The following is a 54781-nucleotide window of genomic DNA, read 5'->3' as shown; positions in this document are numbered from 1 at the left end:
GATGACAAGCTCACCGGCCTTGGCTTTGGTGCCGATGATTACCTGACCAAGCCGTTTGCGATCCAGGAACTGGAAGCCCGCCTGCGAGCGCTGATCCGCCGTGAACGTCGCCAGGTCGGTTCGGAAGTGCTCAAGGTCGCCGACCTGGTGCTCGATCCGGTCAGCATGCGTGCCACGCGTGCCGGCACCGAGCTGCAGCTGTCGCCGATCGGCCTGCGCCTGCTGACCATCCTGATGCGCGAATCGCCGCGTGTGGTCACCCGCCAGGAAATCGAGCGCGAAATCTGGGGCAACGGCCTGCCTGATTCGGACACGTTGCGCAGCCATCTGTACAACCTGCGCAAGATCATCGACAAGCCGTTCGACCGGCCGCTGCTGCACACCGTGCAGAGCGCGGGCTATCGCATCGCCGATATCGCCCAGCCGATGGCCTGATCGACGTCGTGCCGGTGTTGCAGCAGAACCGGCACGGCCGTGGTCGGCAGGGAAGGGGTGAACGTTCCGGATGCCCGGTCGTCATCGTCCATGCACGATCACGGCACAGCGCGCTGTCTATAATCGCAGCGCTCTGACCGGGACACCGCAATGCCGCACGGCCTGCCGCGCAAGATCCGTATCGCCTTCATCCTGCAAGCCGTGCTGGCCAGCCTGGGTATCCTGCTGGGTGCCTGGCTGGTTTCGCTGGTGATCAAGCACAGCCTGGTCGGCGCTGCCCTGCGCGAAGAAGCGGCGTACTACTGGACGCTGCACGAGGCCTCGCCCGTGCAGTCGCCGCCCAATACCCAGAACATCCGTGGCTACCTGCTGGAACGCGGGCAGTCCAGCCTGTCACTGCCCGCCAACCTGCGCACGTTGGAACCGGGTTTCCACGAACTGCCCGACGATGATCAGCTGGTGCTGGTCGACGCCCGCGAACAGGGGCGCCTGTACCTGGTGTTCCTGCGCTCGCGCGCGGAGATGCTGGCGTTCTGGTTCGGCATCGTGCCGGTGCTGCTGACCCTGCTGGCGGTGTATGGCGCCTCCTGGATCACCTACCGTGCCTCCAAGCGCCTGGTATCACCGGTGAACTGGCTGGCGCGCCGCGTCTCGCGCTGGGATCCGGGTCATCCGGAAGCGGCCGATCTGGAACCGAACAAGCTGCCCGCAGACATGCAGGGCGAGACCCGGCAACTGGCGGCGGCGCTGCATTCGCTGGCCAACCGTGTCACTGCGCACGTGGCACGCGAGCGCAACTTCACCCGTGATGCCAGCCATGAACTGCGCACGCCGCTGACCGTCATCCGGGTGGCCAGCGACATGGCGCTGGGCGATGAAAGCCTGGAGCCGCGCCTGCGCCGCAGCCTGCAGCGCATCCAGCGTGCCGGGCGGGACATGGAAGCGGTGATCGATGCGTTCCTGATCCTGGCCCGCGAGGCCGACGTCGAGCCGCAGGTGGAACTGTTCGACGTCAACGACATCGTCCGCTACGAAGTGGACAACGCCAACGAACTGCTGGTGGGCCGGCCGCTGGCGGTGCACCTGCACAGCGATGCGGCCGTGCAGCTGCACGCACCGCCGCGGGTGCTGCAGGTGGTGGTCAGCAACCTGGTGCGCAATGCCTGCAGTTATACCGACGAAGGTCGCATCGACGTGCACGTGCACAACGACCGGGTGGTGGTAAGCGATACCGGCATCGGCATGTCCGCCGACGCACTGTCGCGTGCGTTCGAGCCGTTCTATCGTGCCGATCCCAGCCGTCCGCAGGGTACGGGCCTGGGCCTGTCGATCGTGCGTCGCCTGTGTGATCGCTTCGGCTGGAAGGTCAGTTTGACCAGCGAGCTGGGCAAGGGCACCGAGGCGACGGTGGTTTTCCGCTGAGGGCCGGGCGGCGAAGCAACAGCAACAGCGGACATTCCGTGGGATGGCGGGGCGCTGTGGGTTTGCAGGACACGCCGTAAACCCATCCATGGGGGCTCGATGGCGCCATCCATGGCGCCAACGGTCCTGCAAACCCACAGCGCCCCGCCTTCGACAGGTTCCGCGATCTGCGGTAGATCCACGCCATGCGTGGATGAGCGTCCCCGGTAGTGCCGGCCGCTGGCCGGCAACCCAGCATCACTCAGTCGCAGTTGACCTTCGGCGCCAGCGCCTTGGTCCAGATCGCATAGCCGGCGGGGGTCATGTGCAGCATGTCCTCGCGGAACAACGCGGCATCGGGCTGGCCATCGGCCCCCAGCATCGGCGTGTAGATGTCGGTGTAGCCGGTGTTGGGCAGCTTCGCCAGCGCAGCCTTGATCTTCGCGTTGGCGTCGTTGATCGCCGGCAGCAGATGCGCCCGCGACGGGCTGGGCTTGATGGAGACGTACTCCACCTTCGTCTTCGGCAGGTCGCGATGCACGCGCTGCACGAAGGCCACCACGTCGTCGCGTACCTGGGTTGCGCTGCGGCCGCTGTTGAGGTCGTTGTCGCCGGCGTAGAAGAACACCTTGCACGGCGCGTACGGCACGATGGCCTGGCCGGCATACCAGGTGCTGTCGCGCACTTCCGAACCGCCGAAGCCGCGGTTGAACACCGGTTGCCCCGGGAAGTCCTGGGCCAGGCTGTCCCACATGCGGAAGGACGAGCTGCCGATGAATTCAATGCCACCGCGCGGCGGCGGATTGGTCCGGTCAGCACTGGCGAAGGACGCCATGTCGGCGGCCCAGGCCACGTTGGAGACCTGTGCGGGTACCTGCGGCGGCGCCGGCGGGCTCAAGGCCTGGGCCAGCGGCGCGGCCAGCAGGCCAAGCAGGATCAGGCAGGTGCGGGGACGGGTCATCAGGCACTCCGGCAGGGCAGGGGGCATCCATCATAGAAGCTGGCCTGGCCCCACGCTTGGCCGCGCCGGGCCGTTCGCGGGGCCTCGCGGCGCGGCGTCCGGGGGTGCCGTGGCCGCCCTTGTGGCAAAATGGGGGCTGTCTGCCTATCCCTGTGCACCCATGATTCCCTGCCGTGCGTCTGAGCGGTCGCTGCGCCGCGCCCCTGTTGCTGGATGCTTCACCCGTGGCTGATCAGTTCGGCCACATGCCCCGCGGCCCGCGCCGTATCTTCCAGGCCGCCCGCTGGTCCTGGCAGGGCCTGCGAGCTGCCTGGCTGCATGAGTCCTCGTTCCGGCTGGAGGTCTACCTGCTGGTGCTGCTGACGCCGCTGGCGATCTGGCTGGGCCAGACACCGGTGGAGCGCGCGCTGATGATCGGCTCGATGCTGCTGGTGCTGGCGATGGAGCTGGCCAACTCGGCCATCGAGGCGGTGATCGAGCGCTATGGCGCGGAAATCCACGAACTGGCCGGCCGCGCCAAGGACATGGGCTCGGCGGCAGTGTTCGTGCTGATGATGAACGTGCTGCTGTGCTGGGCCCTGGTGCTGGTGCCGCGATTGTTCCCGGCCAGCGTCGGCTGATCCTTCTTCCTCCCCCCTTGTTGAAGACTTCCCATGTCCCTTGAGCTTCTCGCCGATCCGAATGTCTGGTTGACCCTGTTCACCTTGAGCGCGCTGGAAATCGTGCTCGGCATCGACAATCTGGTGTTCATCTCCATCGCCGTCAGCAAGCTGCCCGAAGAGCGCCGCCCGTTCGCGCGCCGCCTCGGCATCGCCGTGGCCTGCATCACCCGTATCGGCCTGCTGGTGTCGCTGGCGTACCTGGCGCACATGCAGGCGAATCTGTTCACCGTGGCCGGCATGGGCATCTCCATCCGCGACCTGGTGCTGATCGTCGGTGGCCTGTTCCTGATCATCAAGGGCTGGATGGAGATCAAGGAAATGATCTCCGGTGGCGAGGACGAGGATCCGACCACCACCAAGACCTCGGCCGTGTTCGGCTACGTGATCGCGCAGATCGCGATCATCGACATCGTGTTCTCGCTGGACTCGGTGATCACCGCCGTCGGCATCGCCGACCACGTGCCGGTGATGGTCGCTGCGATCCTGCTGTCGGTGGCGGTGATGCTGCTGGCCGCCAACCCGCTGGGCCGTTTCATCGATGCCAACCCGACCGTGAAGATGCTGGCCCTGGCCTTCATCCTGCTGATCGGTGCGGTGCTGATCCTGGACGGCCTGGACGTGCACGTGCCCAAGCCCTACATCTACGCCGCGATGGGCTTCTCGGTGCTGGTGGAGTGGCTGAACCTGCTGATGCGCCGCCGCGCACGCGAACACCACGTGCCGGGTGCCGGCGACTGGTAAGCACTACCCCGAACCCCCGGCCAGCGCCGGGGGTTCTGCTTTCCGGGCGCCGCTGCGCTCGCCGAGCATGGCCCGGCGCTATCCGGATGGCCGACCTGCCCGCCACTTGTGAATCGGGATCAACACTGTTTTCCCGCGCCGAGGCTTACTCCTGGCCGGCAAAGCGCGCAGGCTACGCGCTCATTTTCCACAGGGCCTGCCCCACGCAGGCAACTCCCATGAATTCCAGAGCCGCTTTGCTGGCACTCGCCGTCGGTGCCTTCGCCATTGGCACCACCGAGTTCACCCCGATGGGCCTGTTGCCGGTCATCGCCAACGGAGTGGGGGTCAGCATTCCCACTGCCGGCATGCTGATCACCGCCTACGCGGTGGGCGTGATGCTGGGCGCGCCGGTGATGACCCTGCTGATGGGACGCTTCGGCAAGCGCACCGCGCTGATGCTGCTGATGTCGATCTTCATCGTCGGCAACGTGCTGTCGGCGCTGGCCCCGAACTACGGTCTGCTGCTGCTGTCGCGTCTGGTGACCAGCCTCAATCACGGCGCGTTCTTCGGCATCGGCGCGGTGGTCGCCGCCAGCCAGGTGCCCAAGGACAAGCAGGCGGCAGCAGTGGCAACGATGTTCATGGGCCTGACCATCGCCAACATCGGCGGCGTGCCGCTGGCGACCTGGGTCGGCCAGCAACTGGGTTGGCGTTTGGCTTTTGCCGGCACTGCCGTACTCGGCGTGGTGGCGATCACCGCCTTGGCCATGGCACTGCCGGCCTCCGCAGCGGGTGCACGCCCGGATGTCCGACGTGAACTGAAATCGATCATGCAACCGCAGGTGCTGCTGGCGATGGCGACCACGGTGCTGGGCGCAGGCGCGATGTTCACCCTCTACACCTATGTGGCGCCAGTGTTGACCGAGCTGACCGGTGCCTCGAACGCCTTCATCGCGTTGTCGCTGGCACTGATCGGTATTGGTTTCACCTTCGGTAACGGCATCGGTGGACGCATGGCCGACTGGTCGCTGGACGGCGCCACGCGCATTTTGCTGGCCATCCTGGCGGTGCTGATGTTCGTGCTGCCGCTGGCCTTCATGAGCCACGCGACCGCAGCGCTTGGCGTGTTGCTGTTCGGCGCGGCAACCTTCGCCATCGTGCCGCCGCTGCAGATCCGGGTGATGCAGGCCGCCAGCGAGGCGCCGGGACTGGCGTCGTCGATCAACGTCGGTGCGTTCAACCTCGGCAATGCACTGGGCGCGGCGCTGGGTGGTGCGGTGATCAGCCTTGGGCTGGGCTACGCGGCGATTCCGGTGGCCGGTGGCCTGCTGGCGGCGTCGGCGCTGCTGCTGGCGTGGCTGGGGCGCAGCCGCACTGCGGTGGCTGAAGCCTGCTGAGAGATGTGTTCCGGCAGGGCTGCGCCCTGCACCCGCCGAAGCGGTAGTGCCGGCCGCTGGCCGGCAACCTCAACAGCAACGGCAAAAACTGGCTATCCGTGGGATGGCGGGGTGGGTCCGGTGGCAGGGGACGGCGCAAGTACGTCCCTGTAGCCTCGGTCGCGCCATCCATGGCGCTCACGCCCCTGCCACCGGACCTACCCCGCCTTCGACAGTTTTCCGCGACCTGTCGGGACGGCGTTCTGTGCTGTTGGTAGGTGTCGACCTTGGTCGACACAAATGTCTGAAGAATCGGCTTTTGCTTTTGATTTTGATTTTTTTCTTTTGATCTCCCGCGGTGCGCAGGAAATTGTCCGTGGCCGGGAGGGTGGGTTGGCTGGGGGCGTAAGCGCCAAGGATGGCGCGCCCGAGCCTACAAGGACGTATTCACGGCGTCCCCCAGCCAACCCACCCTCCCGGCCTACCCCGATATCCAGCAAACACAACCACCGCGGAGGGGGCGGCGCTCGATGGCTGACGACGGCCGACACTCTCCACACGCCCGTTAACACCGACCATGGCATGCTCGGCGCTCAGTCCACCCGGAGCCTTGGCCATGCGCCTGTTGACCCGCCTCATTCCCCTGTTGCTGCTGGCCTCCCTGCTGTCCGGCTGCGGTTACAACGCCATCCAGCAGAAAGACGAAGCGGTCAAGGCCAGCTGGTCCGAAGTGCTCAACCAGTACAAGCGCCGTGCCGACCTGGTGCCGAACCTGGTGCAGACCGTGAAGGGTTTCGCCAGCCAGGAAGAGCGCGTGCTGACCGAGGTCACCAACGCCCGCTCGCGCGTTGGCCAGATCAACGTCAACGCCGACGATGAAGCCTCGCTCAAGCAATTCCAGCAGGCCCAGGGCGAACTCGGCAGCGCGCTGTCGCGCCTGCTGGTGGTCACCGAGAACTACCCGGTGCTCAAGTCCGACCAGAACTTCCGCGATCTGCAGGCGCAGCTGGAAGGGACCGAGAACCGCATCACCGTTGCCCGTGGCCGCTACATCCAGCAGGTGCAGGACTACAACACCTACATCCGCTCGTTCCCGCAGCTGATCACCGCCAAGATCTTCGGCTACCAGCCCAAGCCGAACTTCACCGTGGAAAACGAAGCGCAGATCTCCAACGCGCCGGCGGTTGATTTCGGCAACGCGCCGCAGCAGCAGCCAGCCCCGGCCCCGGGCCACTGACCGATGCGCCTGACCGCCACACTGCTGGCCCTGCTGTTGTGGCTGCCGTTGGGCGTGCAGGCGCAGACGCTGGCGCCGATCCCGGCGCTGGATTCGCCGGTGGTCGATACCACCGGCACTCTGGATGCCGCACAGAAGCAGGCGCTGGTGCAGCAGGCGTTGGACCTGCAGCAACGCAAGGGCAGCCAGATGCAGGTGCTGGTGGTGCCGACCACGCAGCCGGAAGACATCGCCCAGTACACCACCCGCGTGTTCGACCAGTGGCAGATCGGTCGCAAGGGCGTGGATGACGGCGTGCTGCTGGTGGTGGCCAAGGAGGATCGGCGGGTGCGCATCGAACCGGGCTATGGCCTGGAGGGCGCGATTCCCGATGCGATCGCCAACCGGGTGATCCAGGAGTACCTGGTGCCACGCTTCCGCGCCAATGACTATGCCGGTGGCATCACCGACGCCACGGCGATGCTGGTGAAGATCATCGACGGCGAACCGCTGCCGGCGCCGGTCAGCAGCCAGCAGGGACGTTCGCCCGAGGGCGGCGGCGATACCTGGTTCCTGGCGTTGTTCATCGGCGTGTTCGCCGGCAGCATCCTGCGCGGCGTCTTCTCGCGTGTACCGCGTCCGCTGCGCGGCCTGCTCGGTGGCGCCGGTGCGGCCGTTGCTGCCTTCCTGTTCACCTCCACGCTGCTGGCCAGTGGCCTGGCCGGCGTGGTTGGGCTGGTGGTGGCGATGCTGTCCGGCCATCCCGGGCGCTTCGCCGGCGGTGGTGGTTGGGGCGGAGGCAGTTGGGGTGGCGGCGGCTTCGGCGGTGGTGGTGGATTTGGTGGCGGCGGCGGTTGGGGCGGCGGTGGTGGCCGTTCCGGCGGCGGCGGCGCGTCGGGGGGCTGGTGATGATCCAGCGTCTTTGCCGGCATCTGTTTTCGCCGTCGGTACGCCGGGCGTTTCCGCCGGCCACGCTGCAGGCGATCACCGAGGCAATCGCCGCAGGCGAGCAGCGCCATGGCGGCCAGGTGATGTTCGCGGTCGAGGCCGACCTGCCGCTGCACGCGCTGTGGCACAAGGTCACCCCGCGTCAGGCCGCCGAGCATGCGTTCGCCCGCCTGCGCACCTGGGATACCGCGCACAACAACGGCGTGCTGATCTACCTGCTGCTGGCCGACCATGCCATCGAGATCGTGGCCGACCGCGGCCTGCAGGGGCGGGTCGCGCCCGAGCAATGGCAGCGGGTCTGCACCCACCTGCGTGAGGGCCTGCGCGGCTCTCAGCCGGTGGCGGCGCTGCGCGATGCCATCGACGAGGTTTCCACCCTGCTGGAAGGGCACTTTCCGGCCTCGGCGCGGTCCGATCAGGACGGCCTGCCGGACACGCCGCAGATCCTGGGCTGAAGCCCGGCAATCGCGTGACCGGGGCCGCCGCGAGGCCGCTCCCGGGCGGCGCTAGAATATCTGCATCCCTGCAAGGCGCCCTTCATGATCTATTTCCACGACATCGACCCCATCGCCCTCTCGTTGGGACCGATCAAGGTGCACTGGTACGGCATCATGTACCTGCTCGGCTTCACCGCCGCCTGGCTGCTGGGGCGCAAGCGGATCGCCGACGGGCGCCTGCCGGGCGTCGATGCCAACGGCTTCTCCGACCTGCTGTTCTACGCCATGCTCGGCGTGGTGCTGGGCGGCCGCATCGGCTACATGCTGTTCTATGCGCTGGGTGATTTCCTGCACAACCCGCTGCTGCTGTTCAAGGTGTGGGACGGCGGCATGAGCTTCCACGGTGGCCTGCTGGGCGTGATCGCCGCCTGCTGGTGGTGGTCGCGCAAGCACGCGCTGCACTTCTTCGACACCATGGATTTCATGGCGCCGCTGGTGCCGCTGGGCCTGGGTTTTGGCCGCATTGGCAACTTCATCGGTGCCGAACTGTGGGGCAAGTACACCGACGGCAGCTGGGGCGTGGTGTTCCCGTCCGGCCTGCCGGCGCCGCTGAACCAGCTTGACCACGCCACCCTGCAGTCGCAGTTCGCCAGCGGTGCGCTCAACCAGTTCGCCCGCCATCCGTCGCAGCTGTATGAAGCGCTGCTGGAAGGGCTGGTGATGTTCGTGGTGTTGTGGACAGTGTCGGCCAAGCCGCGCCATCGCTATCTCATCGGCGGCCTGTTCGCGCTGCTGTACGGCATCTTCCGCTTCGCCGTGGAGTTCGTGCGCATGCCCGACAACGGCGTCTATGTGGCGTTCGGCTGGCTGACCAAGGGCCAGATCCTGTGCGTGCCGCTGATCGCCTTCGGCCTGGTGCTGCTGGTGCTGTCGCGCCGCGCGCCGGTGCTGCAGCCGCAGCCGCTGGTGGTGGCGGAGGGCAAGGCATGAAGGCCTACCTGGACCTGCTCTCGCACGTGCTCGAACACGGCGCGGAGAAGAGCGACCGCACCGGCACCGGCACCCGCAGCGTGTTCGGCTGGCAGATGCGCTTCAACCTCAACGACGGCTTCCCGCTGGTCACCACCAAGAAGCTGCACCTGCGCTCGATCATCCACGAGCTGCTGTGGTTCCTGAAGGGCGATACCAACATCGGTTACCTCAAGGACAACCAGGTGCGCATCTGGGACGAGTGGGCCGACGACAACGGCGACCTCGGCCCGGTGTACGGCAAGCAGTGGCGCAGCTGGGCCACGGCCGACGGCGGCAGCATCGACCAGATGCAGTGGCTGGTGGACGAGATCAAGCGCAACCCGGATTCGCGGCGGCTGGTGGTCAGTGCCTGGAACGTCGGCGAGCTCTCGCAGATGGCGCTGATGCCGTGCCACAACCTGTTCCAGTTCTACGTGGTCGACGGCAAGCTCAGCTGCCAGCTGTACCAGCGCAGTGGCGACATCTTCCTCGGCGTGCCGTTCAACATCGCCAGCTACGCACTGCTGACCCATATGGTGGCGCAGGCCACTGGCCTGGGCGTGGGCGATTTCGTGCACACGCTGGGCGATGCGCACCTGTATTCGAACCACTTCGAGCAGGCCCGCGAGCAGCTGTCGCGTGAGCCGCGCGCGCTGCCGACGCTGTGGTTGAACCCGGAGGTGACCGATCTGTTCGGCTTCCAGTTCGACGACATCCGCATCGACGGCTACGATCCGCATCCGGCGATCAAGGCGCCGGTGGCGGTATGAGTACGATGAAGCTGTCGATGGTGGTAGCACTGGATCGCAATCGTGGCATCGGCCAGGGCAATGCCATGCCCTGGCACCTGCCGGACGACTTCAAGCACTTCAAGGCGCTGACCCTGGGCAAACCGATCCTGATGGGGCGCAAGACCGCCGAATCGATCGGACGGGTGCTGCCGGGGCGGACCAACCTGGTGCTGACCCGCAGCGGCCAGGTGCCGTTCAAGGGCATGCGTGCGGTGGCCTCGCTGGACGAGGCGCGGGCCATTGCCGAAGGCGAAGGTGCCAGCGAGCTGTGCATCATCGGCGGTGGTGAGATCTTCCATCAGCTGCTGGACCAGGCCAGCGACCTGTATCTGACCTGGGTGGATGCCGAAGTGCCGGCCGACACCCATTTCCCCGAGGTGGACGCGCAGGACTGGCAGGAAGCGAGCAGCGAGCCGCACCCGGCTGACGAACGCCACGCCTACGCCTTCCGCTTCGTGCATTACGTGCGCCGTTGATCGCGGAGTCCGGTAGAGCCGAGCCATGCTCGGCTGCTGTTGGCGGACACAAATCGCAGCCGAGCATGGCTCGGCTCTACAGCACCGCCTCACTCACGGCATGCGGTAGTGCCCGATGATCGCGTGCTGGAACAGCAGGTTCTCTTCCCGCGTACCACGCGCGATGTTGTGCAGCACCAGCGGCGTGCCGTCGGCCAGGCGCCGGTCGGAGACGATGCCCACGTGCAGCAGGCCGTTGCCGTTGAGCTTCCAGGCCACGATGTCGCCGGCAGCGAAGTCGCTGGCGCGCGCACTGATCGGTTGCTGCCAGCCCTGGCGATCAAACCAGCGCATCAGGTTGGGCACGCGCCGATGGTCGATGTTCCGATCCGGCCGCGACAGGCCCCACAGCGCTGGATAGGCGCTGAAATCAGCGCGCATGTCTTCGTTGACGCGGACCTGCAGGTCCAGCCCCTGCGTACGCAGGGCGCGTATCACCACGTCAGTGCATACGCCGCGATCAGCGGGCACGTCGCCAGCGGGGTAGGCCAGTACCTGATAGGCCGGGTCGTAGCGCGTGGTGACGCCGATCTGCGCGCGGGCGGCAGCGACCAGCGGTGGTGAAGGTGTCGGTGCAGGGGCGGCGGACTTGTCGGCGCCGGCGGTCGCTGGCGACGACGTGGGCTGGCAGCCGCTGGCCAGGGCCAGCGTCAGCAGCAGCACCGTCCATGGTGCGCGGTTGCCTGGCTTCATGCCGAAGGAGGCGTGCCGTTGTTGTTGCCGCCACCGCCGCCACCGCCACCGCCACCACGGCGGCGGCGCCGACGTGGACCACGGTTGCCGGGCGCACCAGCCGTTGCAGCGTTGCCGTTGCCCTGGCTGTTGTCCTTGCCTTGCCCTGCCGCGCGCTCATGTGCAGGCCGTGCAGGCGGCCGCGCGTTGGCGACCGGTGCCGGCACGTCACGTCCCGGTACCTGCACCACACGCAGTTCATCGGTGTCGAGCTGGATCGCGGTGAGCTTGCCGCCCCACACCGCGCCGGTGTCGATCGCGTGGATGCCCTGGGTGATGGTCAGGCCGAGCGCGGACCAATGGCCACAGACCACCTTCAGGTCGCGCTCGACCCGGCCCGGCACTTCGAACCAGGGATACAGCCCCTGTTCCTGGGTGCCCGGTGTGCCCTTGTCCTCGATGCCGATACGGCCGCGCGAGGTGCAGTAGCGCATGCGCGTCAGCACGTTGATGATCGCCCGCGAGCGCTCGTAGCCGGTCAGGTTCGGCGCCCAGCTGGGCTTGTCGCCGTACATGTTGCGGAACAGCTTGCGGTAGCCGGCGCCGTGCAGCTGCACTTCCACTTCGGCCGCATGCTTTTCGGCCATCTGCGTGGTCCACTTCGGCGCCAGGCCGGCATGCACCATCATCCAGCCAAGCTCACGGTCCACGTGCACCAGTTTCTGCAGGCGCAGCCAGTCCAGCAGCACGTCACGGTCTTCGGCCTGGACGATGCGCAGCAGGTCCGGGTTGACCTTGCGCTGTTCCTCTTCGGTGCGCGCACCGACGGCCAGCAGCGAAAGGTCGTGGTTGCCGAGCACCACCACGCTGTGTTCGCGCAGCGAATGCACCAGCCGCAGCGTTTCCAGCGACTGTCCGCCGCGGTTGACCAGGTCGCCGCAGAACCACAGGGTGTCCTGCGCCGGATCGAACCGGATCTTTTCCAGCAGGCGCTGGGTTACGTCATAGCAGCCTTGCAGGTCGCCGATCGCCCATACACTCATCGTTCGGCCTCCGTGTCAGTGCAGGGTGCGCGGGATGGCCAGCACGAAGGGTGCGACCGGCGCGGCGAATTCGGTGCCATCGTCGGCCACCATGTCGTAATGGCCCTGCATCGTGCCGTGCTCGGTGCCGAGCATGACACCTGAGGTGTAATGGAAGTCTTCACCCGGACGCAGGCGCGGCTGTTCGCCGATCACGCCATCGCCATCGACATGCTCGACGCGGCCGTTGGCATCGGTGATGCGCCAATGGCGTGCGACCAGGCGCGCAGCAACGCGGCCCTGGTTGTGGATGCGGATCGTATAGGCGAACGCATAGCGACCGTCTTCCGGTGCGGATTGGTCGTCGAGGAAGCGCGGTGCGACTTCGACGGAGATGGCGTAAACGTCAGCGTCTTCCATACCAGCAGTGTAATCAGGAGGCATTGGCCAAAGCGATGAATTCAGCCACGTCCAGCTGTTCGGCGCGGGCATCGGGACGCACGCCGGCGGCCACGAACTGCTCGGCGCTGACCACGTTGTTCAGGGCATTGCGCAGGGTCTTGCGGCGTTGGCCGAAGGCGGCCCTGACCACGTCGGCGAAGCGCTTGTGGTCCTTGATGTTGATGGTGGCCGGGTCACGCGGTATCAGACGCACCACGGCCGAATCGACCTTCGGTGGCGGCCTGAACGCACCCGGCGGCACCACGAACAGCGAGGTCACCTCGCAGTAGGCCTGCAGCATCACGCTGAGGCGGCCGAACACCTTGCTGCCGGGACCGGCGGCCATGCGATCGACCACTTCCTTCTGCAGCATGAAGTGCATGTCGGAAATCACCGCAGCGTGTTCCAGCGCATGGAACAGGATCGGCGAGGAAATGTTGTAGGGCAGGTTGCCGACCAGGCGGATCGGCTGGCCATCGGCAAGCTCGGTGAAGTCCACCCGCAGCACATCGCGGTTGACGATGGTCAACTCGCCCAGCGGTTCGGCGGCCGCGGTCAACGGCGCGATCAGGTCGCGGTCGAACTCGATCACCGTCATCTTCGGGTGCACGCGCAGCAGCGGCAGGGTGATCGCACCCTGGCCCGGGCCGATCTCGACCAGGCGGTCGCCGTCCCTGGGATTGACCGCCATCACGATCTTGTCGATGTAGTAGCGGTCGGCAAGGAAGTGCTGGCCGAGCTGCTTCTTGGCCGGGGCGGAAAACACCGGGCCGGAGGGGGAATGCGGGGAAGTCATGTGCTCAGTGTACGTTGCCGCGCCAGCCGCGCACACAGCGTCGTGGCGGCCTGCAGGCTGGAAGGATCGGCAACGCCGCGGCCGGCAAGATCCAGCGCGGTGCCGTGGTCCACCGCCACGCGCGGGTAGGGCAGGCCCAGGGTCAGGTTCACCGCCTGCTCGAAGCCGGAGTACTTCAGCACCGGCAGGCCCTGGTCGTGGTACATGGCCAGCACGGTGTCGAAGCCGGCCAGCTTGGCCGGCAGGAACGCGGTATCGGCCGGCAGCGGGCCGATCAGGTCCATGCCCTCGCTGCGCAGGCGCTGCAGCAGCGGGATGACCAGATCCAGTTCCTCGCGACCGAGGTGGCCGTCTTCGCCGGCATGCGGGTTCAGGCCAAGCACGGCGATGCGCGGTGCGGCCAGGCCGAACTCGCGGCGCAGCGCGGCATGCACGGTGCGCAGGGTGTGTTCCAGGCCGGGGGCGGTGATCGCATCGGCGACCTCACGCAGCGGCAGGTGGGTTGTGGCCAGGGCAACGCGGACGATGTCGTTGGCCAGCATCATCACCACCTTCACTCCGGCCTGGTCGGCCAGCAGTTCGGTGGTGCCGCTGTAGGCGATGCCGCCCTGGTTGATCACCGCCTTGTGCACCGGGCCGGTCACCACGCCGTGCAGCTCACCGGACAGGCAGGCCTGGCCAGCACCCAGCAGGGCAGCAATCACTGCGCCTGCGTTGGCAGGGTCGGTATGGCCAAAACGGCTGGGGGTGCGGTTGGCGACGGCGCGCAGGCGCAGGTCGCCGGGGACGCGGGCATGCGCGCCCTCGGGCAGCAGTTGCAGGGGCAGGTTCAGCGCGGCAGCGGCCGCGCGCAGGGTGTCCGGATCGGCGAATGCCAGCAGCCGGCAATCATCGCGCGGCTGCTGGACCAGTCGGACACACAGCTCCGGGCCGATCCCGGCGGGCTCGCCCGGTACCAGAGCGAGCTCGGGGAGCATGGCTCAGGACTGCGGAGGCGTGGCGGTATTTTCCGCCCGGTCACCGCTGCGGAAGCTGACGAAGGCTTCGCCACGCAGCTCCTGCAGGAAGCGGTTGTACTCGTCTTCCAGCTTGCGGCGACCGATGGTCTCGCGGACCTGGGCGCGCTGGTTGTCACTGCCGACATCGGTCTGGCGGGTGCCCACGCGCTGCACGATGTGCCAGCCCGCATCGGTGCGGAACGGCTGGCTGACGCCGCCGTCCTGGATGCCTGCCACCTGCTGGCCGAAGGCCGGGCCGAATGCGTCGGCCGGGAACCAGCCCAGATCGCCGCCCTGGCCCTTGCTGTTGGTGTCCTCGGACGATTCCTTGGCCACCTGCTGGAAGTCGGCACCGCCGGCAATGCGGGCGCGCAGGGTATCGATCTTGGCCTTGGCGGCCGCGTCGGACTGTGCATCGTCCACGCGCACCAGGATATGGCGGCCGTGGTACTCGGTGACGGTGTGGGTGCCTGCCGCCGCGCTGGCGTCACGCACTTCCACCAGCTTCAGCAGCTGGAAGCCGCTCGGGCCGCGGATCGGGCCAACCACTTCGCCAGCCTTCATCTGCTGCATCGTCTGTGCGAACGCCGCCGGGATTTCATCCAGGGTGCGCCAGCCAAGGTCGCCGCCTTCCAGTGCATTGGGGCTGTCGGAATAGCGCACGGCCGCCGCATTGAAGTCCAGTTCGCCCTTGTCCAGCAGCTCCTTCACGCCGTCGGCCTTCTTCTGGCCGGTGGCGATCTGCTCGGCAGTGGCGCCGTCGGGCAGGGCGACCAGGATGTGCGCCAAGTGGAATTGGTTGCCGGCATCGGCCTGCTGCTTCAGGGCCGCATCGACCTCGCCTTCGCTGACGCTGATGCGGCTCTGCGCAAAGCTCTGGCGCAGGCGCTGCACGGTGATCTCGTCACGCACCGAGGCGCGGAAATCGTTGAAATCGATGCCGTCATGGGCCAGACGCTGACGCAGGGCATCCAGGGTCGAACCGTTCTGCTGGGCGATGGCATTCATCGCCTGGGTCAGTTCCTGGTCGCCGACATGGATACCGCTGCCCTGCGCACGGGCCACCTGCAGCTTGACCAGCACCAGGCGCTCGAGCACCTGGCGGCTGAGCACGTCATCAGGGGGCAGCTGGGCCTCGCGGCCGGCGTACTGCGCCTTGATGTTGGCGATCGCACGCTGGAGCTCGCTCTGCAGGATCACGTCCTCATCGACGACAGCAGCGATGCGGTCCAACGGCTGGGCCTCCTGCGCAATGACCTGCAGGGGGGCGGACACGCTGGACACCGCCAGAAGCGATGCGAGGAGAACGGGGAAGCTCTTGGTCATGGGATCAGATTCGGATCGTAGTCATCGCGGGTCGCGCCGGTGTTGCTGGGCGGCACGAGATAGAGGTCGTCGCGGTTGTAGCCGAGGATAGCACGGCGCAAAGTGCGGTCCGTGTCCTGGCCGAGGGAGCTCAAGCCCTTGAGCACGAACTCGAGCTGGATGGAGTTGTTCATTTCGCCTTCGCGGTTGCGCACGTAGCGGCGGGCCACGGCGCGCACGGCCAGGCAGCAGCTGTCCCACTGTACGCCACCGATGATCTCCAGCGGTTCCTTGTCCTGGATCGAGTAGTAATAACGGCCCACCAGGCTCCAGCGCTCGTTCAGCGGGTACAGGAACGACAGGTCGGCCTGTTCCAGCAGGGTGCGGTCGTGCTTGTTGGCGGTGGCCGGGGCGCCGGAATTGATGCGGTAACGGTAGGTCAGGTTGACCACGCCGTCGTTGGACATCAGGTAGCGGGCACGGACGCTGGCCAGATCCTCGCGCTTGTACTTGGGATCCCACTGGTAGGTGGCGCCCAGCGTCCAGCGGTCGTTGATCATGTAGTTGCCGTCGGCGATCCAGGCCGACTTGCCCTTTTCCACCGGCGCGCCACCGGGGGTCACGGACACCCGCGATTCGTCGAAGTACTGGATCTGGCCGATGGAGGCCGAGAAGCGTTCCTTGCCGGTGGTCTGGTCGATGAAGCGGGTGCTCAGGGCCATGGTCAGCTGGTTGGCGTCGTTCTGGCGATCAGCGCCCGTATAACGCGAATCGCGGAACAGCTGGCCCCAGCTGAAGGTGAAGTCGCGGGTATCGAAGATCGGCAGCTCGTCCTGATCGCGGTAGGGCGTGCGCAGGTAGAACAGGCGCGGCTCCAGGGTCTGCAGGAACGACTTGCCACCGATCTTCGTCTCACGATCGAAGAACAGGCCGGCGTCGAGGCTGGCGATCGGCAGGCTGCGGCTGGGCGAGGTATTGCCGCGCAGCTGTTCCGGCGTGGCCGTGTTCGGATCGATGCCCTGCGAGACCAGGATGCTCCTGCGGGTGGCATCGGCCAACCCGCGGTCCAGCTCGTAGCCGGTGTAACGGTAGGCCAGGGTCGGGGTGACGTACCAGGCCGCGCCGCTGATCGGGAACGACACGTAGGGCTTCACATCCAGGCGCGAGCCGCCGTAAATGCGCTGGGTCTGGCCGTTGCGCGTGTACTGCAGGTCGGGACCGGCCTCGGCGCCGTACTTGAAGTTGATGTCGTCGTGGGTGAAGCGCACGGCCTCGGCATAGACACCGGTCTCCAGCCACGGCAGCAGCGGCTTGTCCCAGTTGAGGAACAGGCGTGGCTGCCGGTTGTAAGGCAGCGCGCTCTCGTTGAGGGTGTAGTCGGTCAGCTGCCAGCGGTCGGCCATGATGCCGGCCGTCCAGTTCTTGCCGGTGCCATACAGGCCCACGGTGCTCTGCAGGTTCGAGGCGGTGACACCTACCAGGCGGTTGGCGAAGTCTTCCACGTAGCGCTCGTCGCTGACCCAGGCCAGGTTGGCACGGGCCTGCCAGTGGCTGTCCACGTTGTGGTAGCCACCGAATATCACCTGGCCGCGATCGCGGTCGCGCAGCTTGTCGTTGGGCATGAACGCGGTGATCAGTTCGCCGCGGCCGCCTTCATAGAGGTAGCGGAACTCGTTGTCGAGCATCAGGCCGCGCCGGCTCATGTAGCGCGGGGTCAACGTGTCGTCGTAGTTCGGCGCCAGGTTGAAGTAGATCGGCTGTGCGTAATCGAAACCGTTGCGCCCGGACATGCCCAGCTGCGGGAACAGCAGGCCTGTCTTGCGCCGGTCATCGATCGGGAACTTGAAGTAGGGCGCCCACAGGATCGGCACCTTGCCGATCCGCAGTACGGCGTTGCGGGCGGTGCCGAAGCCTTCGTCGTTGTCGACTTCGATCTCCGGCGCCGTCAGCCGCCATACCGGCTGCGACGGGTCGCAGGTGGTGTAGGTGGAGCGGTGCATCTGCCCGACCGCGCCCTGCAGGTCGACTGATTCGGCTTCGCCATTGCCGCGGCGGGACACCAGCTGGTACTGGATGTCGGTGATCTTATGGGTGTCGCTTTCCTGGTTGCCCTCGGCGCGCTTGGCGACCATCCGGATCGAGGCATCCTGGTAACGGACGTTGCCGTCGGCGACGTAGTTGCCGCTTTCGGTATCGAAGCTGAGCTTGTCGGTGCCGACGAACTGGTCGCCCCGGCGCAGCGCCACATTGCCCTGGTACTGCGGCACGGTGGTGGTGCCCAGCAGCTGGTCGCCCTCGATGTCGGTGGGCTGCTGTTCGCGCGCAGCGCTGGCGGCAGCCTTGTCCTGGCCGGGCACCGGCGTCGGCGCGTCGGTGAACGCAGGGATCACGTCCGTGGCCGGGCAAAGGCCCCAGTTGAGCGGCTTGTCATCGGCCCATGCCGGAAGGCAGACGGCGATGCTCAGGGGCAGGGGAAGCAGGCGGAGGGCTCGGCGCACGCGGTTCGGATTCGGGCGAAAACGGACGGTAGCTTGCCCCATCCCTTGCATAGGGGCAATGAAGGCCTCCCCGGATTGCCGGTTCGGGTTCATCCAGGCCCGTTGCCGGAAGGCGTCGCCATCAGTGCCTGCAGATGGGCCACGCTGCACTCGGCCAGGGCCTGCAGGTCGTATCCGCCCTCCAGCATCGACACCACCCGGCCAGCGGCATGGCGGCGTGCCAGCGCGTGCAGTTCGCGGGTGATCCAGGCGAAATCGTCGGTCTCCAGCATCAGGTCGGCCTGCGGATCGCGCAGGTGGGCATCGAAGCCGGCCGAGATCAGCAGCAGCTGGGGGCGGAAGTCGTCGATCGCCGGCAGCATCTCGTCGGCCCAGACGTTGCGGAAGCGGAAGCCACCGCTGCCCGGTGGCAGCAGGATGTTCATCAGGTTGCCGGCGCCGCGGTCACGGCGCAGGCCGGACTCGGGGAACAGCCCTGCCTGATGGGTGCTGTAGTAGGACACCCGGGCGTCGTGCTGGAAGATGTCCTGGGTGCCGTTGCCGTGGTGGACATCGAAATCGACCACCGCGATCCGCTCCAGGCCGTGGCGATCGCGGGCGTAGGCGGCGGCGATGGCGATGTTGTTGAGCAGGCAGAAACCCATCGCGGTACTGCTGGTGGCATGGTGGCCGGGCGGGCGCACCGCGCAGAAGGCCAGTGGATCCTCACCCAGCATCACTGCATCGACGGCCGCGACACCTGCGCCGGCGGCATGCACCGCGGCACTGGCCGAACCCGGCGAGGTCCAGGTGTCCATGTCCAGCTGGCGCAGCGGTGCGGTCTGCGGTTGCAGCACCAGATCCAGCAGCGCGCTGTCGTGGACCCGGGTCAGTTCGCCGAACTTCGCCGGTGGCGCTTCGCGCCACTCCAGTTGGCCGGGGAAGGCCTCATGCAGCGCGTCGAGCACCACCTGCAGGCGCTGCGGGCATTCAGGATGGCCAGGGCCGGGATCGTGCAGCAGGCAGGCGGGATGGGTGAAGACCAGCATGGCGGCTCAGCGCTGGCGATGCTGTGGTTGCCACAGCGCTTCGCCGTGGCCATCGGCCCGTGCCAGCACCCGGGCCAGCACGAACAGCAGGTCTGACAGCCGGTTGAGGTACTGCAGCGCTTCGCTGCGTACCGGTTCCACCCGGGCCAGGGCCACCGTGTCGCGCTCGGCGCGGCGGACCACGGTACGGGCCAGGTGGCAGCGCGCGGCGGCCTCGCCACCGGCCGGCAGGATGAATTCCTTCAGCATCGGCAGGTCGGCGTTGTAGTGGTCCAGCTGCTGTTCCAGGGCCGATACGTCGGCGGCGTGGATCGCGGCATGGCCGGGAACGCACAGTTCGGCGCCCAGATCGAACAGCTGGTGCTGCAGGTGCACGACCAGCGCGCGGATGTCCTCCGGCAGCGGCACGGCCAGCAACAGGCCGAGCGTGGCATTGGCTTCGTCGACGGTGCCATAGGAGGCAACACGCAGATCGTCCTTGCCGACCCGGCTGCCGTCACCCAGGCCGGTGCTGCCGTCGTCGCCGGTGCGGGTGTAGATGCGCGAGAGGCGATGACCCATGGCGCGGCTCAGTGATGGATGTCGCGGCGGGCCTGCAGGAGCTTGAGCACCTGCTCCACGGCCAGCTGCAGTGCGGCGGCCAGGGCCACGTAGATCGCGGTGGTGCGCAGGTAGGGGCCGAACCACTGTGCGTAGTTCTGCGCCCAGCCGGCCACGGTCGGCTCGGCCACGTTCTGGCTGGTCCAGTAGAAACCGCCCTGTGCCAGCAGATGGCACAGCGCCACCGACGCCACCAGCAGCAACGCACCCTTGCCCAGCACCGACCACTGCGCACTGCGGTAGTTGCGGCCCAGCAGCATGCCGCCGGCCCACATGGCGAAGTACGCCGGCAACAGCAGCCAGTAGCCCGGCGACACGCAGTAGTGCTGCCAGAAATCGAGGCCGCTGCTGCGGATCACGATCCAGTCGACCAGCACCGCGAACACCATCAGCAGCGGGAACGCCCAGCGGGTCCAGCGGGCGAGGTAGAAGCCGCCGATGAAGAACACGGCCCAGGAGGCGTCCGGGATTGCCGCGAAGTGATTGACGCGGGTCGCCGCCAGCAACAGCACGAGCACTGACAGGACGAAGGCGCGGGGTGCGGAGTCGGACATGGCGGTGGGGGCCGGAGCGGATTCAGGTTTCATTCTAGCCCGGCGCGACGCTGGGCGCAGGCGGGGCCGTGCCGGGCATGCAGGCGCGGCGAGCGCGTATCATGCGCCCATGAGTGAACGACATGACGTGCTGATCGTCGGTGGTGGTCTGGTGGGTGCCAGCCTGGCCATCGCCCTGGACCGGCTGGGCCGCGACGTGGGCCTGCTCGAAGCCAGTCCGGCCGGCGAGCTGCCCGCGGTGTTCGACCAGCGCAACCTCAGTTTTGCTGCCGCCACGATCAACGCGCTGACCGCGCTGGGGGTCATGCAGAAGCTGTCGATGACGCCCGGTCCGATCCGCCGCATCCATGTCAGCCGCGCCGGTGATTTCGGCCGCGTGCAGCTCGATGCAACGGATTACGACCGGCCGTGGTTCGGCCAGGTGGTGGTGGCGCGTGATTTCGGCCAGGCGCTGGAAAGCCGGCTGCAGGAGCTGCCACGACTGCGCCGCTACCGGCCGATGCGTTTCCTTGGTCTGGGCGATGTGATTGATGGTTACCGCCAGGTGCGGGTGGCCGATGACAGCGGCGAGCGCGTGCTGCTGGCGCGGCTGGTGGTCGGTGCCGACGGCACCAGCAGCGGGGTGCGCGATGCGTTGGGCATCGAAGTTGATCGCCACGATTTCCAGCAGACGCTGTTCGTAGCCCGCGTGCGCAGCCAGCGTGCGCCCGATGGCACCGCCTGGGAGCGCTTCACCGATACCGGCCCGACGGCGTTGCTGCCGCGTGGCGACCGCCATTTCGGCACCGTGCATGGCGTCGCCCGTGACCAGGCCGAAGCGGTGATGGCGCTGGACGACAGCGCGTGGCTGCAGCGCCTGCAGCAGGCCATCGGCTGGCGTGCGGGTCGCCTGCTCGACTCTGGTCCGCGCAGCGCCTATCCGCTGATCCAGGTACTGGCGCGCGCGCTGGTGGGGGAGCGCACGGTGCTGCTTGGCAATGCCGCGCAGACCATCCATCCGCTGGGTGCACAGGGCTTCAACCTCGGCCTGCGCGATGCGTTGACGTTGGCCGAGCTGCTGGAAGTGGAGGGCGACGCTGGCAGTGATGCGCTGCTGCGGTCCTACGTAGCCCGCCGCGAAGAAGATCGACGACAGACGGTGGCGTTCTCCGGTGGTCTTGCCCGCCTGACCAGCAATCCGGCGCCGCTGCTGCGCCCCCTGCGCAGCCTGGGCCTGGTGGCCGCACAGCGCGCCTCGGTGCAGTCGATGCTGGTCGGTGGTGCGATGGGCTTCCGTGGCGAGGTGCCGCGTCTGTGCCGTGGAGAAGCCGCATGAACCGGCGCGCACGCCTGGACGTGGCCATTGTGGGCGGTGGCGTGGTCGGTGCTGCCTGTGCGCTGGCCCTGGCCGATGCTGGTCTTGCAGTGGCATTGGTGGAAGGTCGTGAACCTGCGCCGTGGCAGGCCGCACAGCCGGACCTGCGGGTATTCGCCTTCGCCGCCGACAACGTGCAGTTGCTGCAGCGACTCGGCGTGTGGCCGACGATCGCGCAGGCACGCGCCTGGCCGTACCGGCGCATGCAGGTGTGGGACGCGGCCGGTGGAGACGACCTGCTGTTCGACGCGGACCGCTTCGGCCGTCGCGAACTGGGTTTCATCGTCGAGAACGGCTTGCTGCAGGATCGCCTGTGGGCGGCGTTGCCGGCCGCCGGCGTGGAGCTGCATTGCCCGGCGCGCGTGGAAGCGCTCGAACAGGACGAGCACGGTGTGCGCCTGCGCCTGGATGATGGCCGTCGCATCGAAGCCGCGCTGGCCGTGGCTGCCGACGGTGCGGAATCGACCCTGCGCGGACTGGCCGGGATCGAGGTCGAGCGCCACGATTACCAGCAGCGCGGTGTGGTCGCCTATGTGGACAGCGAGCTGCCCAACCAGGCGACGGCCTGGCAGCGCTTTCTGCCGAGCGGTCCGCTGGCGTTGCTGCCGGTGGCCGAGCATCGCAGCTCCATCGTCTGGACGTTGCCCGACGACGAGGCGGCACGCGTACTGGCCCTGGACGAAGACGCATTCAATCGTGAACTGACCCGCGCCTTCGCCGCGCGCTTGGGCGAACTGCGGCTGGCCTCGCCGCGCGCGGCGTTCCCGCTGCGCCGGCAGCTGGCCCGCCACTATGTGGCCGGTCGCGTACTGGCGCTGGGCGATGCCGCGCACGTGGTGCACCCGCTGGCCGGGCAGGGCGTCAACCTCGGCCTGCGCGACGTCGCCGCCCTGCAGCACTGGCTGGCGCCGTCGGCCGAACGGCGTGGGCAACCCCGGTTGTCGCCGCAGCGCGTGCAGCGCTGGGCGCGTGAGCGTCGCAGCGACAACCAGGTCGCCGCCTACAGCTTCGACGCGATCAACGGGCTGTTCTCCAACGACGAGATGCACCTGACCCTGGCGCGTGGCCGCGCGCTGGGCTGCGTGGGCAAGTGGCCGCCGCTGGTGCAGGCCTTCTGGAAGCGCGCCGCAGGGGTGTGACCGCTGGGTGCCAACCAAGGTTGGCAACTACCAACCACGGGTGATGCGGGCCCGCGCCGAATCGCTTCTGGTAGACGCCAACCTTGGTTGGCGCGCGTGCCCCGGATCATCCACCGGTAGCGCCGGGCCATGCCCGGCGAGCGCGCAGCGCGGTTCATGGATCCCGCCGGGCATGGCCCGGCGCTACCGCCGTCGGTAGATCCACGCCATGCGTGGATGAAGAGCACGAGGGTGGATCAATCCACCAGCCAACCGGCCAGATCGGCGCGGTCCAGCTTGCCGCGACGCTTCACGTCCAATGCGTTGAACTCGTCGGCAAGCGCCGGGTTCACCTGCGCCTCCTCACGGCTGATGAAGCCATCACCGTCCACGTCCAGCTCGGCGAAATGGATGCGGTACTGGCCGACCACGCTGGCCGGTGCCAGCGAACGCACCGTTACCGGGGTTTCGCCCAGCGGCACCACGATGTCGACGCTGCCGGTCACACGGCCGGCCGACAGCGACTGCTGGCGGACCACGCCACTGTCATCGCGCAGCGGAGCACTCTGCGCCGGCTGCGGGCGCACCGGCTGTGCCAGCGCCGGCGATGCCAGCAACGCGGTACACAGCAGCAGGGAAATGCGCGGGGTGTTCATCAGCGCAGCGGCGACGCCAGCACCGTGATTTCCTCACGGTCGTGGTACAGCTGCTTGGCACGCACCACCAGCGGCTTGCCGGCCTGGTCCTGGAACAGGTCCAGGCACAGGCGCGTTTCGTCCCAGCGCTTCTTCATCGGCAGCTTCAGGTTGAAGATCGCATGCCTGCACCAGCCCTCGCGGAACCAGGTGGCCATGCGTTCGGCGACGCGACGCGGTTGCTCGACCATGTCGCAGACCATCCAGTCCAGCGGCTGCTCCGGATGCCAATGGAAGCCATCGGCACGCAGGTGCTCGACCAGGCCGGTGTCCAGTACGTGCTGGCGCAGCGGGCCGTTGTCGATGCTCAGCACATGCACGTGCTGGCGGGTCAGCACCCAGGTCCAGCCGCCCGGTGCCGCGCCGAGGTCGGCCGCGCGCATGCCCGGGCGAACCAGCGCTTCGCGTTCTTCCGGGGCAAGCAGGGTCAGCAGTGCCTCATCCAGCTTCAATGCCGAGCGCGAGGGTGCGTCGGGCAACAGCTTCAGGCGCGGAATGCCCAACGCCCAGGGTGCACTGTCGTCCGGGTTGGCCACGCAGATGAAAGCGTGGGTGCCATCGACGAACACCACGTGCAGGCGCGGCAGGCGTGCGTTGGGTTTGTCGCTGAGTTTGCCGGCCTTGCGCAGCGCCGGGCGCAGGGCATTGCCGAACGCACGCGCCAGTCCGGACAGCGGTTTGCCAGCGTCCGAATCGGGATGCTCCACCCACAGATCACCAAAGCGCGGCGCATCGGCCAGCACTTCCAGCATCGGGGTGATGCGGTCGGCCGGGTCCAGCTGCGGCAGCTCGGCCAGCACCACCAGCTTCTGGCGGGCGAAGATCAGCTCGCGCCACGGCAGTCGCGGTGCAAGCGCCGCGGCTTCATCGCACATGAAGAGCACGTAGCCATCATTGCGCTGGGTGCGGGCGTAACCGGCAAAACCGGCAGCGCCTGCGCGGAACTGCAGTTCGCCGGCCAGCTCGGGCTCGAAGCCCTGCCGGCACAGGCACAGCAGGCCGATGCCGGTCTCAGTAACGGGCGCCATCGCTTTCCCCATAGGCACGCAGCACGCTGCGCGCCGCATCGCGGTTCAGACCCTGCACCACTTCGATGCCGCGCTTGTTGAGTTCGCCCACCCAGTCGGCCGGCAGCGGGCCTTCATCGAACGGGGTCAGTTCTTCCACGTCGGCCGAACTCGCGCCGATCAGCAGGCGGTCGATGCCGGCCCACACGGTGGCTCCGTAGCACTGGCAGCACGGCTGCGAGCTGGTGGCCAGGGTGATCGGCGACAGCACCGCGTTCAGGCGCGGGGTCTGCAGGCGCTGCTGGGCCAGCATGTAGGCCATGTTCTCGGCGTGCGCCAGCGAGGTCGAGTGCGGCATCACCCGGTTCACGCCGGCGGCGATCACCTTGTCATCCGGCCCGAACACCACGGCGCCGAACGGGCCGCCACTGGCGTGGTCGACATTCAACCGCGACAGCTCGATCGCCAGCGCGACCTTGGCCTCGTCGCCCGGATATCGACGATCCAGGTCGATCTGGTCGTGGATCCAGGCGGGAAGGGTCAGGTGGACTTGCGCGTACAGCATCGCGGGGGTGCCTCGTTGGGAGTGAAAGGAACAGGTGCAGCAGATGTCGGCGCGCAGTGTAGCGGCAGTGGCATGTACCGGGCGTGCGCGCTGGATTCAGGCCGGTGACGGTGAGCCGGTGCGGATCACCACGTACTGCTTGCGGAACTCCAGCCCCGCCTGCGGCCAGCGCGCGGCGTAGGCGCGCAGCAGCGGCAGGGCAGGGGCGAAGTCATGGCCGTTGACCCGGCAGTCGGCTTCGCACTGGCCCTGCTCGTCGCGCGACGCGAACAGGCGGATGGCCAGGAAGTGGTGGGCCTTCAGCAGGTTGTCGAAGGCGTCGATGCTCTTGGTGAACAGGCAGCAGGGGCAGGAACCGTGGTCGTCCTCGCTGCACGCGACAGCGTCGTCCAGTTCGCGGGCGCGGTAATGGGCCAGCGGCCCCAGCACCACGGTGCGCTCGTGTTCTTGGCCTTCGTCGCCGGTCGGATAGGTCAGCCCCATCATCGGCAGATCCGGTGCGTCTTCGGCGCCGACGGCGGCCTGCAGGGTCGCCAGATCCACGCGCACCCAGGTGTCGAAACCGGACAGCAACGACTCCTGTTCGGTCGCGCCATTGGCGTGCTGGTACTCGAACAGGCCATCGGCGAACAGGCCGGCGTGGCGGGTCTCGATGACGGTGGAGGTCTGCCAGCCGCCATTGTCGCGTTCGTTGCTGGCGACGCTGTGTGGCGTCAGGTACAGGCCGCTGTCGAGTCGCAGGTCGTCGCCCTCGACGGTGCAGGCGATGTCACGGCCCAGCAGGACCTGTTGCAGCAGCGGCAGAAGTGCACTCGGGGCAGCGGACATGGCAGGGCCTGACAGGGGCAAGGAGGGGATGATGATGCAGGCAGCGGTTGCGCGGTGGCATTGCGTGCCTGCGCTCGCGCAGCAGGGCCCGCCGTTACCGCAGGTCGGCTACGCGGGCTTCAGCAGAGGATGAGGCAGTAGCGAGATGACGCGGGCGCCTTTGCGGCGCCCGCGCAGGTGCTCAGGCCGACCAGGTGTCGCGCAGGGTCACGCTGCGGTTGAACACCGGCTTGGCTTCGGTGTGGTCGCGGCGGTCGGCAACGAAGTAGCCGGTGCGCTCGAACTGGAACGATTGTTCCGGCGCAGCGGTGGCGGCAGCCGGCTCGACATAGCCGGTGACGGTGCGGCGCGATTCCGGATTGAGGTAGTCGCGGTAGGTCTTGCCTTCCGATTCGTCGTCCGGGTTCGGTACCGAGAACAGGCGGTCGTACAGGCGGATCTCGGCCGGCACGCCGTGCACGGCGCTGACCCAGTGGATGGTGCCCTTGACCTTGCGGTTGGCGCCTTCCATGCCCGGGCGCGATTCCGGATCCAGCCAGCCGCGCAGCTCGGTGATGGTGCCGTCGGCATCCTTGATCACTTCATCGCAGCGGATGATGCCGGCGCCGCGCAGGCGCACTTCGCCACCAGGAACCAGGCGCTTCCAGCCCTTCGGCGGCACTTCGGCGAAGTCCTCGCGGTCGATCCACACCTCACGTGCGAACGGCACTTCGCGGGTACCGAAGCTTTCGTCCTTCGGGTGGTTGCTGAAGGTCAGCTGCTCTTCGTGGCCTTCGGCCAGGTTGGTCAGCACCAGCTTGACCGGGTCGACCACGGCCATGCGACGCGGCGCGGCGCTGTCCAGGTCTTCGCGCAGCGCGCCTTCCAGCACGCTGAAATCGATCATCGAATTCTGCTTGCTGATGCCCACGCGCTCGGCGAACAGGCGCATCGCCGCCGGCGTGTAGCCACGGCGACGCAGGCCCTGCAGGGTCGGCATGCGCGGGTCTTCCCAGCCGTCCACCAGCTGTTCGGTGACCAGCGCCATCAGCTTGCGCTTGCTCATCACCGTGTAGTTGATGTTCAAGCGCGAGAACTCGATCTGGCGCGGCTTGGCCGCCTCGCGCGGCAGGCCGGCGTCGACCAGCGGCTGGGTCAGCGCGTCATCGTGGGCGAAGTCGACGTTGTCCACGCACCAGTCGTACAGCGGGCGATGGTCTTCGAATTCCAGCGTGCACAGCGAGTGGGTGATGCCCTCGATCGAATCGCCCAGTGCATGGGCGAAGTCGTACATCGGGTAGATCGGCCACGCGTTGCCGGTGTTCTGGTGCTCGACGTGCTTGATGCGGTACAGCGCCGGATCGCGCAGGTTGATGTTGCCGCTGGCCATGTCGATCTTGGCGCGCACGGTGCGCGCGCCATCGGGGAACTCACCGGCACGCATGCGGCGGAACAGGTCGAGGTTTTCCTCGACGCTGCGCTCGCGGTACGGCGAGAGACGACCCGGTTCGGTCAGGGTGCCGCGGTAGGCGCGCACTTCCTCGGCCGACAGGTCGCACACATAGGCCTTGCCGTCGGCGATCAGCTTCTCGGCGGCCAGGTAATAGGTCTGGAAGTAGTCCGAGGCGTGGCGCAGCTCGTTCCACTCAAAGCCCAGCCAACGCACGTCGTCCTGGATCGCAGCCACGTACTCCGGGTCTTCCTTGGCCGGGTTGGTGTCGTCGAAACGCAGGTTGCAGACGCCACTGAACTCACCGGCGATGCCGAAGTTCAGGCAGATCGACTTGGCATGGCCGATGTGCAGGTAGCCGTTCGGCTCCGGCGGGAAGCGGGTCTTGATCGCCTGGTGCTTACCGCTGGCCAGGTCCTCGCGCACGATCTGGCGGATGAAATCACGCTTCTCGTGGCTGTCGGCGGGGGTCTCGGGGCTGGCGGGGGTGTGCTCTGACATGAGTCGGCGAAAGTAAGGCAGAAAGATTGCCAGTCTAACGCTTACCGGGAAGGGCTGCCCGGTGGGCTGCGGTTGCCGGCCAGCGGCCGGCACTACCCGCGTCGTCTGTAGTGCCGGCCGCTGGCCGGCAACCCGCGGATGCCACCCGCGGCACCATTCAGCCCCCGGGCGTATGCTGGAATCCTGTCCCACGGAGCCGCCCCATGCACATCGTGTACAAGGCCGACAATCTGTTCGACGCCCACCTGGTCAAGCACGCGCTGGAAGACGCCGGCATCCCTGCCTTCGTGTTCGGTGAGTCGCTGCTGGGTGGCATGGGTGAGCTGCCGCTGTTCGGCGTGCTGCGGGTCGGTATCCCCGACGCCGCGCGCCCGCAGGCCGAGGACATCGTCGCCGCGCTGGACTTGGGCCACGCCCCCGGCGACCCCATTTCAGATGCTGACGACATTGCCGGCCTTCCGGCGTAGGAGCGCATCATGTTGGGAATCGGACAGGGCATCCTCGGCATCGGGGCCTTCAAGCAGCGCCTGCCGCGCCCGGAAGAAGCGCTGCCGGGCCGCGAGCAACCGCTGCCGCTGCACAGCAACCAGCACTTCGTGAACAGCCATCCGTTGAAGGACCGTTTCGCCGGCCTGCAGCAGATCCGCTTCGCGCTGGGCTGCTTCTGGGGTGCCGAGCGCAAGTTCTGGAGCGAACCGGGCGTGTACAGCACCTCGGTGGGCTATGCCGGCGGCATCACCCCGAACCCCACCTATGAAGAGGTCTGTTCAGGCCTGACCGGCCACACCGAGGTGGTGCAGGTGGTGTTCGACCCGGCGGTGGTGAGCCTGGAGCGGCTGCTGCAGCTGTTCTGGGAAAGCCATGACCCGACCCAGGGCATGCGCCAGGGCAACGACACCGGCACCCAGTACCGTTCGGCGATCCACGCCACCGATGAGGCGCAGTACGCGGCGGCGTTAGCCAGCGGCGAGGCCTACCAGGCGCAGCTGACTGCGGCCGGCTATGGCCCGATCACCACCGAGATCGTGTACCCGGCGCCTGAGTACTACTACGCCGAGGACTATCATCAACAGTACCTGGCGAAGAATCCGAACGGTTACTGCGGCATCGGCGGCACCGGCGTGAGCTGCCCGATCGGGTTGGATGTGGAGGTGCCGCGCTGACGCGCGGTGGTCCGCCTGCGGCGGGCAGAAGCTGAAAGCAACGGCCAAAGCCAAAGCCAAAGCGGCTCTGGGTTGCTGCGGGTTGGGCGGGGCGGTGTGGGTTGGCAGGACACGCCGTGAACCCATCCATGGGGGCTCGATGGCGCCATCCATGGCGCCAACGGTCCTGCCAACCCACACCGCCCCGCCCCCGACAGTTTCCCGGTGACGGTGGGCAAGAGCATTGGGTTACTGACGACCTGATAGAAAACAAAAAGGACGCGGCATTCGCCGCGTCCTTTTTGTTTGTGAGCACGCGTAGCGCGCGACCCGCTTTTGCTCTTCTTTTCTTTCTTCCGTGGCGGACCACCGCAGGAAATTGTCGAAGGCAGGGCGGGTGGGCCGTGCAGGGGCGTGAGCCGCATGGATGCGGCGACCGAGCTTACATGGACGTACTTGCAGCGTCCCCTGCATGGCCCACCCGCCCTGCCAATCCCACGATCTGCCTTGAGCGACCCGCCACGAGGGGCTCAGCCGTTGGCCGGAATCCTCACAGCGCCTCGCGGATCCGCTGACGCAGCGCTTCCAGATCCTTGGCGAATGCATCGATACCCGTCGCCAGCTTCTCGGTCGCCATCGGATCGGCCGCCAGGTCCGCAGCAAACGTCGTCGCGTCGATCGGCGTCACCTGCACCGCTTCAGCGGCACCGGCCACCAGCTTGCGCGGCAGCACGCCGTGGTCGGCATCCAGCTTCTCCAGCAGGTCCGGCGAAATGGTCAGGCGGTCGCAGCCGGCCAGCGCTTCGATCTGCGCGGTCGAACGGAACGAGGCGCCCATCACCACGGTCGGCGAACCGCGGCGCTTGAATTCGGCATACACGCCACGCACGAACACCACGCCCGGGTCTTCGTCGATGTTCGCCGGGGTCTGGCCGTTGGCCACGTACCAGTCGAGAATGCGGCCGACGAACGGCGAGATCAGGAACGCGCCGGCTTCGCTGCAGGCGAGTGCCTGGGTCGGGTTGAAGATCAGGGTCAGGTTGCAGTCGATGCCTTCGGCCTGCAGCACGCGCGCGGCTTCCACGCCTTCCCAGGTCGCGGCGATCTTGATCAGGATCTTCTCGCGCGGCACGCCAGCATCAGCGTACATCTGGATGAACTGGCGGGCCTTGGCCACGGTCGCGGCAGTGTCATGGGCCTGGTCGGCATCCACTTCGGTGGACACACGGCCCGGTACCAGCGTGCTCAGCAGCGCGCCGACGCCGATGGTCAGGCGGTCGGCCACGGCGTGCACCACGGTCTCGCGGTCACCGCCCTGCTGGCGGCCCCAGGCCAGTTCGCGTTCGATCAGTTCCGCATAGACCGGCAGGTCCAGCGCCTTCTTCACCAGGGTCGGATTGGTGGTGCAGTCCACCGGCTGCAAGCGCTTGATCGCCTCGTAGTCACCGGTATCGGCAACGACCACGGACAGTTCGCGCAGCTGGGACAGTTTGGACGGGGTACTCATTACGGCTCCTGGTGCGGGGATTGCAGGGAAACTGATCGCGCGCGGTACGCAGCGCAGGTCAGGGACGGTCGTTGTGGACCGCGCTCACGCGCAGCCGCAGCTTGCGGCCGCCGGGGGCGGTCCAGTCGATGCTCTGGCCCACGGCCAGGCCAAGCAGGGCGCTGCCCACGGGCGCCAGCACGGACACCTTGCCTTCATCGACATTGGCTTCGCGGGGGAAGACCAGGGTCAGGACATGCTTTTCGCCCGACACTTCATCTTCGCACTCCACGCGCGAATGCATCATGACGATGCCTTCGGGAATCTGGTCTGGCGGCAACACGGTCGCCCGGTTGAGTTCGTCGGCAAGCGCACGCGCGGCCGGCGTCTGGCTGTTTGCCGGAGATTCGAGCATGGCGTCCAGGCGGTCCATGTCGAGGGTGGAAACGGTGATCGACGGCGGCAGGCCGCTGGCGGTGTTCATGGTGACGCTCCTTGGTTGAAAGCCATGCAAAAGGCGGCACCTGCTGGCGCCGCCTGACTGTATTGTGGGGACAAATGCGGCCGGAATCGACTCCCGGCGGTTTCGAGGCCCGGCTGCGGTGTCTCAGCCGTTCAGCACCGGCGTGGGCGGGGTGGCAGCATCGCCGTTTGCCGGGGCCAACGCCTCCAGCGTAAACAGCGCATCGGGCAGGCGCTTGAACTGTTCGGCCAGCTCCATCAGGAACTCGTTCATCGCCGAGCTGCGGCGCCAGATCATGGCGATGCGACGGCTGGGACGGCCCTCGCCGACGAAGTCGATCAGGCGGATGTTGTTCGAGCGCGGCACCGGCGGCTGGACCGACAGGCTGGGCAGCAGGGTGATGCCAACGTCGGCGGCGACCATCTGTCGCAGCGTTTCCAGGCTGGTGGCGCGGAATTCGGATTTTTCATTGGCGCCGAACAGGCGACAGACTTCCAGCGCCTGGTCACGCAGGCAGTGGCCGTCTTCCAGCAACAGCAGTTTCTGCGTGGCCAGTTCCTGCACGTCCAGATGCTCGCGCGTGGCCAGCGGATGGCGGCCGGACACGGCCAGCAGGAACGGCTCCTCGAACAGGAATTCGGCATGCAGCTGGTCGTCGATCACCGGCAGTGCCAACAGTGCGGCGTCGAGCTTGCCTTCGCGCAGGCGCTCCAGCAGCACATCGCTCTTTTCTTCCACCAGCAGCAGTTCCAGCTCGGGGAAGCGCGTGCGGATGCGCGGAATCACGTGCGGCAACAGGTACGGGCCCAGGGTGGGGAAGATCCCCAGGCGCACGGTACCCGCTTCCGGATCGCGGCTGCGTCGCGCCGCTTCCTTCAGCTGTTCCACTTCGGCCACGATCACCCGTGCCCGCGCGGCCGCTTCGTGGCCGGCAGGCGTCAGCATCACCTTGCGCGGCGCACGTTCCACCAGTGGCAGGCCCAGTTCCTCTTCCAGCTTGCGGATCTGCGTCGACAGCGTGGGCTGGCTGACGAAGCAGGAGGCGGCGGCCCGGCCGAAGTGCTTGTGATCGGCCAGGGCCACCAGGTATTTCAGGTCACGCAGGTTCATCCTCAGACCTCTCGGGGTACTGCACCGGCATGGCGTTGCCCCGCCGGTTGATGGTGCTCCCGATGGCCTGGGAACGTTGGATCAGGCCGCTTCGGCCACCGCACCGCTGCTCTTGGGAACCGAGGAGCGGATCAGGTGATCGAAAGCGCTAAGTGCGGCGGTCGAACCGGCGCCCATCGCGATGATGATCTGCTTGTAGGGTACCGTCGTGCAATCACCCGCGGCGAACACGCCCGGCAGATTGGTCTGCCCGCGGTCATCGATGACGATCTCGCCACGCGGCGAAAGAGCCACGGTGTCCTTCAGCCATTCGGTGTTCGGCAGCAGGCCGATCTGCACGAAGATGCCTTCCAGTTCAACGCGATGCGAATCGCCGCCGACACGGTCCTTGTAGACCAGGCCGGTGACACGGCTGCCGTCGCCCAGCACTTCGGTGGTCTGCGCGCTGGTCAGCACGGTGACATTGGCCAGGCTGCGCAGCTTCTTCTGCAGCACTTCGTCGGCACGCAGGCTGGAATCGAATTCCAGCAGGGTCACATGCGACACGATGCCGGCCAAGTCGATGGCGGCTTCAACGCCGGAATTGCCACCGCCGATCACCGCTACGCGCTTGCCCTTGAACAGGGGGCCATCGCAGTGCGGGCAGTAGGCCACGCCCTTGTTGCGGTACTGGTCTTCGCCTGGCACGTTCATCTGCCGCCAGCGGGCGCCAGTGGACAGGATCACCGAGCGCGACTTCAGCACCGCGCCGTTTTCCAGCTGCACCTGCACCAGGCCGTCTTCACCGGCCGGCACCAGCGCACTGGCGCGTTGCAGGTCCATGATGTCGACCTCGTATTCGCGCACGTGCTGCTCCAGCGCCGCGGCCAGCTTCGGGCCTTCGGTCTCCTTCACCGAAATGAAGTTCTCGATCGCCATGGTGTCCAGCACCTGGCCACCGAAACGCTCGGCAGCGATGCCGGTACGGATGCCCTTGCGCGCAGCGTAGATCGCCGCTGCGGCACCGGCTGGGCCACCACCGACCACCAGCACGTCGAAGGCCTCCTTGGCGCCGATCTTCTCGGCATCACGCTTGCTGGCGTTGGTGTCCAGCTTGGCCACGATCTGCTCGAGGGTCATGCGACCCTGGTCGAACACCGCACCATTGAGGTAGACGGTGGGCACCGACATGATCTCGCGCTGCTCGACTTCTTCCTGGAACAGCGCACCGTCGATGGCTACGTGCTGGATGCGCGGGTTGAGCACGGCAGCCAGGTTCAGCGCCTGCACCACATCCGGGCAGTTCTGGCAGGACAGCGAGAAATAGGTTTCAAACCTGTAATCGCCTTCCAGGTTCTGCACCTGTTCGATCAGCTCGGCGGTGGCCTTGGACGGATGCCCGCCGACCTGCAGCAGTGCCAGCACCAGCGAGGTGAACTCGTGGCCCATCGGCAGGCCGGCGAAGGTCAGGTGGATGTCCTGGCCCGGCGTGCCCAGGTCGAAGGACGGCACGCGGCCTTGGCCATCACGCAGCACCTGCAGCGAGATCTTGTCCGACAGGCTTTCCAGGGTCTGCAGCAGGTCCAGCATCTCCTGCGACTTGGCACCGTCGTCGGCATGCGCGGTGATCTGGATCGGGCGGGTCACGCGCTCCAGATAGGTCTTCAGCTGCGACTGCAGGTTGGCGTCCAACATGGTCTTCTCCTGGCTTCAGGCAAAACGGGGGCGTGGCACCGCTGTAGAAGGTAGCGGACCAGCGAGGGGTAGGGGTGAACCCAAGACAGCGACACCGTGGAAGGGGCTGGCTGGCCAAGGCTGGCGCGCGTTGGCTGTCTTGGGTTCACCCCCACGCCGGCGGGGGGACCGGCACGGGGATGAAGGCCGCGCCGCAGCGTGGGGCTGCGGCAGGCCGGTACTGCGGGTACTGCTTTAGATCTTGCCGACCAGGTCCAGCGACGGGGTCAGGGTCTTTTCGCCTTCCTTCCACTTGGCCGGGCAGACCTGGTTCGGGTTGGCGGCGGTGAACTGGGCAGCCTTCAGCTTGCGCAGGGTCTCGGAGACGTCACGGGCGATCTCGTTGGAGTGGATCTCCAGGGTCTTGATCACGCCTTCCGGGTTGATGATGAAGGTGCCGCGCAGGGCCAGGCCTTCTTCTTCGATGTGCACGCCGAAGGCGCGGGTCAGCTGGTGGGTCGGGTCGCCGACCAGCGGGAACTGGGCCTTGCCGACGGCCGGCGAGGTTTCGTGCCAGACCTTGTGCGAGAAGTGGGTGTCGGTGGTGACGATGTAGACCTCGGCGCCGGCCTTCTTGAACTCGGCGTAATGGTCAGCGGCGTCTTCGATCTCGGTCGGGCAGTTGAAGGTGAAGGCTGCCGGCATGAAGATCAGGACCGACCACTGGCCCTTCAGGGTGCTGTCGGAGACCTTGATGAACTCGCCATTCAGGTAAGCGTTGGCTTCGAACGGCTGGATCTGGGTGTTGATCAGGGACATCGTTTTTCCTCTGGGTGAAGGGGAGTGGGTGAATCGACAGGACCTAGGTTACTGGTTCTGTTTCGATAAGGACAATGCATTGATTACATCTATTTGATAGAGGCAGGCTATCAAAATCCAATGGGCAGGCACTGAACCCGGCCACGTCCATCCTGCAACTGCCTGTGTGACAAGGAAAATCTTCCTGGACGTGTGAAGAGGGCTGATAGCCCCTCCTTATCCCCTCTGGCGGAACCTGAACGGATTCCAGCATTCTCTAGCGTCGAGCCATGCTCGGCTGTGGATCCTTAGAGCCGAGCCCACGCTCGGCTGGGGCTACCGCGAACAGCAGCCGAGCATAGGCTCGGCTCTACAATTGCCGGATGTCTCTACAACCCGAACCCACCCTGCGCCAAGTCGTGACCGACGCGAGTACCCGGCTGGGCGGCGTCGACGCCCGCCATGAGGCCGAACTGCTGCTGCTGCATGTGCTGGAGCGGCCGCGCAGCTGGTTGTTCGCGCATGCCACCGATCCGTTGCCGGCCGCCGAACAGGCCGCCTTCGAGGCCCTGCTGGGCCGTCGCCTTGCGGGTGAACCGGTGGCTTACCTGACCGGCCGCCGTGGCTTCTGGACGCTGGACCTGGAGGTCGACCCGGCCACCCTGATTCCGCGGCCGGAGACCGAACTGCTGGTGGAACTGGCATTGGACCGCCTGCCACCGGACCGCGCGCTGCAGCTGGCCGACCTCGGCACCGGCAGCGGCGCCATCGCCCTGGCCCTGGCCAGCGAACGGCCGCAGGCGCAGGTGCTGGCCACCGACGCCAGTGCCGCGGCCTTGGCGGTGGCGGCCCGCAACGCCGCGCGCCACGAGCTGGGCAACGTGCGTTTTGCCGAAGGGGGCGACGACTGGTACGGACCGCTGCGCGGCGAGCGCTTCGATCTGATCGCCAGCAATCCGCCCTATATCGCCAGCGACGACCCGCACCTGGAACAGGGCGACCTGCGCTTCGAGCCGGCCACGGCACTGGCCTCGGGCGTTGATGGGCTGGACGACATCCGCCGCATCGTCGCCGGCGGCGGCGACCATCTGCAGCTCGGCGGCTGGCTGCTGATCGAGCACGGCTGGGACCAGGGCGATGCCATCCGCGCGCTGTTCGAGCAGGCCGTCTACAGCGACGTGCAGACCGTGCAGGACCTGGAGCAGCGCGACCGGGTCACCCTGGGCCGGCGACCGGCCTAGAATGGGGGTTCTCCTGCCAAGGGCAGGGCACCACCACGGAGCTGCAAGCATGCGTACGCTGTACCCCGCCATCACCCCTTACGACGTCGGCACCCTGAAGGTCGACGACCGCCACACGCTGTACTTCGAACAGTGCGGCAACCCGGACGGCAAGCCGGTGGTGATGCTGCATGGTGGGCCGGGCGGCGGCTGCAGCGACAAGATGCGCCAGTTCCACGACCCGGCCAAGTACCGCATCATCCTGTTCGACCAGCGCGGCGCCGGTCGTTCCACCCCGCACGCCGATCTGGTGGACAACACCACCTGGGACCTCGTTGCCGACATCGAGAAGCTGCGCCAGCACCTGAAGGTCGATCGCTGGCAGGTGTTCGGTGGCAGCTGGGGCTCGACCCTGGCGCTGGCCTATGCCGAAACCCATCCGCAGCGAGTGACCGAACTGGTGCTGCGCGGCATCTTCATGCTGCGCCGCTGGGAACTGGAATGGTTCTACCAGGAAGGCGCCAACCGCCTGTTCCCGGATGCGTGGGAGCACTACCTCAAGCCGATTCCGGCGGTGGAGCGCCACGATCTGATCTCCGCCTTCCATCGCCGCCTGACCAGCGAAGACGAAGCAACGCGGCTGGATGCGGCCAAGGCCTGGGCGGTGTGGGAAGGTGCGACCAGCTTCCTGCATGTGGACGATGACTTCATCAACAGCCATGAAGACCCGCATTTCGCGCTGGCGTTCGCCCGCATCGAGAACCACTACTTCGTCAACGGCGGTTTCTTCGAAGTGGAAGACCAGCTGCTGCGCGACGCGCACCGCATCGCCGATATCCCGGGCGTGATCGTGCACGGGCGTTACGACGTGGTCTGTCCGCTGGCCAACGCCTGGGACCTGACCAAGGTGTGGCCGAAGGCCAAGCTGGAGATCACCCCGGCCTCGGGGCACTCTGCGTTCGAAGCCGAGAACGTCGACGCGCTGGTGCGCGCCACCGATAGCTTCGCCTGATCTTTGGTAGTGCCGGCCGCTGGCCGGCAACGCCTTACCGGTAGCGCCGGGCCATGCCCGGCTGATCTCGCGTCGAAGCATTCATCCACGCATGGCGTGGATCTACTACGGGTCGGTATCCACGCATGGCGTGGATCTACCAGTCGCCAGCGAGCAACGCCTCGGCCAGCACCTGCAGCTTCGGCGAGTGCTGCCGCGACGGCGGGTAGATCAACGACAACGCGCGGCTGCGGCCTTCGAACGGCTGCAGCACGCGCTGCAGGCGGCCATCGGCCAGCGCGTCGGCCACCGCGAAATCCATCACCTGCACGACGCCGATGCCAGCGATCGCTGACTCCACCAACGGATCGCCGCAGTCGAACACCATCCGCGTCGGCGGCGTGACCTCGCGCAGCTGCCCGTCCTGCAGAAACTGCCAGTCCACCAACCGGCCACTGCGCAGGTTCCGCACCGCCAGGCAGGCATGGTCCTGCAATGCCGCCACATCGGCCGGCTCGCCCTGCGCGGCCAGGTAGGCCGGGCTGGCCACGGTCACCCAGCGCAGTGGCTTCAATGGACGCGCGACCATCCGCTGGTCGGCGATGGTGCCGGTGCGCAGGGCGGCATCGAAGCCTTCCTCCACCAGATCCACCAGACGGTCACTGAGCACGGCCTCCACCTGCAGCTGCGGATGCCGTTCCAGCAACGGCCCCAGCAATGGCACCAGCACCTTGCGCCCGAACATCGAAGGCGCGCTGATCTTCAGTACGCCCGAGGGTGTGCAGGGGCGGTCGGCCAGCAGTCGCTCGGCGTCTTCCATCCCGCACAGCAAGGGTCCCACCTGCTCGACGAACTGCTGGCCATCCGGGGTCAGCGCGACATTGCGCGTGTTCCGCTGCAGCAGCTTCACCCCCAGCGAGGCTTCCAGCCGGCCGATTGCGCGCGACAGCCCGGACTGGCTCAGGCCGAGCTGGCCGGCAGCCACGGTGAAGCTGCGCGCTTCGGCCACCTGCACCAGCATGCGCACCGCATTGAGGTCCATCGACGATCCATTCATGCCAAAAATCATGACAGATATAGCCGCCAGGGGGTTTATTGATGCGTCCGCATCAATGAGACTGCCGTCCCCCCTCCGCACCGGGCGCCGCATGCCTCCCCTGAAATACCCGCGCTGGGCGCTGACGCTGCTGGCCACCGCGCAGCTGATCATCGCCCTGGACGCCACCATCATCTTCGTTGCCCTGCACGACATGGGCCGCGCGCTGCAGATCAATGCGCAGCAGCTGCAGTGGGTGGTCAGCGCCTACACCGTGGCCTTCGGTGGCAGCCTGCTGCTGGGCGGGCGTGCGGCCGATCTGCTGGGCCGGCGCCGCTTCTACCGGCTGGGCATGCTGCTGTTCGCGCTGGCCTCGCTGCTGGGCGCGCTGGCGCCCAATGCCACGCTGCTGATCGTGGCGCGTGCGGCGCAGGGCATCGGTGCGGCACTGCTGTTCCCGGCCACCCTGGCCTTGATCAATACCCTGTATGCCGAAGGCCCGGTGCGCAACCGCGCGCTGGCGATCTGGAGCATGGCCAGTGCCGCGGGCCTGGCGCTGGGCACGCTGCTGGGCGGCGTGCTGACCCAGGCGTTCGGCTGGCCGGCGGTGCTGGCGGTGATCGTGCCACTGGCCACGGCCTGTGCGGTTGCTGCGGGCGCGTGGCTGCCGGCCGATGGCCCGCGCGTGCGCGGCCGTTCCTTCGACCTGGCCGGCTGCCTCACCGTCACTGCCGGCGGCAGCCTGCTGGTCACCACCCTGGTACAGGGGCCGGAGTGGGGTTGGACGGCGCCGGCCACGCTCATCTGCCTGCTGCTGTCAGCGGTACTGCTGACGGTTTTCGTGCAGATCGAAAAGCGCAGCCGTGATCCGCTGATGCAATTCGCACTGCTGCGCCTGCCTGGCCTGCGTGCGGCACTCGGCCTGACCTTCGCGTTCATGAGCAGCTATGGCGTGCAGTACTACTTCCTGGCGCTGTATTTCCAGGATGGTTACGGCTGGAGTCCGCTGCAGGCTGGCATGGCCTTCCTGCTGCCGACGCTGGTGTGCACCTTCGGCATCCGCATTGCCGAGCGCATGCTGCAGCGCCGTTCGCCACGGCAGGTGCTGGCCTGGGGTTTCGCCGCCGGTGCCATCGGCATCACCGCAGTGGCGCTGGCGATGCCGCACGGCGCCGGCTACTGGCCGTTGCTGCCGGGCATCGTGGTGCTCAGCGTCGGCCAGGGCATGAGCTGGACGGCGATGTGGATCGTTGCCGGGCAGGGCGTGCCGGGGCCGCAGCAGGGTGTAGCGTCAGGCATGGCCGCCACCGCACAGCAGATCGGCGGCGCGTTGGGGCTGGCGGTACTGGTGATGGTGGCCAATGCCGCGCGCGGTACGCAGGCGGCAACCAGTGCCGATGCCCTGCAGGGCATGGTCAACGCACAGTACGGCGCTGCGCTGTTCGCTGCACTCGGCGTGGTCATCGCGCTGGGCCTGCGTCCGGCACGGGTAGACTCGGCGACGACCGCTTGCCTGAGCAACGAAGCATGATCGAGCTGCTGGACCTGCAACAGACCCTGCACGCGTTCGCAGCCTGCAACGATAACGATGAGGTGTATGCCTCCTTCGGTTGGGTGCACGCCACCGATGACGACCTGCTGCAGGCGCGCTTCTGGTTGCCGGCCGATGAAGACGCCGCGTTCGATGATGACGGTGAGGTGCCCGGGGCCGCGCAGGCGCTGGGTCTGACGACCTACCTGGAACCGGCCACGTTCGCTGACGTCCTGGATGTGCAGAAGCGCCAGCGTCCGCTTTCTTCGCTGCGCGATTACGCCGAAGCGTTGGCGTACTACGCCGAGTACGACGCTTTCCTGCAGGTGGACGGTGTCGATGAAGCATTGGGCGAAGCGGGTGCTGCCGAGCAGGCCGCTGCGCACGCAGCCGGGGTAGGGCCGGGCATCTTCGCCGCATTCGGGTTGACGCTGGAGGGATGTGCGGACGAACAGATCAAGGCTGCGGCACAGCGAGTGGCGCACCTGCTCGACATTCCGGTGGGCGAAGCGCTGGCACGTTGCCGCGCGCTGCCGCTGGTGCTGGGCGAGGCTCTGGACCGCAGCCGTGCACAGGCGATCAAGGATGATGTTGAAGCGATCGGCGCGACCGTGCAGGTGCTCGGGTTCAAGCCGTTCCCGTGGATGGATGTTCCCGTGCTGCGTTGACGAAAATCATCCACGCATGGCGTGGATCTACTTGTAGTGTCCCAGTAGATCCACGCCATGCGTGGATGCGGTCATCCAAACGCCAACAACTGCGGCTGCAACGCGTTGAAAATCCGCGCCAACCGCTCGGCCCATGCCTGCTGCCCGGCTTCATCGGCAATCAGGTCCTGGCGGATCTCCAGTTCCACATGCACCAGACCACGGCCTTCGCCGTGCACCGGCACCGCGTAGTCGCTGCTGCTGTTGACCGAATAGGGTTCGTTGTCGCCCACCACCAGGTCGCCTTCATCGCGCAGCGCCTGCAGCAAGGCGTGGGCAAAGCGCGTGTCCTGGTGGTACAGCACGCCGGCATGCCAGGGACGCTCAACGCCGTTCATCACTGGGGTGAAACTGTGCATCATCACCAGCAGCGTCGGCCGTGCCGCATCGCGGCGCGTATCCAGTTCGGCATCGATACGTGCATGGTAGGGCGCGTGGATCGCATCGATGCGCTGCTGCCGCTGCGCGGGCGACAGCCCGGCATTGCCCGGCACCACGGTGTGGTCGCTGACCTCGGGGATCAGCGTGGGCGAAACCAGCGGGCGGTTGCAGTCGATCAGCAGCCGCGAATAGGTCTGCTCGATCGCCCACGCATCCAGCCGCTCGGCCAATGCACGGGTGGTGCCGCCGATGCCGATGTCCCAGCCGATATGGCGGTCCAGTTCGGTCTGCGGCAATCCAAGATCGGCCAGCGCACGCGGTACCCGCTGGCCTGCATGATCGGCCAGCAGCAGGAACGGCGAAGCGCCCTGCGCACGGTGCACGCTGAAGATCGCCGGATCGTCGGCACCCAGCAGCGCCGGCAGCGCGTGCAGGCCGGCATCAGCCACGGGGGCGGCCGTCCAGATGGTGCTCGATCATCCACAGGCCGGCCCACAGCTTGGCATCGGCTTCATAGCCTTCGGCCATTTTCTGCACCAGCCAGGCGGCCGCCTGCGTGCGTGGGATCTCATGCACGGTGATGTCCTCGCTCTCGTCGCCGCCGCCTTCGCCGATGCGACGCAGGCCGGTGGCACGGACGAAGGCGATCTTCTCGCTGCTGGCACCGGAGGAGGTAGGACCGATCATCAGCACTTCGGCGTGCTCGGCGGTCCAGCCGGTTTCCTCTTCTAGTTCGCGTACCGCGGAAACTTCGATCGACTCGCCCGCATCGATGTCGCCGACCAGCCCGGCCGGCATCTCGATGGTCGGTGCCTGCAGCGGTACGCGGAACTGTTCGACGAACAGCACCTTGTCCTCGGGGGTGACGGCGATGATGATCGCGGCCAGGCCACCGGCGTGGGTGCGCTCGCTGTATTCCCAGGTGCCGCGCACCACCATGCGCTGGTATTTGCCTTCGTAGACGACACGCGGTGCTTCGGTGTTGCGCTGGCTCATGCGGGCTCGCTGGAAGTGGGAGAAGTGGGAACGGGGTCGGAAATGCCGGCGGCATTGAACAGCCGACGACGGGTCATGGGGCCGAAGCGCAGGGTCTGGCACAGGCCGCCAAGCAGCTCTGGATCGGCCGCCTGGCGCGGCATGCCGGGCTGGCAGCCTTCCAGTGGGGCGTCCAGTGCGATGGTGGTCAGCTGGCGCCAGAGCTGCGCATGTTCGCGCTGCTCACGCAGGCGCACCGCCATCTGGGCCGCGCCGCGCAGGCGCAGGAACGGCACTTCGTCCAGGCGTTCGTACAGCACGTCCATGCTGCCGAAATGGGCCAGCAGCACGGCTGCCGATTTGGCGCCGACACCGCTGATCCCCGGAATGTTGTCGACCGCATCGCCACACAGCGCTAGGTAGTCGGCGATCTGGTGCGCGTGCACGCCGTGCCTGGCCTTTACCCCGGCCACGTCCCAGCGCTGGTTGCGTGCGTAGTCCCATTGCTCGTCATGGTCGAGCAGCAACTGCGACAGGTCCTTGTCGGCGGAAATGATCACGCCGCGATGGCTGTTGCGATGGCCATGCAGGGCGCTGCCGATCAGGTCGTCGGCTTCGTAATCATGGTGGGCCAGCACCGCCAGGCCCAGTGCCGCGCACAGCGCCTTGCAGTGCACGAACTGGCGCTTGAGCGCCTCTGGCGCCGGATCGCGGTTGGCCTTGTAGGCCGGGTACAGGCGGTGGCGGAAGCCGCTGTCGAGCGCTTCATCGAAGGCGATGGCGATGTGCCGCGGACGCTCGCGCTCAAGCAGGTCCAGCAGGAAGCGGGCGAAACCATGCACGGCGTTGGTCGGCCAGCCCTGGCTGTCCTGGAATTCGTCCGGCAGCGAATGCCAGGCGCGGAACACGTAGATGCTGGCGTCGACCAGGTACAGCGGCGGCGGTGCCGGCAGGCTCATGCCGGCGGGGTCCAGTCACGCAGCAGGGCCGCCGGGTCCGGGCGCTCGCGCTCAGGCACCTCGGCCTTGGGCGTGCCGATGTGGATGAAGCCGGCAATGCCTTCGCCCTCGGCCAGCCCCAGATGGGCGTGCACGGCGGGATCAAAGGCCATCCATGCGGTCAGCCACTGCGCGCCGAAGCCCAGCGCCTGGGCCGCCTGCAACAGGGCAAAGCACACGCAGCCAGCGGTCATCAGCTGTTCCTGCGCGGGCACTTTCGGGTCCGGGCGCGGGCTGGCTACCACCACGATCACCAGGGGTGCGTGGCTGAAGCGCTGGCGGTCCTTCTCGAACACGGCGTCGCCGGCATGCGGATCGCGCTCACGGCTGCGCGCGGCCAGAAAGTCGCCCAGAGTGTGACGTGCATCGCCGGCGATCTTCAGGAAGCGGAACGGCACGCGCTTGCCGTGGTCGGGCACGCGCACCGCCGAGGTCAGCATCCGCTGCAGGGTGGCCGGGTCTGGTCCGGGCTCGCCCAGTTGCCGCGAGGGCACCGAGCGGCGGGCATCCAGGGCAAGCAGGGCAGCAGGGTCGGGCATGGAGTCTGAACCGGTCATCACGGGTCGCTGATTATAGTCGGGGAGGTAGATGACGCCGTTTGTGTCGCGTCAGACCCCTGAATAGCAAACTGTGATGAACATCATGCCACTGGCGGATCACGGAGCCCCGCTTCCCCTCGCCTCGCAGGCCCTGCACGGCTTACGATACGTAATATTGCCGGGCCGCCGTTCATGAGGTTTGAAGTGAGGACTGTTTCACTGTCCGTGATGGGCTGGCCGGCCTACCATCGAGGGACCGGTGCATGGGGTGCACCGGCCGTCGCGATGTCCATGATGTCTGTCGCACCAGAGAAGGTGGGGAGCCTTCCCGAATGATGAGCGCGCCCACTCCGATGGGATCGCCGGGCCGTGACCCGGCCCAGCTCCAGCTTGCCCGGGACATCGTCCTGCCGGCGTTGTGCCAGGCCTTTGGCGCGGCACTGGCCCGCTTCGATGATGCCCTGTTCGACCGTGCCGGCAATGCCGGCTCGTCGCAGTTGCTGTTCCTGGACGCGATGCGCGAGCTGCGCCGCCGCCGTGAGGAGATTGCCGGTGCCTTCGCCGGCCATCTCGGCCATGCCTGGGCCGGCCTGGCTGCAGGCGAGCCCGTCTCTGCCGAGCTGACCCTGTCCGGACAGGCCCAGGACGGCCTGAGCCTGGTGCCGGAACATGTACTGGAATCGCGGTTGGCGGTGCGCAACTTCGCCACCGTGCTGCTGCGCGACTTCAAGCCGGTGCTGGCGCGGCTCGACCGTCGCCTGGGCTGGCTGGGCGGCGGTATCGACCTCGATGCCGACCGCAACCCGATCAGCCCCGAGCATCTGGGCGTGGCCATCCACGAAGCCTTCGCCGGCTGTGAGCTGGCCCCGGAAGTACACCTGGTGCTGATCAAGCTGTGCGAGCGCGACATGCGCGCGCCGGTGGGCCGCATCTACGAAAAGCTGGACGAGCACCTGGCCGCGGCCGGGGTGATGTCGCAGATGGGTGCCCCGCGCCGACCACTGGCGCCGGCCCCGACGCAGCACGTTGCGCATGGCCTGGATGATCTGGTCGAGCAGCGCACGGCACCTGGCTTCGACAACGAATTCAATGACGACGAACAGGCCGCACCGGCCTGGGCGCAGCGATTCGCCGCGCGCTGGTCGGAGCGTCGTGGCCACATGCAGCAACACGCGGGTGGCGAAGAGAGCCCGTCCGGTGAAGCCTATTCCGGCCAGCAGGGCATGCTGCTGGAGGCCCTGCACGAACTGCTGCAGCAGACCCGCCACGTGCGCGAGGACGCGACCTCTGCGGCGCAGGTCGCGGTCGGCCAGCATCGCCCGTTGAGCCAGCGCGAAATGATGTCCGTACTGTCGCTGCTGCAGGCCACGCCCAGTGCGACCCTGCGCGCGGCGATCGGCGAGGACGGCGAATCCCTGGCGCAGCGCTTGAAGAGCGAAGTGCTGTCCAGCGCCACCCGGCTGGGTGTCGATCCGGGCCAGACCCGGCTGGACGCGCAGGACGAGGATGCGATCGACCTGGTCGGCATGCTGTTCGATGTGATGCTCGATGAGCGCGAGCTGGAAGGCCGCTCGCGTGAGCTGATCGGCCGTCTGGTGGTTCCGTTCGTGAAGGTGGCGATGCTGGATCGCCGCATGTTCGTGCAGAAGACCCACCCGGCGCGCAAGCTGCTCAACTCGCTGGCCGAAGCCTGCGAGGGCAACACCGGCGAAAGCCAGGCCGAACGCATGCTGATGGCCAAGGTCGAAGAAATCATCGAGCGGTTGGTCGCCGAGTTCAACGAGAACCTGGCAATCTTCCTGACCCTGGAAGAAGAGTTCCGCGATTTCCTGGTACAGCACCGCCGTCGCGTGGAAATCGCCGAGCGTCGGGCCGCCGAGACCCAGCGCGGCCAGGAAAAGCTGGAAATGGCCCGTACCCGTGCCGGTGCCGAACTGGATCGTCGCATCGGCGACGCCACCCTGCCGCCGGCGATCGCCGAATTCCTGCGCCAGCCCTGGCAGCACCATCTGACCTTGGCGCTGCTGCGCGAGGGCGAGGAGGGGGCTTCGGTGGCCGAAGCGCTGACGTTGGCCGATGGCCTGCTGGAGGAAGTGGCCGAGGCGCGCCGGCAGATTGTAGGCAAGCCGTGGCTGCAGGCCTGGCAGCCGCTGCTGGCCAAGGTGTTTGCCAGCGTCGGCGTGCATGGCGACGCAGCCACCGCCGCCGTCGATGCGCTGCACGACACATTGCAGGGCATCGCCGAATCGCGACCGGAGCTGCAGCGCGCGTTGCCTGAGCTGCCGCAGGTGGTGCTGCCCGCACCGCCGGCACCGGAAACGCCGGCCGTGGAGCTGGGCAGTAGCTTCAATACCGACGATTTCGACAACGCCGATGCCGATCGCTTCCGCCGGATGGAAATCGGCAACTGGCTGGACTTCGTCGACAAGGATGGCAAGGTGCAGGCCGGCAAGCTGTCCTGGATCAGCCCGATTTCCGCGCGCCTGCTGTTCGTCAACCGTCGTGGCGTGCGCTTCTGCGTGGCCTCGCCCGAGGAGCTGGCGGTGATGGTGCGGTTGGGTCGCCTGCGTCCCCACGTCGACGATGGCGCCTTCGACAGCGCCATGCAGGGCGTGCTTGACCGCCTCGACCCGGGTGGTGCGACGCTGCACTGAGCCGCGTACGCCTGCTAGGATCGGACCCACTCACCGATCAGCGGGAATCTGCATGGCCGTGGCGTTGCTGGGGATCAAGGAGACCGCGCCGGGCGAACGACGCGTTGCGCTCACGCCGGAGACGGCGCGCAAGCTCGGTGCGCTGGGCATCACCGTGTGGTATCAGCCCGGTGCGGGCCAGGCCGCCGGTTTCACCGATGCCGCCTACGACGACGCAGGTGCCCGTGCCTTCGATGCCGCCCGTTGGGCCGAGATCGACATCCTGCTGTGCGTGCAGGCGCCAGCGGCAGAGGTGCTGGCCCAGCTCAAGCCAGGCGCCAGCGTGGTCGGTCTGCTGACCCCGGCGGCTGACCCGGCGTTGGCCGCATTGGCTTCGGATGACCGCCTGCACCTGTTCCCGCTGCAGCAGTTGCCGCGCACCACGCGCGCGCAGGCGATGGACGTACTCAGTTCGCAGGCGGGCATGGCCGGCTACAAGGCGGCATTGATCGCTGCCGAACGTGCGCCGCGTTTCTTCCCGATGCTGACCACTGCCGCCGGTACCGTGCGTCCAGCCAAGGTGCTGGTGATCGGCGCCGGTGTCGCCGGCCTGCAGGCCATTGCCACCTCGCGTCGCCTGGGTGCGCAGGTGGAGGGCTTCGACGTGCGCCCGGAAACCCGCGAGCAGATCCAGTCGCTCGGTGCGCGCTTCCTCGACCTCGGGGTAAGCGCGGTGGGCGAGGGCGGTTATGCGCGGGCGCTGACCGATGAAGAACGCGCCGATCAGCAGCGTCGCCTCGGCGAACATCTGCGCAGCGTGGACGTGGTGGTCTGCACTGCCGCCGTGCCGGGACGCCGTGCGCCGACGATCGTCACCGCCGCGATGGTCGAAGGCATGGCTGCAGGCAGCGTGATCGTCGATCTGGCCGCCGAGAGCGGTGGCAACTGCGAACTGACCCAGCCCGGCGAATGCATCGAGCACCAGGGCGTGACCATCGACGGTCCGCTGGGCCTGGCCAGCCGGGGCGCCACCCAGGCCAGCGAGATGTATGCGCGCAACCTGATGAACTTCGTCGCCCTGTTCGTGCGCGAAGGCCAGCTGGGCTTCGACTGGGAAGACGAACTGCTGGCCAAGACCCGCTGGCAGGCGTGAACCGGTAGCGCCGGTTGCCTCTCCGGTAGATCCACGCCATGCGTGGATGAGGGGCCCCGCGTGCGGATGGCGGGTTACCGCGGTTTCGCCGGCGGCGGGTTGTCGCGCACCCATTCCCTGCGTTCGTCCGCGCTCATCTGTGACCAGCGCTCGCGCATGGCATCGCGCTGGGCCGGGCTGAGGTCACGCATCTGGCCGAACAGCGCCCGGGCCTGCTCGCGTTGTTCCGGGCTCATGTGTTCGAAGCGGCGCAGGCCGCGGCGGGCCTTGTCGCGCTCTTCCGGGCTCATCGACTGCCAGCGCTGGCCGTGCGAGAGCATGCGCTGGCGCTGCGCGGCGTCGGCGCCGTTCCAGCGGTCACGCAGCGGCGCCAGCAGCGCTTCGCGCTGGGCCGGGCTCAGCTGTTCCCAGTTCGGCAGCGGCACGGCAGCCGCAGGGGCCGGCCGCGCGGCAGGCGCCGGTGCGGTGGTCTGCGCCAGAGCCGATGCAGCCGGCAGCAGGGTCAGGGCGATCAGCAGGGGCAGGGAGGGGTATCGCAACATGGTTCACTCCATCGCCAGGTCGTTGTCGCCCAGCCACAGGTACAGATCGGGATTCTCGTCGTACAGCACGCCATTGTCTTCTTCCGCCGCCACGATCGGCGCGGTGGCACCGCGCTGATGCTCGCCCGGGCCGACGAACTGGACACCGATGCCCAGCGCGATCACCAGCGAACAGGCGCTGGCCAGCCACCAGCGCCAGCGACCGGCGTGCGCCCTGGCAGCGCTGTGACGGGCACTACGCAGGCGTGCCAGCGTGGCCGGCGACAGCGCCTGCAACGACTGCGCATGCAGGCTGCGCAGGGCGTCATCGGAAGGCAGGGGGCGGTTCACAGGTGCATCTCCAGTTGATTCTGCAGCGCCTGTCGGGCGCGCGCCAGATGGGTCTTTACCGCGCCCTCGCTGCAGCCCATGGCGCGGGCGGTGGTGGCGCCGTCCAGGTCCTGCAGCACGCGCAGGGTGAAGGCTTCGCGCTGGCGGGCGGGCAGCGCGCGCAGTGCCTGTACCAGCTGCTGGTACTGCTGGCGCTGCTCGTGCGCCTGCGCGGGGTCCGGGCCGGGGTCGACCCAGTCGATCTCGCCACCGTCGGCGTCCTGGTTGTCGCGCCAGAACGGCAGGCGGAAGCGGCGGCGGCGCTGCAGGTCGATCACCCGTCGGCGCAGGATGCTCCAGAACAACGGCGCCCACTCGGCGGCCGGCTTGTCGGCGTAGTCCAGCATGCGCAGCAGCGCGTCCTGCACCGCATCCAGCGCGTCATCACGCTGGCGCAGGCCGGCCTCGGCGAAGCGGAAGGCGCGCGGCCCGACGCTGGCCAGGAACGCTTCCAGCGAGGCCGGAACGGCGTCGGCATCGATGGTTGAGGGGACAGGGCTGCTCACCAGCACAGGGTACGGTTCCTCGGCAGGGGTCACCATCGACAACGCGTGAGCGCGGTTGTGGTTGACCGGAACGCGCGCGGGGTTCAGCCCGTGGTTATGATGGGCCGACGAAGACAGAGCAGGAGCGTTGCCGGTGAGTGACGGGTTCGTGGCGCTGTACATCTTCATGTTGGCCGCGATTGCCGGCCACGTGATCATTTCCCGGGTCCCGGTGATCCTGCATACCCCGTTGATGTCGGGCTCCAACTTCATCCACGGCATCGTGCTGATCGGCGCGATGGTGGTGCTGGGGCACGCGCAGACACCGCTGGAGAAAATCCTCGGGTTCCTTGCCGTGGTGCTCGGCGCCGGCAACGCAGCCGGTGGCTATGTGGTCACCGCGCGCATGCTGGAAATGTTCAAGCCGAGCGTGCGCAAGACCGGCAACGATGAACCGAAGGAGCCACAGGCTTGAACATCAGCACCGTCGAACTGCTCGATTGGCTGGTCAAGGCCAGCTACCTGGTTGCCGCCACGTTGTTCCTGCTCGGCCTGCAGCGCATGGCCTCGCCGATGACCGCAAGCAGCGGTATCCGCTGGGCGGGGCTGGGCATGCTGCTGGCCACGGTGGCGACCTTCTTCCTGCCCGAACTGCACAACGTGCCGCTGATCCTGGTGGCACTGCTGCTGGGTGCCGGCCTGGCCTGGTGGTCGGCGGGCAAGGTCGCGGTCACCGACATGCCGCAGATGGTCGCGCTGTACAACGGCATGGGCGGTGGCTCGGCGGCGGCCATCGGTGCGGTGGAACTACTGCGCTATGCCTTCCTGGCCAACCGCGATACCACCCACTGGAGCGCGCAGGCGCTGGCCGACCTGGCCGCGCGCCAGCCGTCCGGCACGGTGCTGGTGCTGGCCGTGGTCGGCGCGGCGATCGGTGCTGTGTCGCTGTCCGGCTCGGTGATCGCCTGGGCCAAACTCGATGGCCGCCTCGACAAGCGCGTGACCTGGCCCGGCCAGCAGGTGATGAACCTGCTGGTGGCGCTGGCCGTAGTGGTGCTGGGCATCATCGCTGCAAGCACGCTCAGCACCTGGGCCATCGTTGCCTTCTTCGTGCTGGCGCTGGCGCTGGGCGTGTTGATGACGCTGCCGATCGGTGGCGCCGACATGCCCGTGGTGATCTCGCTGTACAACGCGTTCACCGGCCTGGCGGTGTCCTTCGAAGGCTACGTGCTGGGCAACGAAGCATTGATCATTGCCGGCATGATGGTCGGCGCAGCCGGCATCCTGCTGACCCGGTTGATGGCCAAGGCGATGAACCGGCCGATCCGCAACGTGCTGTTCTCCAATTTCGGCGGTGGCGCCGGGGGGGAAGCGCAGGCGATTTCCGGTTCGCAGAAGCCCATCGAAGCGGCCGACGTGGCCGCGATGATGGGCTTTGCCGAACGTGTGGTGATCGTGCCCGGCTATGGCATGGCCGTGGCCCAGGCCCAGCACAAGATCTGGGAACTGGCGCAGCGGTTGATCACGCGCGGGGTGAAGGTGAAGTTCGCCATCCACCCGGTGGCCGGGCGCATGCCCGGGCACATGAACGTGCTGCTGGCCGAAGCGGGTGTGCCGTATGACCTGATCGCGGACATGGACGACATCAATCCCGAATTCGCCACCACCGACGTGGTGCTGGTGATCGGCGCCAACGATGTGGTCAATCCGGTGGCGCGCACCGATCCGGCCAGCCCGATCTACGGCATGCCGGTGCTGGACGTGGTCAACGCGCGCAACGTGGTCGTGATCAAGCGCGGCAAGGGCACCGGCTTTGCCGGTATCGAGAATGCGCTGTTCTACGCCGACAACACGCGCATGCTGTATGGCGATGGTGCAGAGGCGGCGGCGTCGCTGGTCAGCGAACTGAAGGCGCTCGACGGCGGGCATTGAGGGTTGGGGTCGGATCCCTTTCCGCAGGAAAGGGCTCTGACCCCAGATCCAACCACCCATCCACGCGTGGCGTGGATCTACCAGGGCATCACCGGCGCGATCAATGCGCCAGCCACGCTCCAATCACAACGGCCACCGCCAGCCACAGCCATTCGACCACGCCATTGGCCAGGGTGATCAGCGTCCAGGCCAGGTGCGGGCCCATCCGCAGCGAGGCGTCCCACGGGTTCAGGCCCATCGAGCCGCCCATCCAGGCACTGGCGATGGCCCAGTTCGCGATGGCGGCCACCAGCAGCGTGCCCAGCACCACCAGGGCGATGCGCAGCTTGCCGGGGCCAAGTGTGCCCAGACGCAGCATGAACACCAGTTCCAGGGCGGTCAGTACCGCCATCCAGCCGACCGGACGGCCGGTGAACAGGGCGATCAGCATCCAGGCGAGGGGGGCGGTGGCCAGCGCCAGCAACAGCATGAAGGGCCAGAGCCAGGTAACGGTCCTGGCGCGTGCGGCATTGGAGGACATCGAAGCTCCTGAAGGTCACCCACAGGATACTGTGGTTTGCCGCAGTGCACCGGCGAGGGCCGGGCGCCTACGTTAGAATGCCGTCTTGCGTGGCTTCGGCCGCAGCCCCATATCGGTCCCCATGTATTCCCGTAGCAGCGAACCTGTCCACTTCGAACGCGATTGCGAGGCCGTGATGGTCCCGCAGGGCGACACCGTGACCCTGCCCGCCGGCAGCTATGGGTACATCACCCAGGCGTTGGGCGGCAGTTATTCGGTGTTCGTCGAGGGCAATCTGTTCCGCATCGCCGGCAAGGATGGCGATGCCATCGGCAAGGAAGCGCCGGCGCCGCTGGAGCTGCCCGACGATGCCAGCGACGAGCAGGTCGAACAACTGGTGTGGCAGCAGCTGCGCACCTGTTTCGACCCGGAAATTCCGGTGAACATCGTCGAACTGGGCCTGGTCTACGAGGTCGAGATCAAGCACCTGGACGAAGGGCAGCGCGAGATCGACGTGAAGATGACCCTGACCGCGCCCGCGTGCGGCATGGGCGACATCCTGGTCGACGACGTGCGCAGCAAGCTTGAAATGATCCCGACGGTGGCCGAGGCCGACGTCGAGCTGGTCTTCGATCCGCCGTGGAACCAGCACATGATGTCCGAGGCTGCGCGCCTCGAAACCGGCATGCTTTGACCCACGGCCCGCAGTGACGCGGGCCCGGCATTACCCGCAACCAGAACAGGAAATCTCCGGTGTCCCAGTCCATTCCCAGCTTCGCCGTCACCCGTTCGGACCACCCGCGCAGCGCTGAAGAGCGCGCCCAGATCCTGGAGAAGCCGGGCTTCGGCCTGCACTTCACCGACCACATGGTGGAAGTGCGCTGGGACAAGGACACCGGCTGGCACAACGCCAACGTGCGTGCCTATGGTCCGCTGCAGCTGGACCCGGCCGCGGCCGTGCTGCACTACGGCCAGGAGATCTTCGAGGGCATCAAGGCCTACCGCCATGCCGATGGTTCGATCTGGACCTTCCGCCCCGATGCCAACGGCCGTCGCCTGCAGCGTTCGGCGCAGCGCCTGGCGCTGCCGGAACTGCCGGTGGAGATCTTCGTCGAATCGCTGAAGCAGATGATCGCCGTCGACAGCGCCTGGGTGCCGTCGGCCGATGAGTCGAGCCTGTATTTCCGTCCGTTCATGATCGGCGATGAAGCCTTCCTTGGCGTGCGCGGCGCACACAAGGCCGGTTACTACGTGATCGCCAGCCCGGCCGGCCCGTACTTCGCCAAGGGCGTCGCCCCGGTGTCGATCTGGCTGTCCACCGAGTACGCGCGTGCGGCCAAGGGCGGCACCGGTGCGGCCAAGTGCGGTGGCAACTATGCCGCGTCGCTGCTGCCGCAGCAGAAGGCGCAGGCACAGGGCTGCTCGCAGGTGCTGTTCCTGGACCCGGTCGAAGGCAAGTATCTGGAAGAACTGGGCGGCATGAACGTGTTCCTGGTCTACAAGGACGGGACGCTGGTCACGCCGGAACTGTCCGGCAGCATCCTCGAGGGCATCACCCGCGAGAGCATCCTGCAGCTGGCCCGCGACCGCGGCATGAAGGTCGAAGAGCGCAAGGTCACCATTGACGAGTGGAAGCAGGGCGTGACCTCCGGCGAGATCGCTGAAGTGTTCGCCTGCGGTACCGCTGCGGTGGTCACCCCGATCGGCCAGCTGAAGGGCGAAGGCTTCTCGGTGGGCGACATCAATGCGCCGGCCGGCGAAGTGACCATGTCGCTGCGCAAGGAACTGACCGACATCCAGTACGGCCGCCTGCCGGACCGCCACGGTTGGCTGGTCAAGCTGGGTTGATCGCCTGCATTGAACTGTAGAGCCGAGCCCACGCTCGGCTGCTCCTCCGGAAAGCCCGTCCTTGTGACGGGCTTTCTGCGTTGTGAGCCTGGGGTCAGATCCCTTTTCCGCAGGAAAAGGGATCTGACCCCGAATCTACCGACGCCGATGTCAGCAAAGACATGATGAGACAGGACATTGCGCAGTCAGGTCTGTGCAGGTGACGCGAAAGTTCCTTCACCTTCACAAACCCTCGACCCGGAAAGTCTCAGATCCAACATTTCATCTTGCTGAAAAGACGCTGAAAATCTTGTGGTGTCCGGTTTGAGCCACTAGCGTCATCAACACAGCGGATGGTCAGGGGAATCCGCTGGCTCGCCGGACCCGAACCTCGCCATTGCAAGCCAGCCCACGGTTCAGGCCGGTGCTTCTGCCGATTCCGGCATTCCTACCATTAGAAGGGAAATCCGATGTCCCAGGTAACGCAACCGCGTGTGCGTCGTGTGTGGGTGGTCCTTGGTGCGTCCGTCCTGTCATCGCTGCTGCTGGCCACGCCTGCGCTGGCCGGTGATGTCCAGCTCAGCGGCCTGCAGTCCGCGCCGACCCATCAGCGGTTCATCGTGAAGTACCGCGACGGCAGTGCGCCGGTGGCCAACACCACCGCACTCGCCTCTTCGCTGAAGACCGCTGCTGCCGGCATCGCCAGCAGCCAGGGCCGCGCGCTGGGCCTGCAGCAGGTCCGCAAGCTCGCTGTCGGCTCCACCGTGGTCAGGACCGACCGTGCACTGGACCAGGCCGACGCCGAACTGCTGATGCGCAAGCTCGCCGCCGACCCGAACGTGGAATACGTCGAAGTCGACCAGATCATGCGCCCGACGCTGACCCCGAACGACACCCGCTTCAGCGAGCAGTGGGGCTTCGGTACGTCCAACGCGTCGATCAACGTGCGCCCGGCCTGGGACAAGGCCACCGGCACCGGCGTGGTCGTGGCCGTGATCGATACCGGCATCACCAACCATGCCGACCTCAACGCCAACATCCTGCCCGGCTATGACTTCATCAGCGACGCGGCGATGGCGCGCGATGGTGGTGGCCGTGACAGCAATCCCAACGACGAGGGTGACTGGTACGGCGACAACGAGTGCCAGGCCGGTTACCCGGGCTCGAACTCCAGCTGGCATGGCACCCACGTGGCCGGCACGGTCGCTGCGGTGACCAACAACAGCACCGGCGTGGCCGGTACCGCCTTCAATGCCAAGGTCGTGCCGGTGCGCGTGCTCGGCAAGTGCGGCGGCTATACCTCCGATATCGCCGACGCTATCGTCTGGGCCTCCGGCGGCACGGTCAGCGGTGTGCCGGCCAACGCCAATCCGGCCGAGGTCATCAACCTCTCACTGGGCGGCGGCGGCAGCTGCTCGACCACCTACCAGAACGCCATCAACGGCGCGGTCGGCCGTGGCACCACCGTGGTGGTCGCTGCCGGCAACAGCAATACCAACGTGTCCTCGTCGGTTCCGGCGAACTGCCCGAACGTGATCGCGGTTGCCGCGACCACCTCGGCAGGTGCACGTGCCAGCTTCTCCAACTACGGCACCGGCATCGACATCTCCGCACCGGGCCAGGGCATCCTGTCCACCCTCAACAGCGGCACCACCACCCCGGGCAGCGCCAGCTATGCGTCCTACAACGGCACCTCGATGGCGGCGCCGCACGTGGCTGGCGTCGTTGCGCTGATGCAGTCGGTGGCACCGAGCCCGCTCAGCCCGGCGCAGGTGGAAAGCATCATCAAGAGCACGGCGCGTCCGCTGCCGGGTGCGTGCTCGGGGGGTTGCGGCGCCGGCATCATCGACGCCGATGCCGCGGTGACAGCCGCGATCAACGGCACCACGCCCAACCCGGGTGGCACCGTGCTGCAGAACAACGTGCCGGTCACCGGCCTTGGCGCGGCCAGCGGCGCATCGCTCAGCTACACCGTCAACGTCCCGGCTGGCAGCGCGCAGCTGCGCGTGGCGATCAGCGGCGGCAGCGGTGACGCCGACCTGTACCTGCGCCAGGGCAGTGCCCCGACCGACACCGTCTACACCTGCCGCCCGTACCTGAGCGGCAACAACGAGACCTGCACCGTCAACAGCCCCGCTGCCGGCGTATGGCACGTGCGGGTGAAGGCGTACAGCACCTTCTCGGGCGTGACCCTCAACGCCCAGTACTGAGCCCAAGCCCCTCTCCATGGGCACGCCCCGGCCTCGGCCGGGGCGTTTTTTTTAGGGGCGGCGAAGCGGAGAAAGCAATGTGCAGCAGTGCATTTGCTCTTGCTCTGCCCTTGACCTTGCTGGCCGCGCATCGGCAACTGTCTGGAGAGGCTCAGGCTCCCATCGCAGGACCGTTGGCGCCATGGATGGCGCCATCGAGCCCCCATGGATGGGT

56 protein-coding genes (1 of these 56 cut by a window edge) are annotated in these 54781 nt (G+C 67.2%); 26 read left to right on the top strand and 30 right to left on the bottom strand.

The annotated features are described in order from the left end of the window. Positions 1-435: the 3' portion of a response regulator transcription factor gene (locus AC27VL_RS12155; protein ID WP_002811889.1), read on the top strand. It extends 279 nt beyond the left edge of the window; only the last 435 of its 714 coding nucleotides appear in the window; the start codon falls outside the window, past its left edge; it ends in the stop codon at positions 433-435. A gap of 150 nt (positions 436-585) precedes the next feature. Continuing rightward, positions 586-1857 (top strand): sensor histidine kinase, encoded by a 1272-nt coding sequence (locus AC27VL_RS12150; protein ID WP_488766622.1) that lies wholly within the window; start codon positions 586-588, stop codon positions 1855-1857. Positions 1858-2098: 241 nt separating this feature from the next. Here the strand turns inward: AC27VL_RS12150 and AC27VL_RS12145 are convergent, their stop codons facing one another. Next, entirely contained in the window at positions 2099-2797 is a 699-nt protein-coding gene (locus AC27VL_RS12145) for an SGNH/GDSL hydrolase family protein (RefSeq protein ID WP_488766620.1), read from the bottom strand. Positions 2798-3021: 224 nt separating this feature from the next. On the opposite strand from AC27VL_RS12145, the gene AC27VL_RS12140 reads away from it, so the two are divergent. The 9 genes from AC27VL_RS12140 to AC27VL_RS12100 all read left to right on the top strand — a co-directional run bounded on the left by AC27VL_RS12140 (position 3022) and on the right by AC27VL_RS12100 (position 10437). Further along, the gene (locus AC27VL_RS12140) at positions 3022-3417 is read left to right on the top strand and encodes a diacylglycerol kinase (protein WP_025877898.1); all 396 of its coding nucleotides are present in this window, start codon (positions 3022-3024) and stop codon (positions 3415-3417) included. A gap of 33 nt (positions 3418-3450) precedes the next feature. Continuing rightward, a complete protein-coding gene (locus AC27VL_RS12135; RefSeq protein WP_099820261.1) occupies positions 3451-4200 on the top strand; it encodes a TerC family protein in 750 nt (249 codons plus the stop codon). Positions 4201-4418: 218 nt separating this feature from the next. Then, complete coding sequence (locus AC27VL_RS12130; protein ID WP_488766617.1) at positions 4419-5579, top strand: MFS transporter; 1161 nt, start codon at positions 4419-4421, stop codon at positions 5577-5579. Between the two features lie 595 nt (positions 5580-6174). Beyond that, on the top strand, positions 6175-6795 hold the full coding sequence (locus AC27VL_RS12125) for a LemA family protein (RefSeq protein ID WP_025877902.1): 621 nt from the start codon (positions 6175-6177) through the stop codon (positions 6793-6795). A 3-nt stretch (positions 6796-6798) separates the two neighbouring features. Beyond that, a complete protein-coding gene (locus AC27VL_RS12120; RefSeq protein WP_100551597.1) occupies positions 6799-7683 on the top strand; it encodes a TPM domain-containing protein in 885 nt (294 codons plus the stop codon). After that, positions 7683-8177 carry a TPM domain-containing protein gene (locus AC27VL_RS12115; protein ID WP_180166788.1) on the top strand — a complete coding sequence of 165 codons (495 nt, stop codon included), beginning with the start codon at positions 7683-7685 and terminating at the stop codon, positions 8175-8177. Before AC27VL_RS12120 ends, AC27VL_RS12115 begins: the two co-directional genes overlap by 1 nt. A gap of 84 nt (positions 8178-8261) precedes the next feature. After that, entirely contained in the window at positions 8262-9149 is an 888-nt protein-coding gene (lgt, locus tag AC27VL_RS12110; protein WP_488766614.1) for a prolipoprotein diacylglyceryl transferase, read from the top strand. Beyond that, on the top strand, positions 9146-9940 hold the full coding sequence (locus AC27VL_RS12105; RefSeq protein ID WP_100463025.1) for a thymidylate synthase: 795 nt from the start codon (positions 9146-9148) through the stop codon (positions 9938-9940). The genes lgt and AC27VL_RS12105 overlap by 4 nt, the downstream gene beginning before the upstream one ends. A gap of 5 nt (positions 9941-9945) precedes the next feature. Continuing rightward, the gene (locus tag AC27VL_RS12100) at positions 9946-10437 is read left to right on the top strand and encodes a dihydrofolate reductase (protein WP_488766700.1); all 492 of its coding nucleotides are present in this window, start codon (positions 9946-9948) and stop codon (positions 10435-10437) included. Between the two features lie 93 nt (positions 10438-10530). Here AC27VL_RS12100 and AC27VL_RS12095 read toward each other — a convergent pair whose 3' ends face one another. The 10 genes from AC27VL_RS12095 to AC27VL_RS12050 form a co-directional block, all read right to left on the bottom strand. Beyond that, positions 10531-11169, bottom strand: a complete 639-nt coding sequence (locus AC27VL_RS12095; protein ID WP_100551600.1) for a DUF1287 domain-containing protein — start codon at positions 11167-11169, stop codon at positions 10531-10533. Next, positions 11166-12191, bottom strand: coding sequence for a symmetrical bis(5'-nucleosyl)-tetraphosphatase (locus AC27VL_RS12090; protein WP_100551601.1), 1026 nt, complete (start codon positions 12189-12191; stop codon positions 11166-11168). The genes AC27VL_RS12095 and AC27VL_RS12090 overlap by 4 nt, the downstream gene beginning before the upstream one ends. A gap of 15 nt (positions 12192-12206) precedes the next feature. Next, complete coding sequence (apaG, locus tag AC27VL_RS12085) at positions 12207-12590, bottom strand: Co2+/Mg2+ efflux protein ApaG (protein WP_025877914.1); 384 nt, start codon at positions 12588-12590, stop codon at positions 12207-12209. A 13-nt stretch (positions 12591-12603) separates the two neighbouring features. Beyond that, positions 12604-13407, bottom strand: coding sequence for a 16S rRNA (adenine(1518)-N(6)/adenine(1519)-N(6))-dimethyltransferase RsmA (rsmA, locus tag AC27VL_RS12080; protein WP_089238873.1), 804 nt, complete (start codon positions 13405-13407; stop codon positions 12604-12606). Further along, on the bottom strand, positions 13404-14384 hold the full coding sequence (gene pdxA, locus AC27VL_RS12075; RefSeq protein ID WP_100551602.1) for a 4-hydroxythreonine-4-phosphate dehydrogenase PdxA: 981 nt from the start codon (positions 14382-14384) through the stop codon (positions 13404-13406). Before pdxA ends, rsmA begins: the two co-directional genes overlap by 4 nt. Positions 14385-14387: 3 nt before the next feature. Then, on the bottom strand, positions 14388-15731 hold the full coding sequence (locus AC27VL_RS12070; RefSeq protein WP_100551603.1) for a peptidylprolyl isomerase: 1344 nt from the start codon (positions 15729-15731) through the stop codon (positions 14388-14390). Continuing rightward, positions 15728-18208: an LPS-assembly protein LptD gene (gene lptD, locus AC27VL_RS12065; protein WP_165780960.1), complete on the bottom strand. Its 2481-nt coding sequence runs from the start codon at positions 18206-18208 to the stop codon at positions 15728-15730. Before lptD ends, AC27VL_RS12070 begins: the two co-directional genes overlap by 4 nt. Before the next feature lie 89 nt (positions 18209-18297). Further along, on the bottom strand, positions 18298-19236 hold the full coding sequence (locus tag AC27VL_RS12060) for a histone deacetylase family protein (protein WP_100551605.1): 939 nt from the start codon (positions 19234-19236) through the stop codon (positions 18298-18300). 6 nt (positions 19237-19242) lie between these two features. Then, on the bottom strand, positions 19243-19797 hold the full coding sequence (locus AC27VL_RS12055; protein WP_100551606.1) for a cob(I)yrinic acid a,c-diamide adenosyltransferase: 555 nt from the start codon (positions 19795-19797) through the stop codon (positions 19243-19245). A gap of 8 nt (positions 19798-19805) precedes the next feature. Continuing rightward, the gene (locus AC27VL_RS12050) at positions 19806-20390 is read right to left on the bottom strand and encodes a hypothetical protein (RefSeq protein ID WP_025877927.1); all 585 of its coding nucleotides are present in this window, start codon (positions 20388-20390) and stop codon (positions 19806-19808) included. A gap of 109 nt (positions 20391-20499) precedes the next feature. Between AC27VL_RS12050 and ubiH the strand changes: the two genes are divergently transcribed. Beyond that, positions 20500-21705: a 2-octaprenyl-6-methoxyphenyl hydroxylase gene (gene ubiH / locus AC27VL_RS12045; protein WP_488766608.1), complete on the top strand. Its 1206-nt coding sequence runs from the start codon at positions 20500-20502 to the stop codon at positions 21703-21705. Next, complete coding sequence (locus AC27VL_RS12040) at positions 21702-22883, top strand: UbiH/UbiF family hydroxylase (protein WP_488766607.1); 1182 nt, start codon at positions 21702-21704, stop codon at positions 22881-22883. The genes ubiH and AC27VL_RS12040 overlap by 4 nt, the downstream gene beginning before the upstream one ends. 236 nt (positions 22884-23119) lie before the next feature. On the opposite strand, the gene AC27VL_RS12035 is transcribed toward AC27VL_RS12040, so the two are convergent. From AC27VL_RS12035 to AC27VL_RS12015, 5 genes are all read right to left on the bottom strand, one after another. Beyond that, the gene (locus AC27VL_RS12035) at positions 23120-23518 is read right to left on the bottom strand and encodes an EF-hand domain-containing protein (RefSeq protein ID WP_488766606.1); all 399 of its coding nucleotides are present in this window, start codon (positions 23516-23518) and stop codon (positions 23120-23122) included. Next, positions 23518-24585, bottom strand: a complete 1068-nt coding sequence (gene rlmM, locus AC27VL_RS12030) for a 23S rRNA (cytidine(2498)-2'-O)-methyltransferase RlmM (RefSeq protein WP_191078602.1) — start codon at positions 24583-24585, stop codon at positions 23518-23520. The genes AC27VL_RS12035 and rlmM overlap by 1 nt, the downstream gene beginning before the upstream one ends. Next, complete coding sequence (locus AC27VL_RS12025; protein WP_033830398.1) at positions 24569-25129, bottom strand: nucleoside deaminase; 561 nt, start codon at positions 25127-25129, stop codon at positions 24569-24571. Before AC27VL_RS12025 ends, rlmM begins: the two co-directional genes overlap by 17 nt. 96 nt (positions 25130-25225) lie before the next feature. Continuing rightward, positions 25226-25957, bottom strand: coding sequence for a DUF6348 family protein (locus tag AC27VL_RS12020; protein ID WP_488766603.1), 732 nt, complete (start codon positions 25955-25957; stop codon positions 25226-25228). A 181-nt stretch (positions 25958-26138) separates the two neighbouring features. Then, positions 26139-27887, bottom strand: a complete 1749-nt coding sequence (locus tag AC27VL_RS12015; protein ID WP_488766601.1) for a glutamine--tRNA ligase/YqeY domain fusion protein — start codon at positions 27885-27887, stop codon at positions 26139-26141. 203 nt (positions 27888-28090) lie between these two features. Between AC27VL_RS12015 and AC27VL_RS12010 the strand changes: the two genes are divergently transcribed. Continuing rightward, positions 28091-28354 (top strand): putative signal transducing protein, encoded by a 264-nt coding sequence (locus AC27VL_RS12010; RefSeq protein ID WP_089238899.1) that lies wholly within the window; start codon positions 28091-28093, stop codon positions 28352-28354. Positions 28355-28384: 30 nt separating this feature from the next. Then, the gene (msrA, locus tag AC27VL_RS12005; protein WP_488766698.1) at positions 28385-29050 is read left to right on the top strand and encodes a peptide-methionine (S)-S-oxide reductase MsrA; all 666 of its coding nucleotides are present in this window, start codon (positions 28385-28387) and stop codon (positions 29048-29050) included. 529 nt (positions 29051-29579) lie between these two features. Here the strand turns inward: msrA and AC27VL_RS12000 are convergent. From AC27VL_RS12000 to ahpC, 5 genes are all read right to left on the bottom strand, one after another. Further along, positions 29580-30536, bottom strand: a complete 957-nt coding sequence (locus tag AC27VL_RS12000; protein ID WP_488766599.1) for a transaldolase — start codon at positions 30534-30536, stop codon at positions 29580-29582. 58 nt (positions 30537-30594) lie between these two features. Further along, positions 30595-30999, bottom strand: coding sequence for a nucleoside diphosphate kinase regulator (rnk, locus tag AC27VL_RS11995; protein WP_089238903.1), 405 nt, complete (start codon positions 30997-30999; stop codon positions 30595-30597). Between the two features lie 123 nt (positions 31000-31122). After that, positions 31123-32088, bottom strand: coding sequence for a LysR substrate-binding domain-containing protein (locus AC27VL_RS11990; RefSeq protein WP_100551614.1), 966 nt, complete (start codon positions 32086-32088; stop codon positions 31123-31125). 81 nt (positions 32089-32169) lie between these two features. Continuing rightward, complete coding sequence (gene ahpF, locus AC27VL_RS11985; protein ID WP_100463089.1) at positions 32170-33762, bottom strand: alkyl hydroperoxide reductase subunit F; 1593 nt, start codon at positions 33760-33762, stop codon at positions 32170-32172. A gap of 234 nt (positions 33763-33996) precedes the next feature. Then, positions 33997-34560: an alkyl hydroperoxide reductase subunit C gene (ahpC, locus tag AC27VL_RS11980; RefSeq protein ID WP_025877950.1), complete on the bottom strand. Its 564-nt coding sequence runs from the start codon at positions 34558-34560 to the stop codon at positions 33997-33999. Between the two features lie 362 nt (positions 34561-34922). Between ahpC and prmC the strand changes: the two genes are divergently transcribed. Together prmC and pip are read left to right on the top strand one after the other, a co-directional pair. Further along, positions 34923-35780, top strand: coding sequence for a peptide chain release factor N(5)-glutamine methyltransferase (gene prmC, locus AC27VL_RS11975; protein WP_100551615.1), 858 nt, complete (start codon positions 34923-34925; stop codon positions 35778-35780). Between the two features lie 49 nt (positions 35781-35829). Continuing rightward, entirely contained in the window at positions 35830-36771 is a 942-nt protein-coding gene (gene pip / locus AC27VL_RS11970) for a prolyl aminopeptidase (protein WP_100551616.1), read from the top strand. A gap of 136 nt (positions 36772-36907) precedes the next feature. Here the strand turns inward: pip and AC27VL_RS11965 are convergent, their stop codons facing one another. Continuing rightward, positions 36908-37792 (bottom strand): LysR family transcriptional regulator, encoded by an 885-nt coding sequence (locus tag AC27VL_RS11965; RefSeq protein ID WP_488766696.1) that lies wholly within the window; start codon positions 37790-37792, stop codon positions 36908-36910. Positions 37793-37898: 106 nt separating this feature from the next. Here AC27VL_RS11965 and AC27VL_RS11960 point away from each other — a divergent pair, with 106 nt between their 5' ends. Both AC27VL_RS11960 and AC27VL_RS11955 read left to right on the top strand, forming a co-directional pair. Beyond that, a complete protein-coding gene (locus tag AC27VL_RS11960) occupies positions 37899-39317 on the top strand; it encodes an MFS transporter (RefSeq protein WP_180166809.1) in 1419 nt (472 codons plus the stop codon). Then, complete coding sequence (locus AC27VL_RS11955; RefSeq protein WP_488766595.1) at positions 39314-39985, top strand: DUF7716 domain-containing protein; 672 nt, start codon at positions 39314-39316, stop codon at positions 39983-39985. The genes AC27VL_RS11960 and AC27VL_RS11955 overlap by 4 nt, the downstream gene beginning before the upstream one ends. Positions 39986-40056: 71 nt before the next feature. On the opposite strand, the gene AC27VL_RS11950 is transcribed toward AC27VL_RS11955, so the two are convergent. From AC27VL_RS11950 to AC27VL_RS11935, 4 genes are read right to left on the bottom strand one after another with little or no spacing between them, the layout of a single operon-like run. Then, complete coding sequence (locus AC27VL_RS11950; protein ID WP_488766593.1) at positions 40057-40854, bottom strand: N-formylglutamate amidohydrolase; 798 nt, start codon at positions 40852-40854, stop codon at positions 40057-40059. Then, on the bottom strand, positions 40847-41401 hold the full coding sequence (locus AC27VL_RS11945; RefSeq protein WP_100551621.1) for an NUDIX hydrolase: 555 nt from the start codon (positions 41399-41401) through the stop codon (positions 40847-40849). The genes AC27VL_RS11950 and AC27VL_RS11945 overlap by 8 nt, the downstream gene beginning before the upstream one ends. After that, positions 41398-42339: a 5'-3' exonuclease gene (locus AC27VL_RS11940; protein WP_100551622.1), complete on the bottom strand. Its 942-nt coding sequence runs from the start codon at positions 42337-42339 to the stop codon at positions 41398-41400. Before AC27VL_RS11940 ends, AC27VL_RS11945 begins: the two co-directional genes overlap by 4 nt. Beyond that, entirely contained in the window at positions 42336-42917 is a 582-nt protein-coding gene (locus AC27VL_RS11935; protein ID WP_205406449.1) for a nitroreductase family protein, read from the bottom strand. Before AC27VL_RS11935 ends, AC27VL_RS11940 begins: the two co-directional genes overlap by 4 nt. Positions 42918-43249: 332 nt before the next feature. Between AC27VL_RS11935 and AC27VL_RS11930 the strand changes: the two genes are divergently transcribed. Next, positions 43250-45571 carry a PacR family protein gene (locus tag AC27VL_RS11930; RefSeq protein WP_180166814.1) on the top strand — a complete coding sequence of 774 codons (2322 nt, stop codon included), beginning with the start codon at positions 43250-43252 and terminating at the stop codon, positions 45569-45571. A 52-nt stretch (positions 45572-45623) separates the two neighbouring features. Next, on the top strand, positions 45624-46703 hold the full coding sequence (locus AC27VL_RS11925) for an NAD(P) transhydrogenase subunit alpha (RefSeq protein WP_488766590.1): 1080 nt from the start codon (positions 45624-45626) through the stop codon (positions 46701-46703). A gap of 74 nt (positions 46704-46777) precedes the next feature. On the opposite strand, the gene AC27VL_RS11920 is transcribed toward AC27VL_RS11925, so the two are convergent. The 3 genes from AC27VL_RS11920 to AC27VL_RS11910 are packed head-to-tail and all read right to left on the bottom strand — an operon-like array spanning position 46778 to position 48156. Continuing rightward, positions 46778-47245, bottom strand: coding sequence for a DUF3106 domain-containing protein (locus tag AC27VL_RS11920; RefSeq protein WP_488766588.1), 468 nt, complete (start codon positions 47243-47245; stop codon positions 46778-46780). Between the two features lie 3 nt (positions 47246-47248). Then, positions 47249-47575, bottom strand: coding sequence for a hypothetical protein (locus AC27VL_RS11915; RefSeq protein WP_488766586.1), 327 nt, complete (start codon positions 47573-47575; stop codon positions 47249-47251). Next, positions 47572-48156, bottom strand: coding sequence for an RNA polymerase sigma factor (locus tag AC27VL_RS11910; protein ID WP_488766585.1), 585 nt, complete (start codon positions 48154-48156; stop codon positions 47572-47574). Before AC27VL_RS11910 ends, AC27VL_RS11915 begins: the two co-directional genes overlap by 4 nt. 97 nt (positions 48157-48253) lie before the next feature. Here AC27VL_RS11910 and AC27VL_RS11905 point away from each other — a divergent pair, with 97 nt between their 5' ends. Both AC27VL_RS11905 and AC27VL_RS11900 read left to right on the top strand, forming a co-directional pair. Continuing rightward, on the top strand, positions 48254-48574 hold the full coding sequence (locus AC27VL_RS11905) for an NAD(P) transhydrogenase subunit alpha part 2 (RefSeq protein WP_089238935.1): 321 nt from the start codon (positions 48254-48256) through the stop codon (positions 48572-48574). Next, on the top strand, positions 48571-50031 hold the full coding sequence (locus AC27VL_RS11900; protein ID WP_025877971.1) for an NAD(P)(+) transhydrogenase (Re/Si-specific) subunit beta: 1461 nt from the start codon (positions 48571-48573) through the stop codon (positions 50029-50031). The genes AC27VL_RS11905 and AC27VL_RS11900 overlap by 4 nt, the downstream gene beginning before the upstream one ends. A gap of 100 nt (positions 50032-50131) precedes the next feature. On the opposite strand, the gene AC27VL_RS11895 is transcribed toward AC27VL_RS11900, so the two are convergent. After that, entirely contained in the window at positions 50132-50551 is a 420-nt protein-coding gene (locus AC27VL_RS11895) for a hypothetical protein (protein WP_488766582.1), read from the bottom strand. Between the two features lie 121 nt (positions 50552-50672). Here AC27VL_RS11895 and sufT point away from each other — a divergent pair, with 121 nt between their 5' ends. The 3 genes from sufT to AC27VL_RS11880 all read left to right on the top strand — a co-directional run bounded on the left by sufT (position 50673) and on the right by AC27VL_RS11880 (position 54567). Beyond that, complete coding sequence (gene sufT, locus AC27VL_RS11890) at positions 50673-51224, top strand: putative Fe-S cluster assembly protein SufT (RefSeq protein ID WP_025877975.1); 552 nt, start codon at positions 50673-50675, stop codon at positions 51222-51224. A gap of 59 nt (positions 51225-51283) precedes the next feature. After that, complete coding sequence (locus tag AC27VL_RS11885) at positions 51284-52378, top strand: branched-chain amino acid aminotransferase (RefSeq protein ID WP_447944678.1); 1095 nt, start codon at positions 51284-51286, stop codon at positions 52376-52378. Positions 52379-52827: 449 nt separating this feature from the next. Then, positions 52828-54567, top strand: coding sequence for a S8 family peptidase (locus AC27VL_RS11880; RefSeq protein ID WP_100551629.1), 1740 nt, complete (start codon positions 52828-52830; stop codon positions 54565-54567). The last annotated feature ends 214 nt before the right edge of the window (positions 54568-54781 follow it).

It is taken from the genome of Stenotrophomonas sp. 14P6.2.3 (assembly GCF_057799055.1).
Note: the sequence above shows the minus strand (reverse complement) of the source record. Positions and strands in the feature narration are given on the sequence as shown.

Excerpts from the sequence above, each read along its gene's own strand:
- AC27VL_RS12025 (WP_033830398.1), bottom strand. The coding sequence starts at position 25,129 with ATGCTGTACGCGCAAGTCCACCTGACCCTTCCCGCCTGGATCCACGAC.
- AC27VL_RS12095 (WP_100551600.1), bottom strand. The coding sequence starts at position 11,169 with ATGAAGCCAGGCAACCGCGCACCATGGACGGTGCTGCTGCTGACGCTG.
- AC27VL_RS11910 (WP_488766585.1), bottom strand. The coding sequence starts at position 48,156 with ATGGTGACCCCTGCCGAGGAACCGTACCCTGTGCTGGTGAGCAGCCCT.
- AC27VL_RS11930 (WP_180166814.1), top strand. The coding sequence starts at position 43,250 with ATGATGAGCGCGCCCACTCCGATGGGATCGCCGGGCCGTGACCCGGCC.
- AC27VL_RS12020 (WP_488766603.1), bottom strand. The coding sequence starts at position 25,957 with ATGTCCGCTGCCCCGAGTGCACTTCTGCCGCTGCTGCAACAGGTCCTG.
- AC27VL_RS12145 (WP_488766620.1), bottom strand. The coding sequence starts at position 2,797 with ATGACCCGTCCCCGCACCTGCCTGATCCTGCTTGGCCTGCTGGCCGCG.
- AC27VL_RS12090 (WP_100551601.1), bottom strand. The coding sequence starts at position 12,191 with ATGAGTGTATGGGCGATCGGCGACCTGCAAGGCTGCTATGACGTAACC.
- AC27VL_RS12010 (WP_089238899.1), top strand. The coding sequence starts at position 28,091 with ATGCACATCGTGTACAAGGCCGACAATCTGTTCGACGCCCACCTGGTC.
- AC27VL_RS11990 (WP_100551614.1), bottom strand. The coding sequence starts at position 32,088 with ATGAACCTGCGTGACCTGAAATACCTGGTGGCCCTGGCCGATCACAAG.
- AC27VL_RS12120 (WP_100551597.1), top strand. The coding sequence starts at position 6,799 with ATGCGCCTGACCGCCACACTGCTGGCCCTGCTGTTGTGGCTGCCGTTG.
- AC27VL_RS12015 (WP_488766601.1), bottom strand. The coding sequence starts at position 27,887 with ATGTCAGAGCACACCCCCGCCAGCCCCGAGACCCCCGCCGACAGCCAC.
- AC27VL_RS12035 (WP_488766606.1), bottom strand. The coding sequence starts at position 23,518 with ATGAACACCCCGCGCATTTCCCTGCTGCTGTGTACCGCGTTGCTGGCA.
- pdxA (WP_100551602.1), bottom strand. The coding sequence starts at position 14,384 with ATGCTCCCCGAGCTCGCTCTGGTACCGGGCGAGCCCGCCGGGATCGGC.
- AC27VL_RS12115 (WP_180166788.1), top strand. The coding sequence starts at position 7,683 with ATGATCCAGCGTCTTTGCCGGCATCTGTTTTCGCCGTCGGTACGCCGG.
- sufT (WP_025877975.1), top strand. The coding sequence starts at position 50,673 with ATGTATTCCCGTAGCAGCGAACCTGTCCACTTCGAACGCGATTGCGAG.
- lgt (WP_488766614.1), top strand. The coding sequence starts at position 8,262 with ATGATCTATTTCCACGACATCGACCCCATCGCCCTCTCGTTGGGACCG.
- AC27VL_RS12135 (WP_099820261.1), top strand. The coding sequence starts at position 3,451 with ATGTCCCTTGAGCTTCTCGCCGATCCGAATGTCTGGTTGACCCTGTTC.
- AC27VL_RS12150 (WP_488766622.1), top strand. The coding sequence starts at position 586 with ATGCCGCACGGCCTGCCGCGCAAGATCCGTATCGCCTTCATCCTGCAA.
- AC27VL_RS11880 (WP_100551629.1), top strand. The coding sequence starts at position 52,828 with ATGTCCCAGGTAACGCAACCGCGTGTGCGTCGTGTGTGGGTGGTCCTT.
- apaG (WP_025877914.1), bottom strand. The coding sequence starts at position 12,590 with ATGGAAGACGCTGACGTTTACGCCATCTCCGTCGAAGTCGCACCGCGC.
- AC27VL_RS11935 (WP_205406449.1), bottom strand. The coding sequence starts at position 42,917 with ATGCCCGACCCTGCTGCCCTGCTTGCCCTGGATGCCCGCCGCTCGGTG.
- AC27VL_RS11945 (WP_100551621.1), bottom strand. The coding sequence starts at position 41,401 with ATGAGCCAGCGCAACACCGAAGCACCGCGTGTCGTCTACGAAGGCAAA.
- AC27VL_RS12125 (WP_025877902.1), top strand. The coding sequence starts at position 6,175 with ATGCGCCTGTTGACCCGCCTCATTCCCCTGTTGCTGCTGGCCTCCCTG.
- AC27VL_RS11895 (WP_488766582.1), bottom strand. The coding sequence starts at position 50,551 with ATGTCCTCCAATGCCGCACGCGCCAGGACCGTTACCTGGCTCTGGCCC.
- AC27VL_RS12070 (WP_100551603.1), bottom strand. The coding sequence starts at position 15,731 with ATGACCAAGAGCTTCCCCGTTCTCCTCGCATCGCTTCTGGCGGTGTCC.
- ubiH (WP_488766608.1), top strand. The coding sequence starts at position 20,500 with ATGAGTGAACGACATGACGTGCTGATCGTCGGTGGTGGTCTGGTGGGT.
- ahpF (WP_100463089.1), bottom strand. The coding sequence starts at position 33,762 with ATGTTGGACGCCAACCTGCAGTCGCAGCTGAAGACCTATCTGGAGCGC.
- AC27VL_RS12000 (WP_488766599.1), bottom strand. The coding sequence starts at position 30,536 with ATGAGTACCCCGTCCAAACTGTCCCAGCTGCGCGAACTGTCCGTGGTC.
- AC27VL_RS12050 (WP_025877927.1), bottom strand. The coding sequence starts at position 20,390 with ATGTCCGACTCCGCACCCCGCGCCTTCGTCCTGTCAGTGCTCGTGCTG.
- AC27VL_RS11965 (WP_488766696.1), bottom strand. The coding sequence starts at position 37,792 with ATGGACCTCAATGCGGTGCGCATGCTGGTGCAGGTGGCCGAAGCGCGC.
- prmC (WP_100551615.1), top strand. The coding sequence starts at position 34,923 with ATGTCTCTACAACCCGAACCCACCCTGCGCCAAGTCGTGACCGACGCG.
- rsmA (WP_089238873.1), bottom strand. The coding sequence starts at position 13,407 with ATGACTTCCCCGCATTCCCCCTCCGGCCCGGTGTTTTCCGCCCCGGCC.
- AC27VL_RS12100 (WP_488766700.1), top strand. The coding sequence starts at position 9,946 with ATGAAGCTGTCGATGGTGGTAGCACTGGATCGCAATCGTGGCATCGGC.
- AC27VL_RS12060 (WP_100551605.1), bottom strand. The coding sequence starts at position 19,236 with ATGCTGGTCTTCACCCATCCCGCCTGCCTGCTGCACGATCCCGGCCCT.
- AC27VL_RS11920 (WP_488766588.1), bottom strand. The coding sequence starts at position 47,245 with ATGTTGCGATACCCCTCCCTGCCCCTGCTGATCGCCCTGACCCTGCTG.
- AC27VL_RS11955 (WP_488766595.1), top strand. The coding sequence starts at position 39,314 with ATGATCGAGCTGCTGGACCTGCAACAGACCCTGCACGCGTTCGCAGCC.
- pip (WP_100551616.1), top strand. The coding sequence starts at position 35,830 with ATGCGTACGCTGTACCCCGCCATCACCCCTTACGACGTCGGCACCCTG.
- AC27VL_RS12055 (WP_100551606.1), bottom strand. The coding sequence starts at position 19,797 with ATGGGTCATCGCCTCTCGCGCATCTACACCCGCACCGGCGACGACGGC.
- AC27VL_RS12105 (WP_100463025.1), top strand. The coding sequence starts at position 9,146 with ATGAAGGCCTACCTGGACCTGCTCTCGCACGTGCTCGAACACGGCGCG.
- ahpC (WP_025877950.1), bottom strand. The coding sequence starts at position 34,560 with ATGTCCCTGATCAACACCCAGATCCAGCCGTTCGAAGCCAACGCTTAC.
- AC27VL_RS11940 (WP_100551622.1), bottom strand. The coding sequence starts at position 42,339 with ATGAGCCTGCCGGCACCGCCGCCGCTGTACCTGGTCGACGCCAGCATC.
- rlmM (WP_191078602.1), bottom strand. The coding sequence starts at position 24,585 with ATGGCGCCCGTTACTGAGACCGGCATCGGCCTGCTGTGCCTGTGCCGG.
- rnk (WP_089238903.1), bottom strand. The coding sequence starts at position 30,999 with ATGAACACCGCCAGCGGCCTGCCGCCGTCGATCACCGTTTCCACCCTC.
- AC27VL_RS12040 (WP_488766607.1), top strand. The coding sequence starts at position 21,702 with ATGAACCGGCGCGCACGCCTGGACGTGGCCATTGTGGGCGGTGGCGTG.
- AC27VL_RS11960 (WP_180166809.1), top strand. The coding sequence starts at position 37,899 with ATGCCTCCCCTGAAATACCCGCGCTGGGCGCTGACGCTGCTGGCCACC.
- AC27VL_RS12130 (WP_488766617.1), top strand. The coding sequence starts at position 4,419 with ATGAATTCCAGAGCCGCTTTGCTGGCACTCGCCGTCGGTGCCTTCGCC.
- AC27VL_RS11925 (WP_488766590.1), top strand. The coding sequence starts at position 45,624 with ATGGCCGTGGCGTTGCTGGGGATCAAGGAGACCGCGCCGGGCGAACGA.